This window comes from Vibrio sp. vnigr-6D03, assembly GCF_002835515.1.
GTDB lineage: Bacteria > Pseudomonadota > Gammaproteobacteria > Enterobacterales > Vibrionaceae > Vibrio > Vibrio penaeicida.
Genome location: NZ_PIZL01000025.1, coordinates 1 through 57,671 on the forward strand (window position 1 = coordinate 1; position 57,671 = coordinate 57,671).

Here is a 57,671-nt window from a genome sequence, read left to right on the forward strand (position 1 = left end):
CCTTTGTCAGCAGTCTGAAAGGAGCGCACTGCGCTCCTTTTTTTCTAATGCTAAACGCAATGATACCCAAGTGACCTCAATATGCAGGATTCAGAGCTCTATCGCCAACCTCAGTCCTAGCCTCTCTATTTAAACCCATCCTATCAAAGCTTTTTGACGATGAAAGTAGACAAAAGATAGGCTCCCAAGGGCGAGATTGCTTGGCTTTTATGCTGCGTTATCGATTTTTGATTTAGAACCACTAAATCGACAAATCAATGCCTTGCCTAAAAACCAAGCAATACTCGCTGAACCTAGCATATTGAGGTTACTTGGGTATATGATGAAACTTATTGCGCCTCTATCAGGTCTGATAAGGTATTCATTTTTTGACAAGTAATGTAATGAAAACTCTGCGATCATTTTTATATTGGCTGGTATTGAGTGTGTGGCTTACTGCACCAGCATCTGCTGAATTGTTTTCGAACAATGCTCAAGGGTTCACGCCCAGCTTCGATAACTCACCGAATCAATTTGTCCCTGTAGACGAAGCCTTCCCATTTAACTTTTTCCAAGACAATGATCGCATTCGCCTTGAATGGCAGGTCAAAGATGAATACTACCTTTATCAAGAACGTATTTCGGTCTCCGCAAATGGTGCCGAAATTGGTTCAATTGAAATGCGAGATGGTCAACCGTACAAAGACGAGTTTTTTGGCGATGTTCGAATCTATACTTCTCCGCTCACCGTTACCGTGCCGCTGCTGTCAGCTACAAGTAACGCAGAGCTGGAAGTCCGCTATCAAGGCTGTGCAAAAGCAGGATTTTGCTACCCACCAGAAATTCGCACTGTGCCGATTTCAGCATTTACTTCCACAGGGGGTAATGACTCATCAAGTTCAGTGAATGCAACTCCTAGCAACTCAAAATCAAATAGCTCGGAATCCAAAAGTTCGCCTGCTTCATCAACCATTTCACAATCACAAGAATCAGGGTTTGCGGACAAACTGGCCAACAGTTGGTGGACGCCATTACTATTCTTTGCTTTGGGTGTGGGTTTAGCTTTCACGCCTTGTGTTCTGCCAATGTACCCAATCCTTACCAGTATCGTATTGGGCGGTGGCCAAATCTCGCAGAAACGTGCGCTTGGCTTGTCGTTTGTGTACGTTCAAGGGATGGCGCTCACCTACACTATTCTTGGGCTAGTCGTTGCTTCGGCTGGGCTTCAATTCCAAGCCGCCATGCAGCACCACTATGTGTTGATTGGCTTAAGTGTGCTGTTTATTGCTCTTTCCGCTTCCATGTTTGGGGCTTACACCCTTCAATTACCAAGCGGAGTTCAAACTTGGCTTAATAACCTTAGCAACAAACAACAAGGTGGCAGCAATGCCGGCGTGTTTGCTATGGGTGCGATTTCAGGTTTAGTGTGCTCACCTTGTACCACGGCTCCGCTGTCTGGCGCACTTTTGTATGTTGCTCAAAGCGGCGATATGCTCACGGGTGGCGTTGCATTGTATGCCCTAGCGCTCGGTATGGGCATTCCACTCATTGCAGTAGCTGTATTTGGTAATAAGCTTCTGCCAAGAGCTGGAGGTTGGATGGATCGCGTTAAAGTGATGTTCGGGTTCATTTTACTTGCCGCACCGATTTTCCTACTCGAGCGAATTCTTCCAGAGCTCTGGACTCAAATTATGTGGTCGCTACTTGGTTTAGGCGCATTTGGCTGGCTTTACCATGCGAAGAACAGCTTGCCATTTGGTGGTTGGAAGCAAAGCTTAGTCGGCATTATTGCCATGCTCGGTATTGTCGCATCTGCACAGCCTATTCTTTCTCAGTGGTGGAACCCATCTGCGGTTGCCCAAGCCGAACCAACCGTGGCGTTCAAACGAGTCAAAAACCTTGCAGCGCTAGAAGCAGAACTGCTGGCTGCTAAGCAGGCAGGGAAACCCGTCATGCTCGATTTCTATGCCGATTGGTGTGTCGCGTGTAAAGAATTTGAAAAATACACCTTCCACGCCCCTGAAGTGGAAGCAAAACTGCAGGGCTATGTATTGCTTCAAGCCGATGTCACGAGAAGCATGCCAGAAGACATTGAGTTGCTGCAAAAACTCGAAGTATTGGGGTTACCCACTATTGAGTTTTGGGATGCAAATGGGGAATATTTGCCCAATGCACGCCTCACTGGTTTTATGCCAGCCGAACCATTTCTTACGCACTTAAACGCACTGTAACCGCCCCGGCAAAGCAAACACCTCAATGTGAGCCCGATTTTTCGGGCTCACATTTTTTTGTTTCATTTCTGTTAAAAGCTCAAATTTTCAACATAATAATCTCAGTGACGTAACTGGGTTTTTTATCATGAAACGGATTATCTGCACATTGTGTGTAAGTTTGGGGTGGCTGTTTTCCACAATGGTAACGCCCCATAATATGGCTGTTGCCAGTAATATCCAATCGAACGACATCGTAGTGCTCACTTCATTCCCTGAAAGCTTTTACTCTCCTATTCGAGAGGCATTTCAGGATAAATACCCCAATACGCACCTTCGCTTCATCAATAAAAAAACACCCGCTTTAATGGCGCACCTAGAACAGCGCCGAAGCCCAAATGCCGACCTCATTTGGCTCAGCTCATCCGATGCCATGGCTCAGCTTGCCATTGCAGGTTTCATCCAACAGAGCCATACCTTTGCGTGGTCGCAGTTTGGCTTCTTTTGGAATACCGAGAGACTTAAACAGATCAATCTACCCACCCCCACCAGCTGGGAAGTGATCACCTCTGAAAGTTTTCAAAACCAAATAGCCATGAGTGCGCCTTCTCGCTCCGGCACCAACCATCTGGTTATCGAACTTGTATTGCAGCAATACGGCTGGGAAGAAGGCTGGAAACTATTGTTAAAACTCGGGGGGAATCTAAGCACCATCACCGCGCGCAGCTTTGGCGTACGGGAAGGCATTTTAAGGCAGCGCTTTACGGTTGCCCCTGTCGTCGACTTTTTCTATCGCAGCGCGTTAGCCAATCAAGCTCCGGTTGGGTTTCATCCGTTCCCCGATTCGCCACTTATTCCGGCACAAATCGGCATCACCAAGCAGTCTCCTTCTAATGCTATTCGCCATACCTTTGTTGATTTCATATTGTCTGGTGAGGGGCAAGCCTTGCTCAATCAACCCAACATCAATCGAATTCCTTTTAAAGTGGGCGTTGAGATGGCAGAAAAAAGTGGTACGTCAGATTTCAATAGCGAGCTTTCCGCCAGCCGATATCACACCGTCAACGCTTTGTTCGACCAATGGATCACACATCGACTGGATGCTTTACATCGGTTTTGGGTCACATGGCACCACATCCATCAGCAACCACTCTCATCGCCCCAAAAACAAAAATTAGACGACATATGGGTGTCAATTAGCCAAATTCCTGTCGAAGAAGGCGTAGCCTCCGACCCTACTCTCAACCAAAAACTCAGTAGCGTGCACCGCTATGAAGATTTTTATCAGCGAATAACGGGACTATGGCAGTCGCAAATGAATGCTGATCTAGAGTCCGCCATATCCGAGCTAGAGCAGCTTTCTCGTGAGGTTTCGCCATGAAAAAACGCCACAGTATCGCGCTTAGAATCTTTGCACTTTTTATGGCACTAGGCTGTATTGCCATTGGTATGGTGGTATCTAACGTCGTCACACTTCAACACCTCGCCTCTTCTTCAGAAACTTGGGGGCAAAAACAGCTTCCGGTTATGGTCGCTGCTGCCAAGTTTGCAGAGTTGGGCGGTCAGATAACGACAGACGCTACTCACTTGGCATTAGCCAAGTCCGCCAGTGCGCTTCAGGAGGCCAATCAAAGTTTACAAAATACGCTCCCCAAGCTGAGCAGTTTAGACCCGCAAAAGCTGTCTCCCAAACATCATCAAGAAATGCAACGGCTCGCTTCAGAACTCAAGGAAAACATTCGTAAAATCTATGCCAATACCGAGCAAAAGCTACTGATTCAAGAGCGCCAGCAACAACTTAGGCAACAGTTATATTGGGCACAAATCGATTTTGTAGATGAAGTCATTCCGCTTACGGAAGAAAGCCAGTTCAACCTCGGACTGTTAATGGACAAACTCGAAAAGAGTCAGGTGTTGTCTAAATCTGAATTTGCCTCTCTTCAATTTGAGAGCAACAGCCAGAGCCAACTTTTAAAGCTAGAAGCCGATGTAAACCTAGTGCTGGATCTTCTCCAGCGTGTCTCTCTGTTTTCAAGCCAAACCGACATTTTGGCAGCGCAAAGCATGATCGATGAAACCATGGTGACCATTTATCAACAAATCAGTGCACTCAAGCCACTTCCTAGCACGGTAACCATTCGTCAAATTGCGTCGCAGCTCAACGACCACGTTACTGGGAGTAATACCCCCATTCAGCGAGCACTCAGAGTATTATCTCTCGATGAAGGGAACCAAGAATTGCTTGCTCAAAACCGAGCACTCATTCAAAGCATTCGCCAGTTCATTTCAGAAGCCGTGCGCGAAGCCGAAGCACAGGCAACCAATACCGCAAGCAGCATTACCGATATCGTGAACACCAGCCGAACTCAACTCAACGTCACCATCGGCACTATTGCCATACTGACAATATTCGTTGCTTTGTACCTTAAAAACCAGCTCCTCAGCCGTTTAGCCACCGTACTCCGAAGCATGCGACATTTGGCGCAAGGCGAATTGCAAACACCGTTAAAAATAGCGGGGCAAGATGAAGTGGCCTCGTTGGCGCACGCCACCAATGTATTTAACCAAACCGCAAGGCAATTGAGGCAACGTACCAGTGCTCTAGAAGAAAAAAACCACCAGCTTTTAGATGAAATTGAGCAGCGCCAGCAAGCAGAAAACAATTTAAAAGAAACCCAAGAAGAATTGGTTCAAGCCGCTAAACTGGCCGTGCTCGGGCAACTAACCTCAGGCATCGTGCATGAATTTAGTCAGCCATTAGCCGCCATTCGTTCGAACAGCTATCTCGCCTCTCAATACTTAAGTAAACAGCAACCAGAGCAAGCGCAAGAAAAATTGGACCGAATAGAACGCATCACCGACAGAGCGACAAAACTCTGCCAACACCTTAAATCCTTTGCTCGCAAAACAGACGACGTAACCCAAAGAACCTACGTATACAAAGCGGTGATCAACGCCATAGATTTATTCACAGAAAGCTTGCCAGAGGATTGGGTCACCATCGATATTCCAACCGATTTATGTGTTCGTGCCAACGAAATACGGCTAGAGCAGGTCTTGGTCAACGCCATCAGTAATAGCTTAGACGCCATTCAGCAGAGACTAGGAGACGATGAATTTCATCCCTCTATTTCCATTTCAGCCCATCAATCGACCGACTGGATCAACCTGTGTATCACCGATAATGGGTGTGGTATGAATCAAGAACAAATCGACCAAATCTTTGAACCTTTCTTCACCACAAAAGAGGTGGGCAGTGGCTTAGGGCTCGGGATGTCGATAACACATAACATAATTCAAGATTTCGGCGGCACGATCTTTGTGCAGTCTGAAATTAACAAGGGAACGGAGGTCATGGTATGTCTCAAACCCATGTAGTACTGGTGGAAGACGATAAAGAACTCAGAGAAAGCCTGAGCGAGATCCTAGAACTGAATGACATGATCGTCACGGCATTTGCTTCTGCCGACAAAGCACTTCCTTGCATTCAATATAACGCCAATAGCATTGTCATTTCAGACATCAGAATGCCCAACATGGATGGCATGACGTTCTTACAACACCTACAGCAACTCGACGCAGAGTTGCCCGTGATTCTAATTTCAGGTCATGCGGACATCGAAACCGCGTTGCAATGCATTAAACAAGGTGCCTTTGATTTTGTCGAAAAACCGCTCAGACCCGAGCATCTTATCGGGCTTGCAACCAAAGCCATTCAGCATCGTGCCCTCACGCTGGAAAACCGAAGGCTGAAACAAAGGAATCCTCGTAACATCACATTGGATGAACTGCTCATCGGCGAATCCGATTCCATGCAGAAACTCAAAAGCCGGTTAATGACCCTCGCTAATGCCGATGTCAACATTGTGATCAACGGAGAAACAGGCACAGGCAAAGAGAAAATCGCCCGTACCTTACACAGCCAGTCTGAACGCAGTGATAAACCATTTGTCGCCATTAACTGCGGCGCTATGCCAGAAAATCTGATTGAGTCGGAGCTGTTTGGTCATGAAGCAGGCAGCTTTACCGGAGCCAGTAAAAAGAGAATAGGAAAAATAGAGTACGCTTCTGGCGGCACCTTATTTCTCGATGAAATAGAAAGCATGCCGTTATCCGCTCAAATACGTTTACTGCGAGTCATTCAAGAAGGTGAGCTAGAACGAGTGGGCAGTAACCAAGTCGTAAAAGTTGATTTGAAAGTTCTTTCCGCTTCAAAAGACGACTTATTCGACCTATCACAACGAGGCGTTTTCAGACAAGATTTGTACTACCGCCTAAACGTCGCCAACCTAGACATCCCACCACTGCGAGACCGAAAGTCTGATATCCCGATGCTATTGGGGTATTTCATTCACGGCGCCGAAAAGCGCCTTGGGCAGAAAGCCCCCACCCTAACACCGATGCATTTCCAGCATCTCATGTCTCACGACTGGCCTGGGAATGTGCGCGAACTGATGAACGAAGCAGATCGGATCGTTTTGGGCATATCGGATCTTATCTTCACCAGTAACCAGCAAGAATGTCACAGTTTGGCGCATCAAATGACGCAATTTGAGTTTTCCGTCCTTCACCATACCTTGATTCAATTTGATGGTCATATTGGCGCAACAGCAGAACATTTAGATATTCCACGTAAGAATCTGTACTTAAGAATGAAAAAGTTTGGCTTGAAAAAAGAAGATTACGTTTTGCTAGAAGAGTAGGTCATCAATGACCTACTCACAGATCACATTCGTCGTCATTTGACACACTGCAAGAAGTCGAAAAACCATAAGACACTAAAATTAAAGGAATTAATTTAAATTTAACATTGGCATAACATTTGAACTATTAACGATAGGTTATCGCGCAAATCGCTGGTAACCCGCACATGGATAACCCTACGTTGATAAAAATGGAGTGCACAATGAAACATGGAATCAAACTGCTGACACTAACCAGCACAATGATGCTCGCAATGGGCAGCGCATCCGCTTGGGCAATGTCGGACAAAGACTTGGTGATCGTCACCTCGTTTTCCAATGACGTGACCGACGTTTATAAAAAAGCGTTTGAAAAAAAATACCCCAACGTAAAAGTCGAAATCTTAAAGAAAAAAACCACATCCGGTATCAAGTATCTGCAAGAAACGGCTTCTCGTAACAACTCCGATATTTTCTGGGCCTCAGCCCCCGATGCTTTTGAAGTGCTAAAAGACAACGACTTACTGGCACAGTACCAATCCTCAGTAACCGGTATTCCCGAGAAAGTAGGATCATTTCCTATTAATGACCCAGACGGTTACTACAAAGGGTTTGCGCTTTCGGGCTACGGAATGATGTGGAACGAACGCTACATGAAAGCCAAAAAGCTGCCTATTCCCAATGAATGGGAAGATTTGGCTGACCCCGTTTACCACAAACACGTGGGAATGTCGGCACCTTCACGCTCAGGAACCACTCACCTAACGGTAGAAGCGATCCTTCAAGGTAAGGGCTGGGAAGATGGTTGGGCAACGCTAAAAGCCATTTCAGGTAACTTCCGCGTAGTCACCGAGCGAAGTTTTGGTGTGCCAGATGGCGTAAACAGTGGCTCATTTGGTGTGGGTATTGTGATTGACTTCTTTGGTCTGTCGTCGAAAGCAACAGGTTTCCCGGTCGACTTCCACTATCCGACAGTGACGGCACTTGTTCCCGCTAACGTTGGTAAAGTCAAAAATGCACCGAACCAAGAAGCGGCAGGCGCTTTTATTGATTTCCTACTCTCTGACGAAGGGCAAGAACTCCTTCTCGATGAAGGGATTCAGCGCTTACCCGTCAACCCAAATGTATACAGCAAAACGCCTGAAGGTTTTCCAAACCCATTTACAGGTGAAAAGCTTGGAACGGTGGATTTCGATCTCAACCTATCCAAATCTCGCTACAACGTCGTCAATAGCTTGTTCGACGTCATGATCACCTACCGTATGGGAGAGTTGCGCAGTGCAACGAAAGCCATTCAAGAGGCTGAATCCAAAGCGAAATCTCAAAACAATGCCAAAGCGCTAGAGCTGGTTGCTCAAGCTAAAGCATTAATCAATCAAATGCCCATCACAGCACAAGAAGCCAGTGACCCTGATTTTGCCGGTATCTTCACCAAAAAGCGTAAGAAGAAAACCGACAAAGTCGGCGCTCGTCAGGCTGAAATTGAGCAAGCTTGGGATAAAAAAGTCGTCGTTAATTACGACAAAGCCAAAGCGCTTGCCGAACAAGCAATGGATATGCTGTAAGCCTTTTCCGCTCTACAACATCTGATTCCCCCCATTTGTAGGTCAGCACCACGTAATTGCGTGGTGCTGGGGGGAATTTTTATCTCAAGAACATGGAGTTTCTTATGAGTAGTGTCTCTCTTCCACAGTCAAAAGACGACACAGGACAAAAAGGCCGTGGTTTGCTGAAAAAAATTCGTGAAGATTGGGGATTATATTTATCCGCCATCATCATCGCCTTGTTCATCATCGTTTTTCTTTTTGTGCCCGTGTTAAAGGTCATTTTTGTTGCTTTCCAAGATCAAGAAGGCAGCTTTTCACTGGTTAACTTTCAAGATTTTTTTGGTTCTTCTTTGTTCCAAGAATCTTTCTTTAACTCTTTCTACGTTGCCTTCATGTCGGTGGTGGTGGCGTCTATTATTGCCATGCCTTTGGCGTATTTCACCAGCCGATTCCAGTTTAAAGGTACGGTGCTGATTCAAACCTTAGGTATTGTGCCTCTTATCATGCCGCCCTTTATTGGCGCCGTCGCGATGCAATTGCTGTTTGGTGAAAACGGCACAATGAATTTGCTTTTGGACGAATATTTCGGTTTCACAATCCCGATTATGGAGGGGTTGAATGGCGTTATCTTTGTTCAAAGCGTTCACTATTTCCCATTCATTCTGATTAACTTATCTGCCGCATTGCAAAACATTGATCGCTCAATGGAAGAATCGGCGCAATCACTGGGTTCTTCAGGCTTAAAATTGTTTAGAAGAATAGTGTTCCCACTCGCTATGCCTGGCTATGTTGCGGGGGCGTCGCTGGTGTTTGTAAAAGTGTTTGATGATTTAGGCACACCACTTTTACTCAACGTAAACAACATGCTGGCTCCACAAGCGTATTTGCGCATTTCATCGGTGGGTATTTCTGATCCGATGGGGTACGTTATTTCGGTTATTCTCGTGGCGTTTTCTGTGTTTGCACTTTGGGTTTCTTTCCAAGCGTTAAAAGGAAAAGACTACTCCACAACACAAAAAGGCGGCGGCGGTTTATCCAAGCGTGAGCTTCGCCCTATGGAAATGGTGGGTTGCTATGCGGTGATTGCCCTGATCCTCATGTTGGTTTTGGCTCCGCACTTTGCTTTGTTGCTGCTTTCGTTTGGTACGATTTGGAGCTTTAGCCCACTCCCAGACGGCTTCACAATTGATCACTACACCACCGCGATCACTCAAGCTTCTGACTTCATCACCAATACTCTGCTTTACGCTGGTCTAGCGGGCATTATCGATGTCATTTTGGGCACCGCGATCGCTTACCTTGTCTGGCGCACAAAAATGGTGGGACGAAAATGGCTCGATTTTGGTGCCATGGCTGCTCTCGCGGTACCAGGTGTTGTTCTCGGCATTGGCTATTTGCGTACCTTCTATGACGTTGAATTACCGATTGTCGGTACATCGATGGCAACGTGGTGGGGAATCATTGTGATTGCGTTGTCTGTACGGCGCTTACCTTATGCGCTTCGCTCCTGTGTGGCCGCGTTACAGCAGGTTAGCCCTTCACTTGAAGAAGCATCTGAAAACCTAGGAGCAACCCGCTCTCGAACCATCCGACGCATTGTCGTGCCACTAATGGCGGCAGGTATTTTGGCAGGGTTTGTCACCGCATTTGCCACTGCCGCGGTTGAGCTTTCCGCCACCATTATGCTCGTTGCACAAGAATCGGATGCCCCATTGGCCTACGGCTTGTACATCTTCATGCAAAGCGCTGCTGGGCGGGGTCCCGGTGCTGCTTTGGGTGTGATTGCCGTAGTGATTGTTGGGTTAGCGACGTACTTGTCGCACACCATTGTTGAACGTACTCGCCAAGCTCACAGCGAAAAGAGTCATTAAGAGAAAAGGAATTTCCCATGAGTTTAGAAAACAGCCAACAAGTCGGCATTACCATTAAGGATCTCACGTTAGCATTTGGGGAAACCGAGGTGCTAAAAGGGGTGAATTTGGACATCCAGCCCGGAGAGTTTTTCGCCTTTCTTGGTCCTTCCGGTTCAGGTAAATCTACCCTGCTCCGCGCGATCGCGGGGTTTGGTCCCGTCCCTAATGGACAAATATTGTTAGGTGATGAAAACGTCATCGAACAGCCACCGTGGAAGCGCAACGTAGGCATGGTGTTCCAAAGCTACGCGTTATGGCCGCATATGACGGTGCGCCAGAATGTGGCGTATGGCTTAGAAGAACGCAAAGTGCCGAAACCGGAAATCAAAAAACGGGTGGATGAAGCGCTCAACCTCGTCGGGCTTTTTCATTTGGCCGAACGCCGACCTTCGCAACTTTCTGGTGGTCAGCAACAAAGGGTCGCCATTGCACGAACGGTAGTCGTTGAACCACGCGTGTTGCTTCTGGATGAACCCTTATCGAATCTGGATGCGAATTTGCGTGAACAAATGCGACGTGATCTTCTTGATCTGCAACGTCAATTAGGATTAACCACGATCTTTGTGACTCACGATCAGGAAGAAGCCAACACCATTTCAGATCGCATTGCGGTTTTGGATCAAGGCGTAATTCAACAGATCGGAGAACCCATTGAACTCTACGATAACCCTGCCAATAAGTTTGTTGCCGATTTCTTGGGTACTGCGAACGTATTGAATGGGCAAATCACTGAATCTGGCGGAAGCAGTGTGTTCCAATCGGAATCCGGTATTCATTTCCCGTATCAAACGAAGGAACGAGGCGATATTTCGTTGGTATTCCGACCTCAAAGCTTAGAAATTTGCCATTCCTCACCCAATTCAGACGCGATAAAGTTGGAAGGAAAAGTGAAACATCGAGAGTTTTTAGGTCACTTAGTGCGTTACGGCATCGATATTGGTGGTCAAATGTTAATGGTCGATGACCCTCACTTGCGAGGTTCGACCCATATAAGAAATGGATCACCGATCTTACTGCAACTTAACCCTGATGAAATCGTTGCGTTAAGCTAAGTTATTGACATCAATATCAATTATTAAAGAGCCGGTCTATCTTAGTCTGGCTCTTTCACATTTTTAGAAGAAAAATCAGAGAATAAGCGCATATTAGTTGTTGTATTCTGGAGACGGTGATAATAATTAAATTAACTGTCTGTTAAAGAGTGCTTAACGTCATGGACTCGACCTACACCATCCTCATCGCCGATGATCACCCACTGTTCCGTAATGCTTTATTTCAGTCGGTACATATGGCGATCAGCGGAGCCAATCTGCTTGAAGCCGATTCTCTAGCGGCTTTACTTTCCCTTTTGGAGAAAGAGCAAGAACCCGATCTTCTGTTGCTAGACTTGAAGATGCCCGGCGCCAATGGAATGTCTGGTTTGATCCAACTTCGCGCCGAATACCCAGATCTCCCAATTGTCGTTATTTCCGCAAGTGAAGAATCCAGCGTCGTCACTCAAGTTAAAAGCCATGGTGCGTTTGGGTTTATTCCAAAATCAAGCGACATGAGAGAGCTGGTGGCTGCACTCAATCAGGTACTCAATGGAGAACCTTTCTTCCCAGAAGGGATGATCACCAATAATGCTGCATGTAATGAGCTAAGTGAAAAGATCGCCGCGTTAACCCCTCAACAATACCGCGTACTTGGTATGTTGTCCGACGGATTATTGAACAAGCAAATCGCGTACGAACTCAACGTTTCAGAAGCGACCATCAAAGCACACATGACCGCCATTTTTCGCAAGCTCGGTGTCAAAAACCGAACTCAAGCCGTCATACTTCTCCAACAAATGGAGCCAGAGTCTTAGACCTTCGGCTAAGTTAACAACGTGTTAACATCTCACTTTTCGGAACACTCATCTTTAAGCCCCCGTTTTTAGGGGGCTTTTTCATTTTCTCGCCCAGACTAAAGTAGAAAAGAGTTCTTGATTTCATCTTGCTATTGTAAATCCTGATACAAATCGTTAACAACGAGCTGTTCATGTAATGAAGAGCATTCAATATCGTAAGGAGACGGCAATGGCGTTCGAAAACAAAGAACGGGCAAAGGCCTACTGGGACAAAAACGTAAGACTCATGATTTCCTTGATGGCAATCTGGTTTGTAGTGTCATTCGGTTGTGGCATTTTGTTTGTTGATGCACTAAATCAATTCCAACTTGGCGGATACAAGCTCGGTTTCTGGTTTGCGCAGCAAGGCTCAATTTACTGCTTCTTGGCAATCATTTTCTACTACGCGTGGAAGATGCGTCAGTTAGACCGCGAATTTGGCGTGGACGAGTAAGGAGTCGTTAAGATGGATCTTAAAACAATTACATATTTAGTCGTCGGTGCCACCTTTGTACTTTACATTGGTATCGCCATTTGGGCCCGCGCTGGCTCGACCAAAGAATTCTATGTTGCTGGCGGGGGGGTAAACCCTATCGCAAACGGCATGGCAACAGCAGCAGACTGGATGTCGGCAGCGTCGTTTATTTCGATGGCCGGCTTGATTGCCTTTATGGGCTACGGTGGTTCTGTATTCCTTATGGGTTGGACCGGTGGTTACGTATTACTTGCTCTGCTTCTTGCTCCTTACCTTCGTAAGTTTGGTAAGTTCACAGTGCCAGAATTCGTAGGTGAGCGCTTTTATTCCAACACTGCCCGCGTTGTAGCGGTAGCGTGTTTGATCATCGCATCGGTGACATACGTTATCGGTCAGATGAAAGGTGTAGGCGTTGCGTTTGGTCGTTTCCTTGAAGTGGACTACTCAACTGGTCTGTTGATTGGTATGTGTATCGTATTCATTTACGCTGTAATGGGCGGAATGAAAGGGATTACTTACACACAGATCGCTCAGTATTGCGTACTCATTTTAGCTTACACTATTCCCGCAATCTTCATTTCACTTCAGCTGACAGGTAACCCTCTGCCTCAAATTGGTTTAGGTGGGACCATGGTCGGAACCGATGTCTACTTACTCGATCGGCTTGATCAAGTCGTCACCGAGCTTGGATTCACCGAATACACCACCGCCGTTCGGGGCGATACGCTGAACATGTTCGTTTACACCATGTCTCTGATGATTGGTACGGCAGGTCTGCCTCACGTAATCATCCGTTTCTTCACTGTACCAAAAGTACGTGATGCGCGAACTTCAGCAGGTTGGGCACTGTTCTTTATTGCGATCCTTTACACCACGGCTCCAGCTGTAGCAGCAATGGCTCGTCTGAACTTAATGGACACAGTAAACCCAGCTCAGAACGAATACTTGAAATACGACGAGCGTCCAGCTTGGTTCAAAAATTGGGAGAAAACAGGTCTTCTAGGATTTGACGATAAGAATGGCGACGGTGAAATTCAGTACACCTCTGACAAAGCAACAAACGAGTTAAAAGTGGACCGTGACATCATGGTTCTGGCAAACCCTGAAATTGCGAAGCTGCCTAACTGGGTCATCGCATTAGTAGCAGCGGGTGGCTTGGCTGCCGCACTCTCTACTGCTGCCGGCTTATTGCTCGCGATATCGTCGTCCATATCCCACGACTTAATAAAAGGGGTTATTAATCCGAACATATCCGAGAAGAAGGAGCTCCTCGCCAGTCGGATATCGATGGCGGTGGCAATTGCGGTGGCAGGCTATTTAGGCTTGAACCCACCCGGATTTGCCGCCGGTACCGTAGCCCTCGCCTTTGGCTTGGCCGCTTCGTCGATATTCCCCGCCTTGATGATGGGTATCTTCAGTAAGAACATCAACAAGGAAGGTGCAATCGCCGGTATGATTGCAGGTATCACGATTACTCTGTTCTACGTATTCCAACACAAAGGCATTTTGTTCATCGCTGATTGGAAATACCTAGAAAGCTGGGGCAGCAACTGGTTCCTAGGCATTGAACCAAATGCATTTGGTGCTATCGGTGCCGCCTTCAACTTCGCAGTCGCATTTGCTGTTTCTAAAGTAACCGCAGATACACCGCAAGAAGTGAAAGACTTGGTTGAGCACGTACGTGTTCCAGCTGGCGCAGGCGACGCTCAGTCACACTAATTAAAACACACGCCACAAAAGCCCCGACAGGGGCTTTTTTTATCTCCTCATCTGAGGCATTTTAGATAAAAGTCAGCAGGAAGAAGCCCAAACATGTTTAAAAACAAGCACTTTATTATTGCCATGCTCATCGCTCCCATTCTTGCCATTATTGCGTATTTCGGTACGGACGCAGCAATAAGCGAGAAACCGCATGCTGCCAAAGAAGGGGAATCTTATAAGCTGGCAAGCAAATCCAATTGCCGCTACACCAGCGGTTTGTGCAATATGGAAAATGGGGATTTTAAAGTACAGTTTCGCTCAGAAGGGATTAAAGATGGTCAATTGACGTTAAGTTTAAAAGCAGATTTACCTTTAGAGGGCGCCAAAATCGCAATAGCAGACTCCCCTGACGATAAACGTATTCCATCAAAAATGCGTAAAATCGATGCGCAAAGCTGGCACTTAACCGTTAATGCTCCACAGAATGAAGAAAGCAAGTTACTGATGGTATTTCAGTCTGGCGACACGCTATATTACGGTGAAGCAAACACCCAATTCGTGGTTTACGAAACGCTGTTTACTGAAGATAAATAGTCGATTTAAGAGAAAAATTCACTCAAGAAACGACTTAATCTGAATTTTGCACGATAGATCGATTAGCGAAATTCAGCCCTAAACAACATTAAAACTCCCCCAAAAACCGTCTATCTGACGGTTTTTCTATTTCAGCTCAATCTGGGCAACCTCCGAAAAATTATAAAATATCTAACTATTAATAAACACTAACAATTTGTCCATTGATAAACATATGAATTAGAAATAATAATTCGCGCGAAAAAATAGATATATCAATCAGGAAATTATAAAAGTGAATAAAACAATTCTACTGAGCGCACTTTCTCTAGCTATCGCTCTTCCAGCACAAGCTCAAGAAGACAACGCGCCAACGTCAGTAAAAACAGAAGGCTTTTACGCAGGTTTGGATTTGGGACTTTCGGGAGAATCATCTGTCTCTGGAGAATCCATTTCTAGCGATAATCCATACAACTCTGACCTAGATATTGCATCAGGCTTCAACCTTGGTTATGAATTCAAAGCCAACGACAAAATTAATGTTGCTGCTGAGTTAGAATTTTATAACTGGGGCAACTACAAAACGTTCTCAGATAGAGCAGCTGAAGCTTATATCACTAGCACTGCACTGAATGTAAAACCAAAATACTACGTCAATGACAACATCTATATTGGTGGTACTCTTGGCTACGGTTCATACACTCTTAATCTGGACTTGGTAAACAACTTTGCAATTAAGACATCAAGTGAAAATGGCTTCATTTACGGCTTAGAAGGTGGATACCAGCACCACAACGGCGTTTTAGCTCGTGCAGGTTATAAAAAGACAAGTATTGAAGACGGCGGTATCACATTAGACCTTAGTTCGTTCTACGTAGGTATCGGCTACAAGTTCTAATTTAAAAAGAGCGCCAAAAGGCGCTCTTTTTCAACTTACCCGATTCAACACCGCTCTTAATTTTAACGGTTTCACTGGTTTGGCGATAAAACTGAATCCATTAGATTGAATGGCGTCCAACATGTCGTCGGTCCGATCGGCACTGATAATCACCCCTTCAAAACTGTCACCCAATCTGAGTCGGCATTGCTGCAAAACTTCTAATCCCGTTCTGCCATGATCTAAGCGATAGTCGGAGAAAATCACTTCCGGTGCCCAATCGTTTTCGAGTGCTTTTAAGCTTTGGACCAGATCTTCTGCCACTTTCACGTCGCAGCCCCACCGCTCCAGTAGCTCTTGCATTCCTACTAAGATGTCCGCTTCGTTATCAACACAAAGAACCTTCATTCCAGCCACATCACTGGTATTGGCTGGTGCTGATATCGCTGCTTGAGGTTCAATTTGAGCACTTCGGTTTAATGCCACCGAAAAAACGGTGCCTTGCCCATGCCAAGAACGTAGAGAAATCTCGTGCCCAAGCACGCGAGCGATACCTTTTGCTATCGCAAGCCCTAACCCTAAGCCTTGATCGCTGTGCCCTACCTCTACGCGCGTAAACTCTTCAAAAATAGCGGCTTGTTTGTCTTCATGAATGCCAACACCATTGTCCCAAACCTCGATTCGAACTTGGTTACCCACTCGGCGAGCCCCCAGCAGTACCTTGCCTTTCGGGTTATAACGAAAAGCGTTGGTGAGGAAGTTTTGCAGCACTCGGCGCAATAATTTGGGATCAGATTCCGCCAGTAGATTGGAAGGCACCATTTTGAAATTGATACCTTGTTGTTTGGCTAACGCGCTGAACTCGGCATCCAAATTATCGAGCACATCATTTAAGGAAAATGCATGTACATTGGTTTCTAGTTTCCCCGACTCCAATCGAGAAATATCCAGCAAGTCGCCAATAAGTTCTTCCGCTGCGCCAAGTGCGCTCTCGATGTGGTGAGAGAACTTTTTCGTGTCGTCATCTTTGGCGGTCTCAGAAAGAGATGAAGCAAAAAGTCGCGCCGCATTCAACGGCTGCATCAAATCATGGCTGACCGCAGCAAGGAATCGGCTCTTGGAATGCGATTCTGATTCTGCACTTTGAGTAGCGGAGACCAAGCGCTTATTCAACCGTTCTAGCTCGATGGTTCGCTCATGCACGCGTGATTCCAGATTTTCGTTGGCTTCTTTCAACGCTTTTTCTGCTTCATGGAATACGGTGATATCGGTAAAACTCATCACAAAGCCACCGCCTGGCATTGGGTTACCTTGCACCTCTATAAAACGACCATCAGGCCGAATTCGAGAAGAGGTGTGCTTGGTTCCGCGTACGAGGTGCTCGACGCGTCGTTTTACATGATCTTCTGGGTCACCTGGACCACATAGCCCTTGTTGAGCATTGTGACGAATCACATCAGCAATGGGGCGACCGACCTGAATAAGCCCCGTAGGAAAATCGAACAACTCCAAATATCGCTGATTCCATGCCACCAACCTAAGCTGCTTATCCACCACGGTAATGCCTTGGCTAATATGTTCAATCGCGCCCTGCAGTAACCCTCGGCTAAAATCATACAACTCAGAAGCTTCATCGACGATGGTCGCAACTTCTTCTAACTGCATATTTCTGCCTTGAAGCGCAGAAGTAAGGACTAACTTAGCGGAAGAGGCACCAAACACACCAGCGAGCACCCGCTCAGTGTGGCGGATGAGGGCTGACGAAGCTTGCTGATTAGGTAACATGTCGCCACCTTGTTGGTTCCAGAAATTCCGAAATGCAGCACGGGCGCGGCTTCGCCCAACGAATCGAGACGCCAGCATCTCTAATTCTGCCACGGTCACTCGGCTTTGATACAAGCTGACATTTTCGCTTTCCGGCAACGGTGTTCCGACAAACGCTGCCGACTGTAAGCGCTCACTTAGGCTAGAGCGAGTAAATAGGGACACTGCGATATAAAAGAAAGTGTTCAGCAATACACTCAGAAACATACCCCAGTCCGACATAGACAGCGATAGGTTTGATAGCACATCCGGTGGCGTAACCACCCACAATAAAAAGTTACTGTCGGCGCTGCCTGCCAGCATCTCCGTTTGACTCATTAGGGTGATAAGCCACACGGTAAAGCCCGCAAATAAACCGACATAAACCCCTTTTCGATTGCCTTCTCGCCAATACATACCACCGATTAATGAAGGCGCAAATTGTGCGATTGCGGCAAACGAAAGCAACCCAATCACCGACAACGAACTGATGCTGCCAAGCACTTGATAAAATGCCCACGCTCCTGCCAATAGCAAAAGAATTAGCCCTCGGCGGATATTCAATAACATGCCAGAGAAGTGGGTATGGGTTCGCTCGGAAAGCTTCATTCGCCTTAGAATGAGCGGCAAAACTAAATCATTTGAGACCATGATGGCTAACGCGATCGTCGACACGATAACCATGCCCGACGCGGCAGACGTACCGCCCAAAAACGCCAGCAATGCTATGTTTTCTGCCCCCATGGAGAGAGGCAAGCTGATCACATAGGAGTCAGGCGAAACGCCTGTTAATAGCCCCTGTCCTGCCCATGCAATTGGCAAAACAAACAGCCCCATCAATACTAAGTAAATCGGAAACAGCCACCGCGCGGTGTAGAGATCTTTCGCTTTTTCGTTTTCTACCACCATCGTGTGAAACTGTCGTGGTAAACAAATAATGGCAGCCATGGTTAATATGGTGTGAATGACGAGCGTTGGAACATTCGGTGATTCGTAAGTTTCACTGGCAATCGCCATTAAGTCGAGCTCGGGCGTATGCAAAGCAACATAAGCAATAAAGCAACCCACAGTGAGAAAAGCCACCAGCTTTACGATGGACTCAAATGCGACGGCCATCATCATGCCACGGTGGTGCTCGGTATTGTCGATGTGCCTTGTTCCAAAGAGCATGGTGAACATAGCTAACGCCAACACCACAAACCAAGAAATATTGGCGTCTTGATACCCCAAATCTTCGGTTAAATTTGGCGCAACCAGCTCTAGCCCCATGGTAATACCACGGAGCTGAAGGGTGATATATGGCAGAATCCCCACCACAGCAATAATGGTGATCGTGACTGCCAAACCTTGCGATTTTCCATATCGAGCAGCGATAAAATCAGCAATAGATGTTATGTGTTCACGTTTAGCGATAAGGATTAGCCGTGCGAGCAAGCGCCAGCCGATGGTGAAGACGAGAATCGGAGCAACATAGATGGGAATGAAAGACCAAGGGTTACTGCTTGCTTGCCCTACCGTTCCGTAGAAAGTCCATGAGGTACAGTACACCGCAATCGACAAACTGTAGATCCAAGGACGCCAGCGTGACAGCCATTTCACACGGCGATCGCCATACCAAGCAATAAAAAACAACAGACCGAGATAGGTCAATGAAACGGGGATGACAATCCAACCTTGCATTAATAACTTTCCTTGTAACGCAAAAAACCAGAGCTATGCTCTGGTTTTCATTTAACGTTGTCTCATTTTTAATCTCAAACGGTTCGCTTTGAAATTGTGCTACCGCACTGATTTCTTCGAATCTACTCGTATAAAAATGGCAATGACACCCATCGCGGCCATCATCCAGAATACATTCTCGCCCCACTTCTCATAACCCCAACCACTGAGTGTTGTCATTAATGCTATGAATGCCCCGAGAGGAATTGCATTGTACAGCGCTTGTAAGGGTACCATTTTGTTTTGGCTCTGCTTTTGAATGAATTGAATAGCAGCAATATGTGCCATAGCAAATGTCACCCCATGGAGAAGTTGAACCATAATTAGTGCCCCAATATCCGTAGTGGATGCTGTCAGCCCCCATCGCACAAATACGCCCACAGACGCCACAACAAATAACAATCGCAGTGACCACCCCATGAACATGCGTTTACTGAACGCAAATACGGAAATTTCAGCAATTACCCCTAAACTCCAGAGATAACCAATGATATCTGCTGAAATACCCGAAGACTTCCAATGTAGCGAACTAAAGGCGTAGTAAGCGGCGTGGCTCCCTTGAATTAACGACGCTAAAACCAGAAAGCGAACCACGGACGAGTCTTTCAAAATCGCCGTCAGTTTTGGTCTTTCCTTGCTTTCTTCCGTTTCCGAAACAGGCATCACATCGGGGTTGCGCATCACCAATAGCATGGAAGCAGCAAACCCTGCCAATGCGGTATAAATAATGGCGCTCGCTCCGTATATCGCCACTAAATATCCCACGACTGTCGAACCCGCCACAAAAGCAATGGAGCCCCAAAGCCTTGTTCTTCCATAATCCAGTAACTTGAGGCGAGCGTAATAGTTCGCCATCGCATCGGTTAATGGAACCACAGGACCACAAGAGAGGTTAAATAGAATGGTTGCACCAGCCAGAAGCCAAAAGTCGCCCCCAACAAATAAGTGCGCAACAATGGCGAGCATCGATGCCAAAGTGAGCCAACGAAGGGCTGGGATTAGGTGTTCAACCTTGTGCAGACGTGGGGTAATCACCAAATTGGCAAAGCACCGACAAGCCAGCCCAAGCCCGATCAGCACACCAATGTCAGACGCTGAAATATCTTGTGAAGCAAACCAAATTGCCCAAAAAGGCAAATGGACGCCATAAGAGAAAAAGAAGCCGACAAAATACTGAGATATCCAGCCATATGGGGTACTGCGGAGCATTAAACACCTAATTGAATAAGGAACGGGGCGACATTATCCCAACTTCGCATCAAACTAAAAGAGAAAAATTTGAGAGATTTTTCTTCCCTGTTTAACGGAATACACCCAACAAAAATGAAGCGCTTTATTATCAAACACCTATCATTTTAACAACCTAGAACGACCCCCTTCGAAATCTCTGATTTCGCATTCAGCCAGATAGAATTTCCTCCGATTCAACTCAGTTCTCTGCACCCATTAGACCAAAGTCGTCTGGAGCTTATCCCACTTTTTACCAACACTATTGATAATGTCATTGTGTTAGAGCTGTTCAGCTATGCCGGATAAATTCAATATGAACGCCGCTCCTTTTGATCGGCTTTCAACGCAGGAACAAGAACGACTAAGAGCCTCTTTAGATGTTGCGTATTACCGCGAAAATGAAACCATACTTAAACCTGGTCAAACGGGGACAGCGTTACACATTCTGATAAAAGGTGGAGTAGAAGAGCGCTCAGGGGACGATCAAGAAATCTTCGCACATTATGCGAACGATGATTTATTTGATGTGCGCGCTCAGCTAGAAGGAACCGTTAAGCACAAGTACATCGCCTTAGAAGACACCTTAAGTTATTTGCTCCCAAGTGAAGTCTTTATCGAGCTGTACCAAACCAACCCAAAGTTTTCTGCCTATTTCGATTCCAACCTGTCGAAACGGCAAGAGCTGGTCGAAGCGGCACAGAAGCAGCAAAATCTTGGGGAGTTCATTCTCACGAAAGTCGATGACAGCATTTATCATCCGGTACTGATTCTTGATCACGATGAGCCACTCAATGCCGTAACGAAACTCATGAAAGAGCGCTCAATCGACAGTGCATTAGTGCGATTGGAAGAGCACGATCCGAGGCTTGCTGAATCTTCGACTCCTTACCCATTTGGCATTATTACGCGAACCAACATGCTGCATGCCGTCATGTTAGATGACCACCCACTGGATACGCCTGTAGGCACCATTGCAACCTTTCCTGTGTATTACATCGAAGATGGGGACTTCCTGTTTAATGCGATGATCACCATGACTCGTCAACGAATGAAGCGTGTTATGGTTTGCAATGGCAGTGAGCCCGTTGGCATGTTAGACATGACACAAATACTGTCTAGCTTCTCGACACACTCACACGTTTTATCTCTCAGCATTGCCCGTGCTCAAAGCATTGAAGAGCTCGCCCTGGCAGCCAATAGGCAGCGACATTTGGTTGAAAGCCTAATCAATAACGGCATTCGAACTCGCTTTATCATGGAGCTTATTTCCGCAGTCAACGAACAAATCATTGAGAAAGCCTTCCACCTTATCATTCCCTCCCCCATGCACGATAAATGCTGCCTGATCGTATTGGGCTCTGAAGGACGAGGGGAACAGGTACTCAAAACCGACCAAGACAATGCGCTGATATTACAAGATGGCGTTGAATGGGCAGAATGCCAAGAAGTCATGGAGCGATTTACGCATACTCTGCAGCAACTCGGCTACCCTCTTTGCCCCGGCAAAGTCATGGTGAATAACCCCGATTGGGTGCATAGCCAAAGTGATTGGCAACGCACTGTAACTCGATGGATCACAAAGGGGACGGCAGAGAACGTAATGAAACTTGCTATTCTCACCGATGCTCACGCTGTGGCGGGAAACCACGAGTTACTTACCCCCGTGGCACAGCATATCTCCGACAGCATGAAGAACAACATGCTCGTACTAATGGATTTTACTCGCCCAGCCTTGCAGTTTTCACTCCCTCTCACTCTGTTTGGGAATGTCAAAAAAAGCAAAGATGGGCTCGATATAAAAAGAGGTGGCATTTTTCCCATTGTGCACGGTATTCGCGCACTTTCGTTGGAATACGCTTTAATTGAAAAGAACACCTTTGACCGCATAGAAGCACTACAGAAAAAGCGGATTCTTGAGCCTGACACGGCTGACAACCTGACGGAAGCGCTCAAATTGTTCTTTAAATTACGTTTAGCGCAGCAGTTATCAGAGCATCACAGTGGTAACAATATAGAACTCAAATTACTGGACCGCTCTGAAAGGGATCTTCTCAGGCACAGCCTGCATGTTGTGAAAAAGTTCAAGCAATGGCTAGGCTATCATTATCAAATCCGTGACTAAGAGAACAACAAAGACAAAGAGGTCATATGAATAGATTGTTTCGCTGGTGGTGGCGCAGAAAATTAAAGGGAAACCCGTATCAATCACTATTTGATGCGCCCCATGAAACGGAATTTGTTTCTCTCGATTGTGAAACCACCAGCCTAGACCCTAACCGAGCCGAACTGGTCACTATTGCTGCCACAAAAATCATTGGCAACCGTATCATCACCAGCCAGCCATTCCATGTTCGTTTACGTGCACCTCAATCTCTTAATGCAGATTCCGTTTGTGTGCACAAAATCCGCCATAGTGACCTTGCAGGGGGAATGAATGAAAAAGACGCACTAGAGGCGTTAATTGCATTCATTGGCAACCGCCCTGTTGTGGGTTATCACATCCGTTATGACAAAACGATTCTTGATCTAGCCTGTAAGCGCCATTTGGGCTTTCCTCTTCCAAACCCTTTGTTGGAAGTCAGCCAGATCTATCACGAAAAGCTTGAGCGCCACCTACCTAATGCTTATTTTGATCTCAGCTTGGATGCCATCTGCAAGCACTTGGACCTACCCCCACAAGACAACAAACATGATGCTCTGCAAGACGCCATTTCGGCTGCATTAGTTTACGTTCGTCTCACTTATGGCGACCTACCTGCTCTGACCTCTGCTTATGTGCGTTAGCTTGCTCTGCAATTAAAGCGCTGATCCACCTCTCAATTTTCTAAGTAAGCCGCTGCTTATAAAGGCAAATGCCCCCTTATCATCCTAAAGTCTAATTGTAGAAAAACTGGGGGTAGCTGAGAGTTAATACCAACCGATTTCCATATCATTTCGGAAATAATGGAACTTGCTGAATTCACAAGGAGAGAGCAATGAGTGAAGCCCACGTTTATCCGGTCAAAGAAAATATTAAAGCTAAGACCCACGCTGATAACGACACTTATCTGGCGATGTACCAACAATCTGTCAGCGACCCAGAGGGCTTTTGGGGCGAACACGGAAAAATCGTAGATTGGATCAAACCTTACACCAACGTAAAACAAACCTCCTTCGATACTGGACACGTCGATATTCGCTGGTTTGAAGATGGAACACTCAACGTTTCTGCAAACTGTATCGACCGTCACCTCGCCGAGCGCGGCAATGAAGTTGCTATCATTTGGGAAGGGGATGACCCAGCCGATGATAAAACACTGACCTTTAATGAACTCCACAAAGAAGTCTGCCGTTTCTCTAACGCCCTGAAAGAGCAAGGCGTTAAGAAAGGTGATGTCGTTTGTTTATACATGCCAATGGTACCGGAAGCTGCCGTGGCAATGCTGGCTTGTACGCGTATTGGTGCGGTTCACACAGTCGTTTTTGGTGGTTTTTCTCCAGAAGCACTGGCAGGTCGTATTGTTGATTCCAACGCAAAAGTTGTTGTTACAGCAGACGAAGGGGTTCGTGGTGGTCGTGCGGTTCCATTGAAGAAAAATGTCGATGATGCATTGGCTAACCCTGAAGTCGACAGCATTTCAAAAGTACTGGTTCTAAAACGCACAGGTGGCGATGTTGCTTGGGATGAGCAGCGTGATGTTTGGTGGCACGAAGCAACCGCAGCGGTATCGGATGATTGCCCGCCAGAAGAAATGAACGCAGAAGACCCGCTTTTCATTCTTTACACTTCTGGTTCCACAGGTAAACCAAAAGGCGTTTTACACACCACAGGTGGTTACCTCGTCTACGCAACAATGACATTCAAGTACGTGTTCGATTACCAGCAAGGCGAAACCTTCTGGTGTACTGCAGACGTAGGTTGGATCACGGGTCACACTTACTTAATTTACGGGCCGCTTGCTAACGGTGCCAAAACTATCTTGTTTGAAGGTGTGCCTAACTACCCGAAAACAAACCGCATGAGCGAAGTAGTCGACAAACACAACGTCAACATTCTTTACACCGCACCAACGGCAATTCGCGCCTTAATGGCAAAAGGGAATGAAGCCGTTGAAGGTACAAACCGCAGCAGCTTGCGCATCATGGGTTCTGTTGGTGAACCGATTAACCCTGAAGCGTGGGAGTGGTACTACAAAACCATCGGTGATGAAAAATCACCTATCGTGGATACTTGGTGGCAAACAGAAACAGGCGGTATTTTGATTTCACCACTGCCTGGTGCAACCGCATTGAAGCCGGGCTCAGCGACTCGCCCATTCTTTGGCGTACAACCAGCACTTGTCGATAACGTAGGTAACATCATTGAAGGTGCCGCAGACGGTAACCTTGTGATTCTCGACTCTTGGCCAGGGCAAATGCGTACTGTTTATGGCGATCACGAGCGCTTTGAACAAACCTATTTCTCTACATTTAAAGGCATGTACTTCACCAGTGACGGTGCTCGCCGTGATGAAGATGGCTATTACTGGATCACTGGTCGTGTGGATGATGTGCTAAACGTTTCTGGTCACCGTATGGGTACTGCAGAAATTGAATCGGCGTTGGTTGCCTTCGATAAGATTGCCGAGGCGGCTATCGTTGGTGTTCCTCACGATATCAAAGGTCAGGCGATTTATGCCTACATCACCTTGAATGACGGTGAAATACCAAGTGCAGAACTTCACAAAGAAGTGAAGAACTGGGTACGCAAAGAGATTGGTCCTATCGCAACACCAGACGTATTGCACTGGACAGATTCTCTACCGAAAACGCGTTCGGGTAAAATCATGCGTCGAATTTTACGTAAAATCGCCACAGGCGATACCAGCAACTTGGGCGATACTTCGACACTTGCCGATCCAAGCGTGGTGAATAAGCTCATAGAAGAAAATCAGAACCTGTCTTAATCTGATTCAACCTAATTTCCACCTTTATTACTTCGCCAGGTCTTTTGACCTGGCTTTTTTATCTGAACTCCGTGTTAAGGAAAATTTTTCTGTAAAACGTCATATTAGAAAATGCCTTTCTCTTTATACGAAAAAGTCGTGCTACATTGAGAAATTACCACTCCTACTGATTGCATAGAATAGACGCTCTTTCTCAGTAACAGATAAAAGCAATGTCTAAACAATTACTTTGCACCATCACATTTGTCTCCGTTTGTTTGATATGGGGTACAACATGGATGGCGATGGAAATTGCGGTTGAAACCATCCCCCCGATTACCGCGACAGGCCTGCGGTTCCTGATTTCTGCCCCTTTATTAATCGCTGTGACACTGCTGATGAAAAAAGCCTTACTTTTCCCAAAGGGCAAACGAAAATTCATGGTGGCTGTCGCTGTATTTTACTTCGCGATTCCCTTTACCCTGATGATATTAGGCGAGCAATACATCTCTTCTGGGTTGGCCTCCATCATCTTTGCCAATATGCCAATCGCGGTTTTAGCCGTTTCTATGGTCAGCTTGTCATTGCGTCTTTCTGCTCACCAATTTTTTGGATTAGGCATGGCCGTCATCGCGTTGTGTTTGATTCTATCAGGCGAGCTGGAGATGGGTGACAGCAATGACAACGCAGGTATCCTAGCGCTCGTAAGCGCCGTGCTTATCCATGCCGTCATGTATGTGTTAACTCAAAAGTATGCAAAGGGAATCCATGTGCTTACCTATAACGCATTGCCTTCTGGTATCGCCGCGTTATTACTATTGGTTGTTGGACTGTTTATGGAACAGCCGGACGCACATTACTTCACCGCCGAATCGATGTATGCCGTGGTCTATCTAGGGCTTGTTGCAAGTGTCATTGGTATTGTTGCGTACTTCTCCCTCAATCAAATGACGGCACCCTTCACGGCTTCACTCTGTTTTCTCATATTCCCAGTAGTTGCGCTGCTTCTCGACGCGTGGATAAACGATAACCACCTATCAGAGCTGTCACAGCAACTGCTGCTGCCTTTACTCATTGGTATCGTCATTGCCAAAGTTCCACAACTTCCTACATGGTTGGTTTCTCGCTCAAACAAATAAGTTTTCCGGGCTCGCCACTACTGTCTCCTTGAAGGCGGGTCCGGATTCTTTATCTTCCTCACAAATTTCCTTATCTTTGACACAAAATTGTCGAGGTTTGACCAGTATTTTGCTGCTAATTGCGCTGAATTGTCTATAATCGACAGTTAATTTGAGCAAGACGGTAATTTAGACCTCTAAATTTAATTATCAGCTCACAAAATTTGGAATGTCGAATTTTAACCTCTAGTTAAAGGAAGATAACCTCACGATGGCTACAAAATCACGTATTCTGGTTCTAAACGGTCCTAATCTTAATCTTTTGGGTCTCCGTGAACCGGCACATTATGGCTCTAAAACGCTCTCTCAGATCATTGATGATTTAGAACACCAGGCGGTTTCGCTTGATGTAGAAATCCAGCATCTGCAATCCAATCGTGAATACGAACTGATTGAAGCCATTCATGCTGCCATGGGAAATGTGGATTTCATTGTTATCAATCCAGCAGCGTTTACCCATACTAGTGTCGCTCTACGTGACGCGTTATTGGGCGTCGACATTCCGTTCATTGAAGTGCACCTATCTAACGTTCACGCACGTGAACCTTTCCGCCATCATTCTTACCTATCGGATAAAGCCGTCGGGGTAATTTGTGGCTTGGGTGCCCAAGGCTACCAATTCGCATTGGCTGCAGCGGTAAGTCACTTGCAGTCAAATGGGTAATACCAGCAGTCAAATAAGTAATACATGACACAGAACACTCTCGAAACTTGAGAGTCACCTAATTTGAGAAAGAGAAAATAAGATGGATATTCGTAAAATTAAGAAGCTGATTGAGTTAGTGGAAGAATCTGGCATCGCAGAGCTTGAAATCTCTGAGGGTGAAGAGTCAGTACGAATCAGTCGTTCAGGTCCTGCTCCTATCGCGGCGCCTATTCAATACGCAGCAGCGCCTGTCGCTCCAGCGGCAGCAGCACCTGTAGCTGCACCTGCGACACCAGCAGCAGAAGCTCCAGCTGAAGCTGTACCGGCTGGACACCATGTTCTTTCTCCAATGGTCGGTACTTTCTACCGCTCTCCAAGCCCAGAATCAAAATCATTTATCGAAATCGGTCAAAGCGTTAAAGCTGGCGAGACGCTTTGCATTGTTGAAGCAATGAAAATGATGAACCAAATTGAAGCGGACAAATCTGGCGTAGTTACAGCCATTCTAGTGGAAGACGGTCAACCTGTTGAGTTTGACCAACCACTCGTTATCATCGAATAACTGAGGCTGATTATATGCTAGATAAATTAGTCATCGCGAACCGAGGTGAAATTGCACTTCGTATCCTTCGCGCATGTAAAGAGCTGGGTATTAAAACGGTAGCTGTTCACTCAACCGCTGACCGTGACCTTAAACACGTACTACTGGCAGACGAATCCATTTGTATCGGTCCTGCTCGTGGTATCGACAGCTACCTGAATATTCCAAGAATTATTTCTGCTGCGGAAGTCACTGGTGCTATCGCTATTCACCCTGGCTACGGTTTCCTATCTGAAAACGCAGACTTTGCAGAGCAAGTTGAACGCAGCGGTTTCATTTTCGTCGGTCCTAAAGCCGAAACCATCCGCATAATGGGTGACAAAGTTTCCGCTATCACTGCGATGAAAAAAGCAGGCGTTCCATGCGTACCTGGGTCAGACGGTCCGCTAGATGACGACGGCAGCAAAAACAAAGCGCACGCGAAACGCATTGGCTACCCTGTGATCATAAAAGCCTCTGGTGGTGGTGGTGGTCGTGGTATGCGTGTGGTTCGTAGCGAAGAAGAATTGATTGAAGCGATTGCAATGACTCGTGCGGAAGCAAAAGCAGCGTTCAACAACGACATCGTTTACATGGAGAAATTCCTAGAAAACCCACGTCACGTTGAAGTTCAGATCATTGCAGACGGTCAGGGTGGTGCAATCCACCTAGGCGAACGTGATTGCTCAATGCAGCGTCGTCACCAAAAAGTAGTGGAAGAAGCACCAGCACCGGGCATTACTGCAGAAATGCGTAAATACATCGGTGAGCGTTGTACGCGTGCTTGTTTGGAAATTGGCTATCGCGGTGCAGGTACATTTGAGTTCCTATACGAAAACGGCGAATTCTACTTCATCGAAATGAACACTCGTATTCAGGTAGAGCACCCAGTTACTGAAATGGTGACAGGCGTAGACCTCATCAAAGAGCAACTTCGTGTTGCCGCTGGTCAACCGCTTTCTTACACTCAAGACGACATTAAGATCAGCGGTCATGCGGTTGAATGCCGAATCAATGCCGAAGATCCAGAGCGCTTCTTGCCTTCTCCAGGTAAGGTAGAACGTTTCCATGCACCTGGCGGTATGGGCGTACGTTGGGAATCACACATCTACACAGGCTACACAGTACCTCCTCATTACGATTCAATGATTGGTAAACTGATCACCTTTGGTGAAAACCGTGATGTTGCGATTGCTCGTATGAAAAACGCATTGGGTGAAATGATCGTTGAAGGCATCAAAACCAATGTGTCTCTGCAAGAAATGATCATGAATGATGAGAACTTCCAACACGGTGGTGCAAACATCCACTACCTTGAGAAGAAACTCGGTCTTCAGTAAGCGTTTACGCCGATAAAGACAAACCGCACTCCCCGCACTTGAGAAAGTGTCGGGGAGTGTTTTTTTTGTCCAAATCAGCTAGACTCCTCCACCAATTTCAATATGACAAAAAGGTGCACTCCATGCCCTGGATTCAAATCAAACTCAATGCGAGCGACAAGAACGCGGAACAAATCGGCGATATGCTGATGGAAAACACAGGCGCATTATCCGTTACCTTTTTAGACGCCAAAGATACTCCTGTGTTCGAGCCGCTTCCGGGGGAAACTCGCTTATGGGGTGAAACGGACGTTGTCGCACTGTACGATGCTGAAACCGATACTAAACAAGTCTTAAATCAAATTGCAGATAGCGGTCTGTTAGAAGATGGTTTTGCGCACAAAGTCGAGCAACTTGAAGACAAAGACTGGGAGCGCGAATGGATGGAGAATTTCCACCCAATGCAATTTGGCAAGCGTTTGTGGATTTGCCCAAGCTGGCGAGATATCCCGGATCCAAACGCCGTTAACGTTATGCTCGATCCAGGTTTAGCTTTCGGTACCGGTACGCACCCAACGACTTCGCTCTGCCTTGAATGGCTTGAAGGAATTGAGCTCGAAGGTAAAACCGTGATCGATTTTGGTTGTGGCTCTGGCATTCTGGCTATCGCTGCAATCAAACTGGGCGCAAGTAAAGTCATTGGGATTGATATCGATCCGCAGGCTATTCAAGCTTCCAGAGCAAATGCAGAACGAAATGGCGTAGCGGACCAGCTCGAATTGTTTCTGCCACAAGATCAGCCTGACAACCTTATTGCGGACGTTGTGGTTGCCAATATTCTTGCAGGACCACTGCGTGAGCTCTCTGGTGTTATTAAAGGGTTGCTTAAACCTGAAGGCATGCTCGCAATGTCTGGTGTGTTAGATACACAAGCAGAAGACGTAGCAAATTACTACCGAGACGAACTGAACATCGATCCGATTATTGAACAATCAGAATGGTGCCGAATCTCGGGCAAGAAAAATGCCTAAAAGCAAGAGAAAGTAAGCGCTTCTATTCTAATTGACTGAAATTTAGGCATTTTAAAAAACAAATTGTAAATGCTCAAAAATTAAGCTTTTCTCTTTGCAAAAAAATGCGTAAAATGCGCGCCCTTGCTGGTATAGAACTGAATGCTGTTTTGAAGATCGGAAACTATCAACTTAAGAACAATCTTATCGTCGCTCCTATGGCAGGAGTCACCGATAGACCCTTTCGAGAGTTATGTCTACGATACGGCGCGGGCTTGGCTGTCAGTGAAATGATGTCGTCAAACCCCAAAGTATGGAAAACAGCTAAATCCCAACAACGCATGGTACATGAAGGCGAATCGGGCATTCGCTCCGTACAGATTGCAGGGGCAGATCCCCAGCAGATGGCAGAAGCCGCTCAATATAATGTTGATAATGGTGCACAAATTATCGATATCAATATGGGTTGCCCTGCTAAGAAAGTAAACAAGAAGCTTGCCGGCTCAGCATTACTTCAGCATCCGGACATTGTCGAAAAGATACTGACCGCTGTCGTAAATGCCGTTGATGTTCCCGTGACATTGAAAACCCGTACAGGCTGGAATACAGACAATAAGAACTGTGTTCAAATTGCTAAAATGGCCGAAGACTGCGGCATACAAGCTCTTGCTCTACATGGGCGAACTCGGGCTTGTATGTACAAAGGCGAGGCGGAATATGAAAGCATCAAAGCGGCTAAACAGGCGGTTTCCATACCGGTTATTGCTAACGGTGATATCGATAGCCCGGAAAAAGCCAAATTCGTACTGGAATACACTGGTGCGGACGCTTTGATGATAGGTCGCCCTGCCCAGGGTCGACCGTGGATTTTTCAGGAAATCCACCACTATTTGGAAAACGGCAGCACGATGGCTTCCCTTCCAGTATTGGAAGTGAAAGACATTATGCTTGGTCATGTGAAGGCACTTCATGAGTTTTATGGGGAGTTTTTAGGTCCTAGAATCGCGCGTAAGCACGTTGGCTGGTACTTAAAAGAACATGAGCAAGCAAGTGAGTTTCGCCGTACCTTCAACGCTATAGAAGCGGCTCCGCTGCAACTGGACGCGCTAGAAGGTTATTTTGATAACGTTGCATCATAATTACAGAAAAGAGCTAGACCGAATATGTTCGAACAAAATCTGACTTCCGAAGCATTGACAGTAACTACAGTGACCTCACAAGACCAGATCACTCAAAAGCCATTACGTGACTCAGTAAAAGCGTCTCTTAAAAACTACCTTGCTCAACTTAATGGCCAGGAAGTCAACGACCTGTACGAACTAGTATTGGCAGAAGTAGAGCAGCCACTACTAGACACCATCATGCAATACACTCGTGGTAACCAAACACGCGCAGCAACTATGATGGGTATCAACCGCGGTACGCTTCGTAAGAAACTTAAAAAATACGGCATGAACTAATCACAGATCAGTTTTCTACCGAATTTTAAAGCCCTGACTACTTGGTCAGGGCTTTTTTATTGGAATCCAAATCTCGCACTCACTTCTTGCTCTCATTCACATAAAGCCCAATAAAATTACTGTACAGCTCAAAAGCGCATTTTCCTTCATAAGCAAACACTTAACTTCCATCCTAAAGCAGCATGAATTAATTCGTTTTGTGCGTCTTTGGTCGAATTTATCTATCTAGCTCACCTTTTTATAATCAATTAAAGGCTAACTTTAATTTGGTACACGTCGTCGACGTGTAACGAACACGATGTAGCTTAAAAAAATAAAAATAACGCCTCGTAAACGAATCACTAAACAAAGGATTGTCGATATGAATGGAATTAGCTTGCGCTCCGTGTCCATCAAATCACGGCTGTACATTATGACGCTTACTATTGCGTTACTTATGCTCGCCCCACTTGCCTACATAAAATACGCTTACTTCGGTGATCTTCTCACCGCTAAACAAGTAAAAACTCGCCATTTGGTTGAGACAGCGCACAGTGTCATTAATCATTTTTACCAACTCGAAAAAAATGGAACTCTTACTAAAGTAGAAGCACAGACCCAAGCTAAGGCTGCACTAAATGGTCTGCGGTACGAGAAAAATGATTACTTCTGGGTAAACGACACCCGCCCCTATATGGTTAATCACCCTATTAAACCTCAACTTAATGGTAAGGACTTGTCCGGTGTAAAAGATCCCACAGGAAAATCACTTTTCATTGAATTCGTTAACGAAGTTAAACGAAACAACGGCGGTGGGTTCGTCAATTACATGTGGCCAAAGCCTGGTTCGGAAGTCGATGTAGAAAAAGTGTCTTATGTAAAACTCCATGAACCATGGGGGTGGATTGTTGGAAGTGGGGTATACATTGATGATGTAGATGCGCTGTTTTGGGAGCGAGCCCAGTCAATCATTATGATTATAATTGCCTGCTTGATTACTATGGCTCTTATTGCCACTTGGTTTGGCTACAGCATTACCAAACCTTGTGTTGACACCGAAGAAGCACTTAATGATATCGCCGAAGGAGATGGCGACCTCACCAAAGACTTACCTTCGAATGGAAAGGATGAACTCAGCCACATCGCTGCGGCATTTAACCTATTTACCAACAAAATACGCTCTATTGTCACCGACATGATTCCTGTAAGTGAAGGCATTACTAGCGCCGCAACACAACTTAACCAAGTAGCGTCAGATGCGTCAATGAAGGCGGGTGAACAACATCAATCCGTCGATACAGTTGCCTCTGCGATGAATGAGCTCCACGCCAGTAACCAAGAAGTCGCTACGTCAGCCTCTTCTGCCGCAGATGCTGCACAACAAGCTGCACAATTGGGTGAGCAAGGGGTTAGTGTTATCGATAGTGCGACGAGCCATATGAGCTCACTGTCCGACCTACTGACAGAAACGGAAAAAAGTACCCTTCAACTTGCTCAGGATTCTGAAACGGTGAGTACGGTATTGGATGTTATTCGGGGTATTGCTGAGCAAACTAACTTATTGGCACTCAACGCAGCTATTGAAGCCGCTCGTGCTGGGGAGCAAGGACGAGGCTTTGCGGTTGTGGCCGATGAAGTGCGTACCTTAGCAACTCGGACGCAAGCAAGTACTGATGAGATAGAACAAATTGTAGGTAACCTACAAGCTAGAGCAAAAACGGTTACCTCTGCAATGGAGAAAACACAAGTCCAATCCAATGCCACCCACGGACAAGCTAAGGAAGCACGAGAAACACTGGCCGAAATTGGGCAACAAATCAGCCATATCTTGGATCTTAACCAGCAAATAGCCGATTCAAGCGCTCAGCAAACTCTTGCTACCGAAGAGATCAGTAAAAATTTGGTCATCATTTCAGAAAACAGCGATCAGTCGGCAGCCCAAGCAACGCAAGTTGCACAGGCAAGTGAAGTATTGCTTAGTAATGGGCAAAACCTCCAAAAGATAATCCATCACTTCAAGGTTTAATCATTCAAGGTGTGGTTGGATAAACACACTAAAACGCCACATCGAGTGGCGTTTTTTGTTGTCTATCACACACTAGAAACCGCGCTTCATTTTCCTCACCTTTCGTGATTAATATCAATTTAAATTCATACCATATAAATGAGAATGATTATCGAAAACATTTAGTCACTGATGGAGAATCCCATGAAAGCCGCTGTGGTGAATGAGTTTAAAGGACCGCTGGTCATTAAAGATATTCCGCTGCCAAACGTAAAGGCACGTGATGTGTTAGTTAAGATCCACGCTTGTGGCGTATGCCACACCGATTTACACGCCTGTCATGGTGATTGGCCTGTGAAGCCTAAAATGCCATTGGTCCCCGGACATGAAGGCGTAGGTGAAGTTGTCGAAGTCGGCAGTGAGATCCACCACTTAAAAGTGGGGGATCGCGTTGGAATCCCGTGGCTCTATAGTGCTTGTGGTCATTGTGATTACTGCTTAGAAGGTCAAGAAACCCTTTGTCTCGATCAGCATAATGCTGGCTACTCTGTCGATGGCGGATATGCTGAATACTGCCTCGCGAATGGCGAATATGCGATTAAAATCCCTGACGGTCTCAACTACGTCGATGCCGCGCCTTTATTCTGTGCAGGCGTAACCACCTACAAAGCCTTGAAAGTCACCAGTGTAAAACCTGGGCAATGGGTCGCGATTATTGGTGCAGGTGGCTTAGGTCACTTGGCGATTCAATACGCAGTAGCAATGGGTATGAATGTCATCGCTGTGGATACGGGAGATGAGAAGCTGGCGCTGGCAAAGGAACTCGGTGCCACTCATTGTATCGATTTCATGAAGCAGAAGCCTTCTGAAGTCATTCAAGATCTGGTTGGTGGAGTACATGGTGTTGTCTGCACCGCAGTATCCAAGCCTGCGTTCCAAGAAGCATACAGAGCCATCCGACGAGGCGGTTCATGTGTATTGGTTGGGTTGCCTCCTGAAGACATGCCTATCCCTATTTTTGATACCGTCTTGAATGGTGTGAAGGTGATTGGCTCTATTGTTGGTACGCGAAAAGATCTGCAAGAATGTCTGCAATTTGCGGCTGATGGTAAAGTGAAAGCCATCACGGAAGTAAAGCAGCTTGAAGACATCAATGACATCTTTGCTGATATGGAAAAAGGCGAAATTACCGGTCGAATCGTGATGGAGTTTGCGTAACTCTCCTTCACCCAAGCACAGTAATTCTCAACTGCAGATACACGATGGGCAGCTCTAAAGCTGCCCATTTTTATTCATCATTAACCGGTAGCCACTTTCTTTAAGCAACGTAACTTATTGTCGCTCATCACAGCAAACTCCACGACCATGCACTTTTTCTCCTGCCAATGCCTCAAGAATTGAACAATGGCTAGCATCGTCATCGACGTGCCCACAGCACGCATCATTGATTTTCTTCAATGCTCGACGAATTCGTGTTAAGTCATGAATTTTTTCATCGATAAGGGTCAGTTTCGCCGACGTGATCGACTTAACTTCAGCACAACTGTGTTCTGTCGCTTCTAACTTAATATCTAAAAGTTCACGAATTTCATCCAAACTCAACCCAAGAGACTTAGATTTGAGGATAAACTGAACCTGTTTTTGATTTTCTTCATCATAAAGCCGGTAGCCGGACTCGCTTCGCCCAGCTGGCGATATCAATTTATTCTTTTCGTAGAAGCGTAACGTGTCAGTGCTGACTTCGCACCTTTTAGCTAACTCACCAATCTGAAACATGTTTTTTTAACCTTATTGTTACGATTTTGGTGTCAAAAACGGATTTTCCTAATTATTTTTGTGACGCCAAACGATTGCGCGAGCTTTTTTGTAATAATTTAGTTAGAATACGCGCCATCAAATTTCGAGTTGAAATGAATACATCGACCAATCAAAGGTCTTTACCAAAACTGGCCAATATCTTTGCTCACATGTCTCTAATAATAATGGCATGACCTAAGGAATGATAATTCTATTTATCCTTAATGAGCGTAAGAACAAGTACATTTTTGGCAAATATCTTTAATCTAACTACTCTGTGAATTTGAGGAAGATGGAAGCAATGAATAACGCTCGTCCTATTCGCCGCGCTCTTATCAGCGTATCAGACAAAACTGGTATCGTTGAGTTTGCAAAATCTCTTGCCGACCGCGGTGTTGATATCCTGTCTACTGGTGGCACAGCCCGCCTTCTTGCCGAACAAGGCATCTCTGTAACCGAAGTATCCGATTACACTGGATTCCCTGAGATGATGGACGGTCGCGTTAAAACGCTTCATCCTAAAGTTCACGGTGGTGTTCTTGGTCGTCGCGGTCAAGACGATGCCATCATGGAAACACACGGTATTAACCCTATCGATATGGTCGTGGTTAACCTATACCCGTTTGCAGAAACTGTTGCTAAAGAAGGTTGTACGCTGGCTGACGCTGTTGAGAACATCGATATCGGTGGTCCAACAATGGTTCGCTCTGCAGCGAAAAACCACAAAGACGTCACTATCGTTGTGAACGCACACGACTACAACCGTGTTATCGCTGAAATGGACGCTAACGAGAAATCTCTAACATTAGAGACTCGCTTCGACCTTGCTATCGCAGCATTCGAACACACAGCCTCTTACGACGGCATGATCGCCAACTACTTCGGCACTATGGTTCCTAGCTACGGCGAGAACAAAGAAGGTGATGAAGAGAGCAAATTCCCTCGCACGTTCAACCAACAGTTCGAGAAAAAGCAAGACATGCGCTACGGTGAGAACAGCCACCAAGCAGCGGCATTCTATGTTGAAGCAAACCCTGAAGAAGCATCAGTGTCGACTGCTCACCAAATTCAAGGTAAAGCGCTTTCTTACAACAACATTGCTGACACTGACGCAGCACTTGAGTGTGTGAAAGAGTTCGACGAGCCAGCATGTGTCATCGTTAAGCACGCTAACCCATGTGGTGTAGCACTAGGTGAAAACATCCTAGAAGCTTACGACCGCGCATTCAAAACAGACCCAACGTCTGCATTTGGCGGCATCATCGCATTCAACCGTGAACTAGATGCAGCAACAGCAACCGCTATCACTGAGCGCCAATTTGTTGAAGTTATCATTGCACCTTCTGTTTCTGCTGAAGCAGTAGAAATCGTAGCGGCTAAGAAAAACCTTCGCCTACTTGAGTGTGGTGAGTGGACAACTAAGACGACTGGCTTTGACGTGAAACGCGTTAACGGCGGCCTGTTAGTTCAAGACCGTGACCAAGGCATGGTTGAAGCGTCTGACCTTAAAGTGGTTTCTAAACGCCAACCAACAGAAGAAGAGCTAAAAGACGCGCTATTCTGCTGGAAAGTTGCGAAATACGTGAAATCTAACGCGATCGTTTATTCGAAAGGTGACATGACTATCGGTGTAGGCGCAGGTCAAATGAGCCGCGTTTACTCTGCGAAAATCGCAGGCATCAAAGCCGCAGACGAAGGCCTACAGGTTGAAGGCTGCGTTATGGCATCTGACGCATTCTTCCCATTCCGTGATGGCATCGATGCCGCGGCAGAAGCGGGCATCAAATGCGTGATTCAGCCAGGTGGCTCTATGCGTGATGACGAAGTTATTGCAGCTGCAGACGAACACGGCATGGCGATGATCTTTACTGGCATGCGTCACTTCCGCCACTAATTTCCTCTTCGTATTTGGCACTGTGGCGTTGTTAGCTGCTTTCGCCCACCCCGGTCACATAGCAGACTATGCTCCCGGGGATGGGCTCAATTGCTACCTAGCCACATCACCAACTACTTTGAGCAAGACTTATAATTTTGTTTTTTAAATATTCCAATATTTGAAATACGTAGAGCAAGTCAGTGACTTTAGTTCAAGGAAAACACGCGGAGCTTATGACCATAAGTGAGCATGTTTGACACAGAAATAAAGGCTCTGAAGCAGCTATAAGGATTTTAAAACATGAATGTACTAATTATCGGTGCTGGCGGTAGAGAACATGCTTTGGGCTGGAAAGCAGCGCAAAACCCAAACGTTGAAACTGTTTTCGTTGCACCTGGCAACGCAGGGACAGCGCTTGAACCTAAACTCGAAAATGTCGCTATCGGTGTCGAAGACATTGAAGCACTTGTCGCATTTGCCAAAGAAAACGCCATTGAGCTGACCATTGTCGGCCCTGAAGCGCCGTTAGTTATCGGTGTCGTCGATGCCTTCCGTGCAGCTGGCTTACCTATATTTGGTCCAACAGAAGCTGCAGCTCAGCTCGAAGGCTCTAAAGCGTTCACAAAAGATTTCTTAGCACGTCACGCCATTCCTACAGGGGCTTACGCTAACTTTACAGAAATTGAGCCTGCGTTAGCTTACGTTCGTGAACAAGGCGCACCCATTGTTGTTAAAGCAGATGGTCTTGCGGCTGGTAAAGGCGTAATCGTTGCAATGACATTGCAAGAAGCGGAAGACGCCATTAAAGATATGTTGGCTGGCAATGCATTTGGTGAAGCAGGCAGCCGAGTGGTTATCGAAGAATTCCTAGACGGCGAAGAAGCGAGCTTCATCGTGATGGTCGACGGTAAAAACGTGCTTCCGATGGCCACCAGCCAAGACCACAAGCGTGTAGGTGATAAAGATACAGGTCCTAACACTGGCGGCATGGGGGCATACTCTCCGGCTCCTGTCGTAACTCAAGAAATCCACAACCGTATCATGGAAGAAGTTATTTACCCTACCGTGAATGGCATGGCTTCTGAAGGTCACCCGTACACAGGCTTCCTATACGCAGGTCTGATGATCGACAAAGACGGCACGCCAAAAGTGATCGAGTACAACTGCCGCTTTGGCGACCCTGAAACTCAACCTATCATGATGCGTATGGAATCCGATCTTGTAGAACTGTGTTTAGCTGCAATTGATGAAAAGCTGGATCAAGTAGAATCTAAATGGGATTCACGTGCGTCAATCGGTATTGTATTGGCTGCCGGTGGCTACCCAGCAGCATACAACAAAGGCGATGTGATCTCAGGTCTCCCTCAACAGGAAACGGCAGGCGAGAAAGTATTCCACGCGGGAACAGACAATAAAGACGGCGACATTGTGACCAACGGTGGTCGTGTACTTTGTGCAACCGCTCTAGGTAACAGCGTATCGGAAGCACAACAACGTGCTTACGAGCTTGCAAAACAGATTCACTGGGAAGGTGTATTCCATCGCAGCGACATTGGTTATCGAGCGATTGCTCGTGAGCAAGAAAAGTAATATTTTCTCGAGCACGAAAAAAAATCGTACGTATAAAAATAATTAAGGCACTCATTGAGTGCCTTTTTTGTATTTGTTTAGCAGCAAGTGCCAAGTTTACTTACTACCTAGTTTGCTTACTGCTTAGTTCTGCTCGATAAACGACGGGCGCTTAATACAATCCTGGTTATCCTCTGACAACATCAGCAAATCACTCACAGAAAGCGTTTTAAGCTCTTTTTGACCAATAAAGGCTACGTAGCTATCTACTGTAGATAAACGATTAACCACGAAACTGGGGAGCGTCTGGTTGAAGGCTAACTTTTCGTATTCCCTGTCATCGCAGGTTTCGAACGTTTCGCCGTCCCAATACCCTTGAACAAGTTCTAGATTTTCCTTGTCTTGGGCTTCTGTTGTTTCTACAACAAAATTGGCTTCTTGTTGATAGCGTTTGATTTGTTTTTCAGGAATAGGCAGGACTTTACCATCCAACCTTAACTGTTGATAAACAGCCTCACCAGAAGCGCTAAATCGTAAATGGACACGATAAGGCACGAGCTCTTGCTCATCATTGGTTCGATAACCTTCTCGAATCAACTCACGCAGTACATCCCCTTGCCAAGCATAATCGGTACGGTAGTAACCGTAATCTCCAGACGTCACATAGTCAGCAGCCGAATAGGCACTGCCTAGCCTTTTGGTAAACCAATAAAAGCTTGTGGAATCACCAATAGACTGACCACCAGAATAATAAGCATACTGGTTAGCTTGTGGTGTGTTTGAACTTGAAGAACAGCCAACTAACGTGGCGAGTAACAGAGGTGCGTAAAAGTATCGCTTCATAAAATAACTACGCCGAGTAAAAACTCGGCGTAGTATAGATTAGTTCACTGATTCTTTCAGCGCTTTACCAGCGACAAATGCCGGAACATTCGCTGCTGCAATTTGAATCTCGTCGCCAGTCTTAGGATTGCGACCGGTACGAGCTGCACGATGGTTTACTTTGAATGTACCAAAACCGATAAGTTGAACCTGGTCACCCTCTTTAAGAGCTTCAGTCACTCCACCAAGAGTCGCTTCAAGAGCTGCTTTTGCTTGTGCTTTAGATAGATCAGCTTTTTCTGCGATGAAGTCGATGAGTTGGGTCTTGTTCATTAGGTTTCCCTTCTTGTATGTTTTTCGAAATCTAATTCACTGTAATCCATAAATGCCTGTTGTGGCAAAGGTTTGTCACCTCACTTTCGCTCTTCTGCCGATTTTTTAGCCGGATTATGAGCTTTACCTCACAATTTGTTACGAGTTTTCTCACTCTTGAGCTTGTTTTTCTCCTGTTCAGAACCGATTTATAACTTAGTCGATAGTTAGTTTCCATTGGGATTCTATTGATATCGACGCTAACAATTGATTGTAGGAAACTATGTTACTGCTCGCTTTATATGTCTCCATTGCGATTGGAGTGTCATTTATCTGCTCAGTTTTAGAAGCGGTATTATTGAGTATTACCCCCAGCTATATTGCCCAGCTTCGACAACAAGGCCATCCGTCAGCTCAAAAATTGTATGAATTGAAGGAGGACATAGACAGACCACTCGCCTCCATCTTGACGCTCAATACGATTGCTCACACGATTGGCGCCGCCACAGCAGGTGCACAAGCTGCTGTTGTATTTGGTAGCCAGTGGCTCGGTGTATTTTCCGCGGTACTTACGTTCGGTATTCTTGTCTTCTCTGAAATCGTCCCTAAGACCATAGGTGCAACATACTGGCGACAGCTTGCTCCATCGGCGGCAACGACACTTCGCTGGATGGTATGGGCACTTACACCCTTTGTTTGGTTTTCAGAACAGATCACCAAACGTCTAGCCCATGGGCATCAAGCACCAAAAATGCGTGACGAATTGTCAGCAATGGCAATATTGGCGAAAGAATCAGGAGAATTTGCAGAAGGCGAATCTCGTATTTTGCATAACTTACTGAACATTCAAGATGTACCTGTAACTCAGGTAATGACGCCACGCCCAGTTGTTTTTCGCGTCAATGCTGAGATGACGATCAATGAGTTCCTAGAAGATCATAAAGATACGCCTTTTTCTCGCCCATTGGTTTACAGCCAACAAACCGACAATATCCTTGGCTTTGTTCATCGGTTGGAACTATTTAGAATGCGCCAATCTGGCGAAGGTGAGAAACAGTTGGGGGCAGTGATGCGCCCTATTCACGTAATCTTAAACAATAAAGGGTTACCGAAAGCGTTTGACCAAATGATGGCGCAGCGCGTACAGCTCTCACTGATTGTGGATGAATACGGCACAATTCAAGGTATTGTGACTCTTGAAGACATCTTCGAGTACTTACTCGGCGAAGAAATTGTCGATGAAGCAGACAAAACAAGCGACATGCAGTTCTTAGCCAACCAGCGCTGGGAAAAGTGGAAAGAAACACATGGTGTAATTGAAAGTCGGGATGACGACGATGAGGCTGAACCACCTGTTGTCGAAAACATCGATAAAAATCAATAACTCATCAAGGCTCCTTCATAGGAGCCTTTTATATTTGAGCTATTTATAGATACGCGCTCTCTACTGCCCATTGCCATTTTGGCACTTTAGAAAATCTAAGAAGACTCGACATTTTCGCGGAAGATGGGGCTGTTTTCTGTAGTAGGCGACAAATTCAAATAACTTACTTTCACTGCCTTGAATATTGAGACGCACTAGCCATGTCTGAGCTAACTCTTTTTGCAGAATCAATTCGGGTACATAAATAATCCCCTGCCCATTTATAGCAGCCTGAATCAGTATCTCCGTATTGTCGGAACACATGTACGGAGAAAAACTGACGCTTTCCCCGCCTTTAAATACCCACGTTGATGATGGAGTATGCTGACCATAAGCAAGACACTGATGTTGCTCTAAATCGCCCAGCGTTTTGGGAATACCAAATTTTGACAAATAAGCAGGAGATGCAAACAGTTGATTAGAGTATGAGTACAGAGGTACTCGAACAAACATAGCCGAGTTTAATGCTTCTACACCTCTAGATAGAGATATGTCGGCGTGCTTGACGGGGATATCTTCGTAATCCACACCTTTCAAATCGAACGAAATATCTGGATACAGCGTCGAAAACGAATTCAGCGAGCCCATTAACACCCTAGAATGAACAAGTGCAGGTGCAGCAATAGTTAATAGCCCTGCAGGACGCTCGCCCAACCTCGCCACTTCCGTTATCAGTTCTTCCCAATCCCCACCTATTTGGCAAAACGTTTGGTAAAAATAATCACCCGCCTCAGTCACTTCAAGTTTTCGGGTTGTTCGAATCAATAACTGTACGCCTAAACTATCCTCAAGTTCCGCCACACGTTTGCTTATGACAGATGGAGTCACATTTAGAGCTTTGGCTGCGCCCGCCATCGAACCCAACTCAACCACTTTTCGAAATAGCACCGCATGTTTAAAGTTTGTCACCTTTTCGTTCCATTTCAGAAACACATGCATTCCATTTTTGGTGATTATTTCCAAAATGACAACAACTAGAATAGCGATGTTTTTTCATACATGAGGCACCCTAATGAGCACTCCACACTACGTTATCGAAACTGTCAGTTGGAAAGCAAAAGAAGATGTGACAGATAAAGCGATGATTCAATCAGTTGAATCCATGCTTGAAGATTTGAAAGATTTGCCCGGATTTATCCATGAAACATTGTCGTTGAGCGAAGAAGGGAAATGGCTTCAACTTTATTATTGGAAATCGGCAGAAGATGCACACAACTCAAACCAATTAATGGCAAAAAAGAGCTCGCTGGCGAACTTGATGATGTTGATCGAGCCTGAATCCGTCACTATTCAAGTTTTAACACCGCAGCATGTCTCTTCAGAACTGGCGCTGTTTAGTTAGAAAAAAATAAAAAAGGCTCCAATCGGAGCCTAATTTTTTAGTCGTGAGCGAGTTCTATCCCGATATTGCTGATAGGGTCATCACGCAGTTCTTGGCGTAAATCCTTTATCAGTTCGATATCTCTCTCTTCCGTCTCTTTTAACGGGCGGAAGATTGCCCACTGCACATCCCACTCTGCGCACACGGCTTCATTTTCTTTCTGGTTTTCGTTCGTTATTTCTTCACCAGTTTGAGCTTCTTCCAATTGCGCTACAGTATTAACCGACTGCTCACTGACTTTAAGCATGGATTCAAACAACGTGTCTCTGTCCAGCAAGCCATGCAAAAGTGTTGATAAAGCGATGCAGGCATCAACCGCAGGGTAAACACCATAAAAATCAAACTCATCAGTAGACGGGATAAGTTCTTCTAGCTTTTCGAGTTGACGCTCAAAATTTACTTTTGCGCTTTTAACCGTGAGCATCTCCCAAACACTGTCTAAAATATCTTTGTAGACACGAGATTCTGCAAACTCTGTATTCTGGCAAAAAGCCGCATAATTGGGGTACATACGCTCGCAAAGAGACGCCATAAACGTAATTTGCTGCCAAGGTTCAAACTTTTCTAGGCGAATCTGGAGTGGGTTCTGTAACATGGTGACTCAACGATTGTAGGAAAAGACAGCGGAAGTGTACTTGATTCGCCAGAGGGAAAAAAGCAAGCCTATGAATAATTTTACCAACAAATTGTACATCGCATCGAAAGATCATGCTGAATACACTTCAATGCTCAACAACGCACAGCTAGACGACCTTGTCATTACTCAAGACAAAAGCCTCGCGAACATTGTATTGGCCGATCCTCCTTTGGTTGCTCACGATTTAAACCAGTTTTCCAAAATGGAGTGGTTGCAATCCACCTTCGCCGGTGTGGATGCTTTGGTGGCAAGCGGTCTCAGACAAGATTATGATCTTACCAATGTAAAGGGTATTTTCGGCCAGCAAATTTCTGAGTATGTCGTTGGGCACACGATCAATTATTTCCGCCACCTATTTACTTATCAGCAACAACAATTGAAGTCTCAATGGCAACCTCACCCTTATCAATCTCTTGACGACAAATCGATATTGATACTTGGAACAGGTGATATTGGCTGCCATCTTGCTAAAGTGTGTAACGCATTAGGCATGAAAACTGGGGGTGTCAACCGAACAGGTATCCCAGCAAAGGCTTCTCCTTTTAAATACACCTTCCATGTCGGTGAATTCCGATCTGCCGTAAAAGATGCCGATATCATCGTCAGCACCCTCCCTTCAACAGAAGATACGCGTGGCTACTTGAATGCCGCTAGGCTAGCACATGCCGATAACGCATTACTCTTTAACGTAGGGCGTGGAGATGTACTTGTGGAAGACGATTTAATTCCGGCTATAGAAAACGGCAACATCGCTCATGCGTTCCTCGATGTATTTGAGCAAGAGCCTTTGGCGAAGTCCTCACCATTTTGGCTGCACGATAAAATCACCGTTACGCCTCATATTGCTGCCGTCAGTTTTCCTCATCAAGTTTTCGATCAGTTCAAAGAAAACTACTTAAGATGGTATGACGGGTTTAAACTGCAAAACTTAGTCGACTTCAAAAAAGGTTATTGATCGATGAGTGAGCTCACTGCGCTTCTCAGCGATATTCGACAATGTAAGTTATGTGAGCCCGAATTGCCTCTTGGTGCGAATCCAATTATTCAAGCTTCTGAAAGTGCGCGATTACTCATTATTGGTCAAGCTCCTGGAACAAAAGTGCATCACTCTTCCATCCCCTGGAATGACCCCAGTGGCGATAGATTAAGAAAGTGGCTAAACATAGACAAAGATGTGTTCTACGACGCATCTAAGATTGCCATCATACCAATGGGGTTATGCTACCCAGGAAAAGGAAGGAGTGGCGATCTTCCACCAAGAAAAGAGTGCGCACCACGTTGGCATGCTTCCGTTTTGGATAACCTTCCGAACATTGAAATGACACTTCTAATTGGGCAATACGCTCAACAGTACTACCTTCAAGATAGACCAAAGACGTTAACAGACACCGTTAAAGACTGGCAAACATGGGCACCTGAATATTTACCACTTCCCCATCCCTCACCAAGAAACACCTTGTGGCTCAAAAGAAACCCTTGGTTCGAAGCTGAAGTTGTCCCTTTCATACAGCAGACCGTTTTACAGGCTTTATAGTATTTGGATCATAATGATCTAAACACCCCAAAAGCTACACGCATTGATCCGGAAGAAGAAAATGCAGCCTTAACAGATTGAAATGAAATAACAAAATAAATGTGTGCAGCTATTTTACCAATTGGCCTACTATGATCTAAATACTTTTAGACCTGTACAAAAAAGCGCGCCTGCTAAGCAATGCGCGCTTGATAAATATATTAGCTTGCTACATACAATAAATAGTTACTTATGGTATGGCTTAGACAATTCATGTACAGCTTCAACAAACACACCAGCGTTTTCTGGCGGCACGTCAAGGTGAATACCATGACCAAGGTTAAAGACATGACCAGTGTTACCCTCGCCAAAGCCTTCCAGAATAGTCGCCACTTCTTGGCGAATTCGATCTGGCTGAGCGTACAGCATTGAAGGGTCCATATTGCCCTGAAACGCGACTTTATCACCAACACGCTTTTTCGCGTCTGCGATATTGATGGTCCAATCAAGACCTACAGCATCACACCCCGTCGCTGCGATAGACTCTAACCACATACCGCCGTTCTTAGTAAACAAGGTAACAGGAACACGTCGACCATCGTTTTCACGTATCAATCCATCCACAATCTTGTGCATGTAACGCAGTGAGAACTCGTTGTAATCACGAGGTGTCAGTACACCGCCCCAAGTATCAAATACCATCACAGACTGAGCACCAGCCTTGATTTGGGCATTCAAGTACTCAACAACGCTATCAGCCAGCTTATCTAGCAGTAAATGAAGTGTTTGCGGTTCTGCGTACATCATCTTTTTAATTTTGGTGAAAGCTTTTGAACTTCCCCCTTCCACCATATACGTAGCCAGTGTCCAAGGGCTACCAGAAAAGCCAATCAGAGGCACTTCACCTTGGAGATCTTTGCGAATTTGGCGCACAGCATTCATGACATACTGAAGCTCTCCTTCCGGATCAGGGATACCGATTTTATCAACATCAGCTTTGCATGTGATTGGGCTGCTAAACTTAGGACCTTCACCCGTTTCGAAATAAAGCCCGAGACCCATAGCGTCAGGGATAGTTAGTATGTCAGAAAACAGAATGGCTGCATCAAGTGGGAAACGACGCAAAGGCTGGAGCGTCACTTCAGAAGCCAGCTCGGCATTCTTGCAAAGTGACATGAAATCCCCTGCTTCAGCGCGAGTTGCTTTGTATTCAGGAAGATAACGACCTGCTTGACGCATCATCCAGACAGGCGTGTAATCGACAGGCTCTTTTAAAAGAGCTCTCAGGTAGCGATCGTTTTTTAATTCAGTCATTCCGGCTTCTTAAATATGTTGGAAAGTCGCTATTCTACCACTTATCTCCATTATGGAAATCTGGGCTTTGCAACCTGGATCATGTTATTAGCGATAAAAATCAATGTGAAATTGATTCATTAGAGAGCGCATGTTACAAATTTGATCGCTAGCGAAAACTATAATAACTGGGTATATGAATACTCAGTATCTCATAACGACATCTTACTTACCCCTCCGGTCTGACCGGAGGTTTTTTTTTATTTTAAAGCTCAGAAACTTATTTACTTTCAATTACCTGAGTGATTAACGCTTTGGCAATCGTGCCTTCAGGTGCTACCTCCGGTAACTGATTAAAATCAAACCATTGCGCATCCACCAGCTCCGTTCGATCTATTCTGATTTCTCCACCAGCATAATCAGCAATAAACCCCATCATTAAACTGCTCGGAAATGCCCACGGCTGGCTTCCAAAATATTTTATATTGGATACTTTAATCCCAGTTTCTTCTTCCACTTCACGTGCGACACACTGCTCTAGCGTTTCCCCAACTTCAACAAACCCCGCTATCACCGTATACATACTACCCTTGTGACGATTATGCTGAGCGAGTAACAACTGCTCCCCTTTTCGAACCGCAACGATGATGCAGGGAAATATACGTGGGTAATGTAACGTCCTACAATCAGAACACTGCATGGCCAGTTGATTGCAATTCAAATGGTTCCGTCCCCCACACTGGGGGCAAAATCTCAAACTTTGACTCATGTGACCAAATTGAATCGCTCGGCTTATCAGCAAAAAAAGTTCTTCTGGCAAATGAAGTAATGAACGTAAAGAGACTAAATCAAGGGTGCCCTCCACATCTTGGTGGTTTAACCAAACCAATTTTTTCCCTTGATAGCATCCGATTTGATGAGCATTCTCAGCCTTTAAATTCAATGAACTAGCACTGCCAAAAGGCAGCGTCCCATCTTTAAACCAGACATCGCTACCTTCTACTACACACCAATATACTGACTCTTCATTTTTGAGCATGCCTAACCCTCTTTACTTGAAGTTCAACCATTTTACTGGCAATCTAATTTCTTACCAGAGTTTGTAGCTCAGTAAGATCCGATCTATAAATTCTATATAGAGCAAGAGATTGCATTTTAAATGGACTCCTCTGGTTTCAGAGGCTTAGATTGCTGATTGGCTAGTAATCAGATCATGAGGACATGGTCATGCTGAATAAATTCAAACAAGTACAAGAACAATGGGGTGGCTCCAGCGAAGTCATCGATCACTGGCTGGATACACGTCAATCGCTGGTCGTGGAGTATTGTAAGCTTGCAACTCCACAAACCGCAAAGGGGACGGCTGTTTCTGGTCTGCCTTCTCCTGACGTTTTACAACACTTCTGCCAACATTTGGTCGACTACATCTCTGAAGGTCATTTCAAAATTTACGATATGGTGATGGATCGCTGGAAATCGACTGGCTACTCACCTACTGATGAAATCAACGACACTTACGGTAAGATCGTTCTCACTACCGATCCTTTACTGAATTTCACCGACAAGTACGCAACGGTTAGCGAAGACGATCCGTTAAAGGAACTCGAAAGTGAATTGTCATTGATTGGGGAAATTCTAGAAACACGCTTTGAAGTTGAAGACCAGCTCATTCAGCTGATTGCAGACAGTCTAGCCGTACCTCCAGGTGCATAACTGTTCCTTAGCTTCGATATTTCTTAGCTAAGTTGAGTGGCTCCTTTCACCGAAATATATCAGATACAAAAAAGGCACCTTTCGGTGCCTTTTTCTTATCTTAGCGCTGATTACTCTTCAGTAGAGAAACCCGCGTTTAGAAGCGCTGCTAGGTTGTCTGTCGCTTGCTCAGCTGAAGGACCTTGGTCTTCGCGTTGCTTTTGACGCTCCTGATGGTAGGCAAAACCAGTACCAGCAGGGATTAGACGACCAACAATTACGTTCTCTTTCAGGCCACGAAGGTCATCACGCTTACCAGAAACCGCAGCTTCTGTTAGTACGCGTGTTGTCTCCTGGAACGAAGCCGCAGAGATGAACGATTCTGTTGCCAAAGAAGCTTTGGTAATACCAAGAAGCTCGCGCTCATAGCGAACCACCTCTTTGCCTTCAGCTTCTAGCTGACGGTTAGCAATCTTAACCTGAGAGTATTCAACCTGCTCACCAGGTAGGAACTCAGAGTCACCAGCGTGAGTGATTGTACACTTACGTAGCATTTGACGAACGATAGTCTCAATGTGCTTATCGTTAATCTTAACCCCTTGCAGACGGTATACTTCTTGAACTTCGTTCGCGATGTATTCTGTTACTGCACGGATACCACGTAGACGTAGAATATCATGCGGTGCTTCTGGACCGTCGGCGATAACATCACCACGTTCGATCTTCTCACCTTCAAACACGTTCAACTGACGATGCTTAGGAATCATTTCTTCATAAGCTTCACCACCCTCACGAGTGATCACTAGACGACGCTTACCTTTCGTCTCTTTACCAAAGCTCACAGTACCTGTGTGCTCAGCAAGGATTGCAGGTTCTTTTGGCTTACGTGCTTCAAACAGGTCAGCAACTCGTGGAAGACCACCAGTGATATCTTTGTTACCACTTGATTTCTGAGGAATACGTGAAAGCGTGTCACCCACACCCACTTCCGCACCGTCTTCTAGTTGTACGATTGCTTTACCAGGCAGGAAGTAGTGAGCTGGCATATCTGTACCAGGAATCATTACATCGTTACCTGCAGCGTCAATCAGCTTAACCGCTGGACGCATATCTTTACCAGCAGATGGACGAGCCGCTGCATCGGTTACTTCACTTGAAGAAAGACCTGTTAGATCGTCGGTTTGACGAGAAACAGTTACACCGTCGATCATGTCCACAAACTGGATACGACCTGCCACTTCAGTGATGATTGGCATGGTGTGCGCTTCCCAGTTAGCAACCGTTTCGCCTGCATCTACTGGGTCATTGTCTTTCTTACTTAAGATGGAACCGTAAGGCAGTTTGTGCTTCTCTTTTGTACGACCGAACTCATCAATGATGGTAAGTTCTGAAGCACGAGAAGTAATCACTAGCTTATCGTCTTTGTTGGTTACAAACTTCGCGTTGTGAAGCTTGATAGAACCTTTGTTCTTCGCTTGGATGCTGTTCTCAGCTGCTGCTGTCGAAGCCGCACCACCGATGTGGAACGTACGCATCGTAAGCTGTGTACCCGGCTCACCGATAGACTGAGCAGCGATAACACCAACTGCTTCACCTTGGTTAACTAGGTGACCACGTGCTAGGTCACGACCGTAACACTGTGCACAACAACCGAAGTCAGAATCACACGTTACTACAGAACGTACTTTCATCTTATCAACAGAGTTTTCGTCGATAATCTGACACCACTTCTCATCAATCAGAGTATTACGTGGGATCAATACGTCTTCTGTACCTGGCTTCACGATGTCTTCAGCAACAACACGACCAAGCGCAAGCTCTGTCAATGCTACTTTAACGTCACCACCCTCGATGTGAGGCATCATGTCGATACCTTCGTGAGTGCCACAATCGTGTTCGTGCACTACGACATCCTGAGCAACGTCTACTAGACGACGCGTCAAGTAACCGGAGTTCGCTGTCTTAAGTGCGGTATCCGCAAGACCCTTACGAGCACCGTGAGTAGAGATAAAGTACTGAAGTACGTTCAGACCTTCTTTAAAGTTCGCGGTGATTGGCGTCTCGATGATTGAACCATCCGGACGTGCCATCAGACCACGCATACCGGCAAGCTGACGAATCTGCGCTGCAGAACCACGAGCACCGGAGTCGGCCATCATGTAGATGCTGTTGAACGATTCTTGCTGCTCTTCTTCACCGTCACGGTTAATAACTGTTTCAGAAGACAGGTTATCCATCATTGCTTTCGCAACGCGGTCGTTCGTAGACGCCCAGATATCGATAACTTTGTTGTATCGCTCACCCGCAGTAACAAGACCAGATTGGAACTGCTCTTGAATTTCGCGAACTTCTTCTTCTGCGTCAGAAATTTCAGTGTACTTCGCGTCTGGTACAACCATGTCGTCGATACCAACAGATACACCAGACATTGCCGCATAAGCAAAACCTGTGTACATGATTTGGTCAGCGAAGATAACTGTGTCTTTCAAGCCAAGCTTACGGTAAGCCTCGTTAAGAAGCGTTGAGATTTGCTTCTTACCAAGCTTTTGGTTCACTAGGCTGAATGGAAGACCTGATGGCACGATTTGCCAAAGCATTGCACGACCGATAGTGGTATCAACTAAACCAGTATTCGTTGTGCTGTTGCCGTCTTCATCAACAACAGTTTCAGTAATACGTACTTTTACGCGAGTGTGAAGCTCAACAGAGTCCGTGCGGTATGCTTTTTCAGCTTCCTCAGGACCAGCAAGGTACATGCCCTCGCCTTTTGCGTTGATCTTGTCACGAGTCATGTAGTAAAGACCCAATACAACGTCCTGAGAAGGTACGATGATCGGATCACCTGACGCTGGCGACAGAATGTTATTCGTCGACATCATCAGTGTACGTGCTTCAAGCTGCGCTTCCAGAGTTAGAGGTACGTGTACCGCCATCTGGTCACCATCGAAGTCGGCGTTGTATGCCGCACACACTAGTGGGTGAAGCTGAATCGCTTTACCTTCGATAAGTACTGGTTCAAACGCCTGGATACCAAGACGGTGAAGTGTTGGTGCACGGTTAAGCAGTACTGGGTGTTCGCGGATAACTTCGTCTAGGATATCCCAAACGATCGCTTCTTCGCGCTCTACCATCTTCTTAGCTGCTTTGATTGTCGTCGCCATGCCACGAGTTTCTAGCTTGCTGTAGATAAATGGTTTGAATAGTTCAAGTGCCATCTTCTTAGGAAGACCACACTGATGCAAACGTAGGTATGGACCAACTGTGATTACAGAACGACCAGAGTAATCTACACGTTTACCTAGAAGGTTCTGACGGAAACGACCTTGTTTACCCTTGATCATATCAGCAAGAGATTTCAGAGGACGCTTGTTAGAACCAGTGATCGCACGACCGCGACGACCGTTATCTAGAAGGGCATCAACAGACTCTTGCAGCATACGCTTTTCGTTACGTACGATGATGTCTGGAGCCGCTAGCTCTAGAAGACGCTTCAAACGGTTGTTACGGTTAATTACACGACGGTAAAGGTCATTCAGATCAGACGTCGCAAAGCGACCACCATCTAGTGGAACTAGAGGACGTAGATCTGGCGGAAGCACAGGAAGAACCGTTAGGATCATCCACTCTGGGTTGTTACCCGATTGAATAAACGCTTCAACGATTTTCAGACGCTTAGTTACCTTCTTACGCTTGGTTTCAGAGTTAGTTGTTTCTAGCTCTTCGCGCATTTGCTCAGCTTCACGACCAAGATCCATTGTACTTAGCAGATCTTTGATCGCTTCAGCACCCATCTTAGCAGTGAATTCATCGCCCCACTCTTCCAAGCGGTCTAGGTATTCTTCTTCTGTTAGCATCTGACCTTTTTCTAGATCAGTCATGCCTGGTTCTGTTACGACGTACATTTCAAAGTAAAGTACGCGTTCGATATCACGCAGCGGGATATCCATCAACAAACCGATACGAGACGGCAGTGATTTTAAGAACCAGATATGGGCAACAGGAGAAGCCAATTCGATGTGACCCATACGATCACGGCGAACTTTAGTTTGTGTAACTTCAACGCCACACTTCTCACAAATTACACCACGGTGCTTCAGGCGCTTGTATTTACCACAAAGACATTCGTAGTCTTTAACTGGACCAAAAATACGCGCACAGAACAGACCATCGCGCTCAGGCTTGAACGTACGATAGTTGATCGTTTCAGGTTTTTTTACTTCACCAAAAGACCATGAACGAATCATGTCTGGTGAAGATAGACCGATTTTGATTGCATCAAATTCTTCGGTCTTATGCTGTGCTTTTAGAAAGTTTAATAAGTCTTTCACAATCAGCTCCTGTAAGGAGTTAAAAGGAACTCACCCGCAAAAGTGAGCACCTTCTACCAAATAATCACTTTCCTTACCTCTTAATGATTCATTAAGAGGGAAAGAGATTACTCTTCGTCTTCTAGCTCGATGTTGATACCTAGCGAGCGAATCTCTTTCAACAATACGTTGAACGATTCTGGCATACCAGGTTCCATGCTGTGGTTGCCGTCTACGATGTTCTTATACATCTTCGTACGACCATTCACATCATCCGATTTCACCGTTAGCATTTCTTGTAGAGTGTAAGCAGCACCGTATGCTTCAAGTGCCCATACTTCCATCTCACCGAAACGCTGACCACCGAACTGAGCTTTACCACCAAGTGGTTGCTGAGTTACTAGGCTGTAAGAACCGGTTGAACGTGCGTGCATCTTGTCATCAACCAAGTGGTTCAGTTTCAGCATGTACATGTAACCAACAGTTACAGGACGCTCAAACTCATCACCAGTACGACCATCAAACAGACGCAGCTGACCAGATTCAGGCAAGTCACCCAACTTCAATAGCTCTTTGATCGATGCTTCTGGAGCACCATCGAAGATTGGAGTCGCAATTGGTAGACCACCACGAAGGTTCTGTATCAAAGTACGTACTTCTTCATCGCTTAACGCCGCAACATCGACTTTCTGGCGTGTGTCGCCCAGATCGTATACTTCTTGTAGGAAGTTACGGAACTTATGCAGTTCTTGCTGTTCTTTCAGCATCTGGTTGATCTTGTCGCCAATACCTTTCGCAGCAAGACCCATATGAACTTCAAGGATCTGACCGATGTTCATACGAGACGGTACACCCAGTGGGTTAAGCACGATGTCTACTGGCTCGCCTTTTTCATCGTAAGGCATGTCTTCAACAGGGTTGATCTTAGAGATAACACCCTTGTTACCGTGACGACCAGCCATCTTGTCACCAGGCTGAATACGGCGTTTAACCGCTAGGTAAACCTTAACAATCTTAAGAACGCCAGGTGCTAGATCATCACCTTGAGTGATCTTGCGACGCTTGGTTTCAAATTTCTTATCGAAGTCTGCTTTCAGCTCGTCCCACTGCTCAGCAAGTTGCTCTAGCTGCGCTTGAAGATTTTCATCATCAAGGGACTGCTCAAGCCACTTCTTACGATCGATTGTGTCTAGCTTCGCTTCAGAGTAACCACCAGAAATCAATACGGCTTTAACACGAGCAAGAAGACCGCCTTCCAGAATCTGGAATTCTTCAGTCAAATCTTTCTTCGCTTCTTTAAGCTGCATTTGTTCGATTTCAAGCGCACGCTTGTCTTTCTCTACGCCATCGCGAGTGAAGACTTGAACGTCGATGATGGTACCGGAAACAGAGTTTGGTACACGCAGTGATGTATCTTTAACGTCAGATGCTTTTTCACCGAAGATTGCACGTAGTAGCTTCTCTTCTGGCGTTAGCTGAGTTTCACCTTTAGGCGTTACTTTACCAACTAGGATGTCGCCACCCTTCACTTCAGCACCGATGTAAACGATACCTGACTCGTCTAGTTTAGACAGAGCAGATTCACCTACGTTTGGAATATCAGCTGTGATCTCTTCAGAGCCAAGCTTAGTGTCACGCGCCACACAAGAAAGTTCTTGAATGTGAATAGTCGTGAAACGGTCTTCCTGAACAACACGCTCAGAAACAAGGATGGAATCCTCAAAGTTGTAACCGTTCCAAGGCATGAACGCGATACGCATGTTCTGACCAAGTGCCAACTCACCAAGGTCGGTTGAAGGACCGTCAGCAAGAACGTCACCACGTGCTACTGGTTCACCCGGTAGTACAGTTGGACGCTGGTTGATACATGTGTTCTGGTTAGAACGCGTGTACTTAGTCAGGTTGTAAATGTCGATACCTGCTTCACCAGGAACCAACTCATCTTCATTTACTTTCACAACGATGCGTGATGCGTCAACCGACTGGATAACACCGCCACGCTTAGCAACTGCTGTTACACCGGAGTCAACGGCTACGTTACGCTCGATACCAGTACCAACAAGAGGCTTATCAGCACGCAGAGTCGGAACAGCCTGACGTTGCATGTTCGCACCCATCAAGGCACGGTTTGCATCATCGTGCTCTAGGAATGGGATAAGCGATGCCGCCACAGATACAACCTGGTTTGTCGCAACGTCCATGTAATCAACTTGATCACGTGGGTGCAGACCAGATTCACCTTTTTGACGAGCTGTAACCAATTCTTCTACGAATGTGCCTTCCTCTGTTAGACCAGAGTTAGCCTGAGCGATGATGAATTGACCTTCTTGAATAGCAGATAGGTAATCTACTTCATCGGTAACAATCCCATCTACTACGCGACGGTATGGTGTTTCTAGGAAACCATACTCATTACAACGCGCAAACGCAGATAGAGAGTTGATTAGACCGATGTTTGGACCTTCAGGCGTTTCGATAGGACATAGACGACCGTAGTGAGTTACGTGTACGTCTCGCACTTCGAAACCAGCACGTTCACGAGTCAAACCACCAGGACCCAATGCAGAAATACGACGCTTGTGCGTTACTTCTGAAAGAGGGTTGTTCTGATCCATAAACTGTGAAAGCTGTGAAGAACCAAAGAATTCTTTAACTGCCGCAGAAATTGGCTTCGCGTTGATGAGGTCTTGAGGCATGATCGCATCAAGGTCGCCTAGACTTAGACGCTCTTTAACCGCACGCTCTACACGTACTAGACCAACACGGAATTGGTTTTCTGCCATTTCGCCTACGCTACGAATACGACGGTTGCCAAGGTGGTCGATATCGTCCACTTCGCCTTTACCGTTACGGATCGCGATAAGCTTCTTCATCACTTCGATGATATCAACTTCATCAAGTGTGCCTTGCTCTAGAGCGTCTTCGCGCTCAATAGAACTGTTGAACTTCATACGACCAACAGTAGATAGGTCGTAACGTTCTTCCGCGAAGAATAAGCTTTCGAATAGCGCTTCTGCTGCTTCTTTTGTCGGTGGCTCACCTGGGCGCATCATGCGGTAGATTTCTACCAATGCAGAGATGCGGTCAGTTGTGCTGTCGATACGTAATGTATCTGACATGAACGGACCGTGGTCTAGGTCGTTTGTAAACAGCACTTCAAGCTTCTTGTGACCAGCTTGAGACAAGTTAGCCAATGCTTCTAGGCTAATCTCTTGGTTTGCACCAACAATAATTTCGCCAGTGGCTTCGTTGATGTAATCATTCGAAGATACTTTACCTACGATGTACTCGATAGGAACTTCGATGTAATCAACGCCGTCTTTTTCTAGCTGACGAATGTGACGTGCAGTCACACGGCGACCAGTCTCGACATAAGTCTTACCGTTCGCTTCAATGTCAAATGATGCAGTTTCACCACGTAGACGATCAGGAACCAACTCCATAAGAAGAGTTTGGTCTTTCACTTCGAAATTCACTTTCTCGAAGAAGATATCTAGGATTTCTTCAGTCGTTTTACTCAGTGCACGAAGGATGATTGAAGCAGGTAGCTTACGACGACGGTCGATACGTACGTACAAGTTATCCTTAGGATCGAACTCAAAGTCTAACCATGAGCCACGGTAAGGGATAACACGTGCGTTGTATAAAACTTTACCTGATGAGTGGGTCTTACCCTTATCGCTGTCGAAGAACACGCCTGGGCTTCGGTGCAGCTGGGATACGATAACCCTCTCGGTACCATTAATTACGAAGGTACCATTGTCTGTCATGAGTGGAATTTCACCCATGTAGACTTCTTGTTCTTTAATGTCTTTTACAGTACCTGCTGGCGCATCTTTATCAAAAACAACTAGGCGCAGTTTTACGCGTAGTGGCTTTGAGTAAGTGACGCCGCGAATTTGACATTCTTTAACATCAAAAACTGGCTCACCAAGACGGTAGCTAACGTATTGCAGCTCAGAATTGCCGTTGTAGCTCTGAATTGGAAACACAGAACGAAAAGCAGCTTCAAGACCGTATTGTCCTTCAGGATCCTGTTCGATAAATTTGTCGAACGAATCGAGCTGGATCGATAGCAGGTATGGAATGTCCAAAACTTGTGGACGAGTACCAAAGTCCTTACGGATGCGCTTTTTCTCGGTATAAGAGTAAACCATGGGGTTCCTCAGCTCGCTGATAAGTGACCCAAACTGTCCGCCCGTTCCTAGTTACTTAAGGAGGGGTAAGGGACAGTGACTAAACAACTGTTTACTGTAGAACGAATTAGCAAGGTTGCTGATTCGTTTTTTTGCATGGATAAAGGCGCTTAAACAGCAGGAAAATTCGCCTATACCCTACAGCGCAAAAAGGCCGGTGGTCAATAAACCACCAGCCATTAGCCTTTCGGCTAAGAAATTAAGTAATAATTACTTAACTTCAACAGAAGCACCAGCTTCTTCTAGTTGTGCTTTAAGAGCATCAGCTTCAGCTTTGTCAACACCTTCTTTCAGAGGTGCTGGAGCGCCGTCAACTAGACCTTTAGCTTCTTTAAGACCTAGACCTGTAGCGCCACGTACTGCTTTGATTACAGCAACTTTGTTACCGCCAACAGCAGTTAGGATTACGTCAAATTCAGTTTGCTCAGCAGCAGCTTCGCCACCAGCAGCACCGCCAGCTACAACAGCAGCTGCAGCAGTAACGCCGAATTTTTCTTCCATAGCTTCGATAAGCTCAACAACTTGCATTACAGACATTTCTGCAACTGCGTCTAGGATTTGCTCGTTAGTAATAGACATAACAATTCTCTTTTAAGTCAACAATAAGTTTATTTTGCAACCAGTAAAAAGCAAGCCTTAAGCTGCTTCTTCTTTTTGATCGCGGATAGCAGCGATAGTACGTACCAGCTTGCCAGCAGAAGCTTCTTTCATGCACATCATTAGGCGTGCAATTGCTTCGTCGTAAGTTGGTAGTGTTGCTAGTACTTCAGCGTCAGTTACTGCGCCTTCAAATGCAGCAGCTTTAATCTCGAAGTCAGAGTTCTCTTTTGCGAAGTCTTTAAAAAGACGCGCCGCAGCACCTGGGTGCTCGTTAGAGAACGCGATTAGAGTAGGACCAGTGAAAGTGTCTACAAGACACTCATAGTCAGTACCCTGAACCGCACGACGTGCTAGCGTGTTACGCACGACTTTCATGTAAACACCCGCTTCACGAGCTTGTTTACGTAGAGAAGTCATTGCGCCAACGTTAACGCCACGAGAGTCAGCTACAACTGCAGAAAGTGCACCACTGGCAGCTTCGTTGACTTCAGCAACAATTGCTTGTTTGTCTTGAAGGTTTAAAGCCATCTTGGATTTACTCCTGGTTGTCGTTACACCACTCACATCAAAATGAAGTGAGAGTTAAAACGGTG

The 57,671-nt window shown here is 45.8% G+C and carries 44 protein-coding genes and 1 pseudogene; 32 read left to right on the plus strand and 13 right to left on the minus strand.

Translation table 11 applies throughout. The features are described 5' to 3' along the window. The first annotated feature begins 383 nt into the window (after window positions 1-383). The 12 genes from CW749_RS20275 (at window position 384) to CW749_RS20330 (ending at window position 15,848) form a co-directional block, all read left to right on the plus strand. Window positions 384-2,210 (plus strand): protein-disulfide reductase DsbD, encoded by a 1,827-nt coding sequence (locus CW749_RS20275; RefSeq protein ID WP_101114188.1) that lies wholly within the window; start codon window positions 384-386, stop codon window positions 2,208-2,210. Window positions 2,211-2,337: 127 nt separating this feature from the next. Then, window positions 2,338-3,570, plus strand: coding sequence for an ABC transporter substrate-binding protein (locus tag CW749_RS20280; RefSeq protein ID WP_101114190.1), 1,233 nt, complete (start codon window positions 2,338-2,340; stop codon window positions 3,568-3,570). Next, window positions 3,567-5,567: an ATP-binding protein gene (locus CW749_RS20285; RefSeq protein ID WP_101114191.1), complete on the plus strand. Its 2,001-nt coding sequence runs from the start codon at window positions 3,567-3,569 to the stop codon at window positions 5,565-5,567. The genes CW749_RS20280 and CW749_RS20285 overlap by 4 nt, the downstream gene beginning before the upstream one ends. After that, window positions 5,549-6,892, plus strand: a complete 1,344-nt coding sequence (locus CW749_RS20290; protein WP_101114193.1) for a sigma-54 dependent transcriptional regulator — start codon at window positions 5,549-5,551, stop codon at window positions 6,890-6,892. Before CW749_RS20285 ends, CW749_RS20290 begins: the two co-directional genes overlap by 19 nt. A 203-nt stretch (window positions 6,893-7,095) precedes the next feature. Continuing rightward, window positions 7,096-8,436 (plus strand): extracellular solute-binding protein, encoded by a 1,341-nt coding sequence (locus tag CW749_RS20295; RefSeq protein ID WP_180958456.1) that lies wholly within the window; start codon window positions 7,096-7,098, stop codon window positions 8,434-8,436. Window positions 8,437-8,540: 104 nt separating this feature from the next. Next, a complete protein-coding gene (locus CW749_RS20300; protein ID WP_101114195.1) occupies window positions 8,541-10,289 on the plus strand; it encodes an iron ABC transporter permease in 1,749 nt (582 codons plus the stop codon). 17 nt (window positions 10,290-10,306) lie between these two features. Further along, window positions 10,307-11,383 (plus strand): ABC transporter ATP-binding protein, encoded by a 1,077-nt coding sequence (locus CW749_RS20305; RefSeq protein ID WP_101114197.1) that lies wholly within the window; start codon window positions 10,307-10,309, stop codon window positions 11,381-11,383. A gap of 161 nt (window positions 11,384-11,544) precedes the next feature. Beyond that, window positions 11,545-12,180 carry a response regulator transcription factor gene (locus CW749_RS20310; RefSeq protein WP_101114199.1) on the plus strand — a complete coding sequence of 212 codons (636 nt, stop codon included), beginning with the start codon at window positions 11,545-11,547 and terminating at the stop codon, window positions 12,178-12,180. Between the two features lie 211 nt (window positions 12,181-12,391). Then, window positions 12,392-12,655, plus strand: a complete 264-nt coding sequence (locus CW749_RS20315) for a DUF4212 domain-containing protein (RefSeq protein ID WP_101114201.1) — start codon at window positions 12,392-12,394, stop codon at window positions 12,653-12,655. A 12-nt stretch (window positions 12,656-12,667) separates the two neighbouring features. Beyond that, window positions 12,668-14,395: a sodium:solute symporter family protein gene (locus tag CW749_RS20320; RefSeq protein ID WP_101114203.1), complete on the plus strand. Its 1,728-nt coding sequence runs from the start codon at window positions 12,668-12,670 to the stop codon at window positions 14,393-14,395. A 93-nt stretch (window positions 14,396-14,488) separates the two neighbouring features. Beyond that, window positions 14,489-14,971, plus strand: coding sequence for a hypothetical protein (locus tag CW749_RS20325; RefSeq protein WP_101114205.1), 483 nt, complete (start codon window positions 14,489-14,491; stop codon window positions 14,969-14,971). Window positions 14,972-15,245: 274 nt separating this feature from the next. Then, the gene (locus tag CW749_RS20330) at window positions 15,246-15,848 is read left to right on the plus strand and encodes a porin family protein (protein WP_180958457.1); all 603 of its coding nucleotides are present in this window, start codon (window positions 15,246-15,248) and stop codon (window positions 15,846-15,848) included. Window positions 15,849-15,878: 30 nt separating this feature from the next. Here CW749_RS20330 and CW749_RS20335 read toward each other — a convergent pair whose 3' ends face one another. Beyond that, entirely contained in the window at window positions 15,879-19,310 is a 3,432-nt protein-coding gene (locus CW749_RS20335; protein WP_101114209.1) for a PAS-domain containing protein, read from the minus strand. Window positions 19,311-19,409: 99 nt separating this feature from the next. Continuing rightward, window positions 19,410-20,558 (minus strand): 3-phenylpropionate MFS transporter, encoded by a 1,149-nt coding sequence (locus CW749_RS20340; protein ID WP_101114211.1) that lies wholly within the window; start codon window positions 20,556-20,558, stop codon window positions 19,410-19,412. Between the two features lie 316 nt (window positions 20,559-20,874). Here CW749_RS20340 and CW749_RS20345 point away from each other — a divergent pair, with 316 nt between their 5' ends. The 12 genes from CW749_RS20345 to adhP all read left to right on the plus strand — a co-directional run bounded on the left by CW749_RS20345 (window position 20,875) and on the right by adhP (window position 34,878). Continuing rightward, window positions 20,875-22,701 (plus strand): DUF294 nucleotidyltransferase-like domain-containing protein, encoded by a 1,827-nt coding sequence (locus tag CW749_RS20345; protein ID WP_101114213.1) that lies wholly within the window; start codon window positions 20,875-20,877, stop codon window positions 22,699-22,701. Between the two features lie 26 nt (window positions 22,702-22,727). Beyond that, the gene (locus CW749_RS20350) at window positions 22,728-23,363 is read left to right on the plus strand and encodes a 3'-5' exonuclease (protein WP_101114215.1); all 636 of its coding nucleotides are present in this window, start codon (window positions 22,728-22,730) and stop codon (window positions 23,361-23,363) included. Window positions 23,364-23,554: 191 nt separating this feature from the next. After that, window positions 23,555-25,504, plus strand: a complete 1,950-nt coding sequence (acs, locus tag CW749_RS20355; RefSeq protein ID WP_101114217.1) for an acetate--CoA ligase — start codon at window positions 23,555-23,557, stop codon at window positions 25,502-25,504. Window positions 25,505-25,716: 212 nt separating this feature from the next. Continuing rightward, window positions 25,717-26,622 carry a DMT family transporter gene (locus CW749_RS20360; protein ID WP_101114218.1) on the plus strand — a complete coding sequence of 302 codons (906 nt, stop codon included), beginning with the start codon at window positions 25,717-25,719 and terminating at the stop codon, window positions 26,620-26,622. 250 nt (window positions 26,623-26,872) lie between these two features. After that, window positions 26,873-27,325: a type II 3-dehydroquinate dehydratase gene (gene aroQ / locus CW749_RS20365; protein ID WP_101114220.1), complete on the plus strand. Its 453-nt coding sequence runs from the start codon at window positions 26,873-26,875 to the stop codon at window positions 27,323-27,325. Window positions 27,326-27,407: 82 nt separating this feature from the next. Continuing rightward, window positions 27,408-27,869 carry an acetyl-CoA carboxylase biotin carboxyl carrier protein gene (accB, locus tag CW749_RS20370; RefSeq protein ID WP_101114222.1) on the plus strand — a complete coding sequence of 154 codons (462 nt, stop codon included), beginning with the start codon at window positions 27,408-27,410 and terminating at the stop codon, window positions 27,867-27,869. 14 nt (window positions 27,870-27,883) lie between these two features. After that, a complete protein-coding gene (accC, locus tag CW749_RS20375; protein WP_101114224.1) occupies window positions 27,884-29,227 on the plus strand; it encodes an acetyl-CoA carboxylase biotin carboxylase subunit in 1,344 nt (447 codons plus the stop codon). Window positions 29,228-29,349: 122 nt separating this feature from the next. Further along, window positions 29,350-30,237 (plus strand): 50S ribosomal protein L11 methyltransferase, encoded by an 888-nt coding sequence (gene prmA / locus CW749_RS20380; protein ID WP_101114226.1) that lies wholly within the window; start codon window positions 29,350-29,352, stop codon window positions 30,235-30,237. 149 nt (window positions 30,238-30,386) lie between these two features. Then, a complete protein-coding gene (gene dusB / locus CW749_RS20385) occupies window positions 30,387-31,355 on the plus strand; it encodes a tRNA dihydrouridine synthase DusB (protein ID WP_180958458.1) in 969 nt (322 codons plus the stop codon). Window positions 31,356-31,379: 24 nt separating this feature from the next. Further along, window positions 31,380-31,676 carry a DNA-binding transcriptional regulator Fis gene (gene fis / locus CW749_RS20390; RefSeq protein WP_002542007.1) on the plus strand — a complete coding sequence of 99 codons (297 nt, stop codon included), beginning with the start codon at window positions 31,380-31,382 and terminating at the stop codon, window positions 31,674-31,676. Between the two features lie 361 nt (window positions 31,677-32,037). Continuing rightward, window positions 32,038-33,681: a methyl-accepting chemotaxis protein gene (locus CW749_RS20395; protein WP_101114230.1), complete on the plus strand. Its 1,644-nt coding sequence runs from the start codon at window positions 32,038-32,040 to the stop codon at window positions 33,679-33,681. Window positions 33,682-33,864: 183 nt separating this feature from the next. Further along, complete coding sequence (gene adhP, locus CW749_RS20400; RefSeq protein ID WP_101114232.1) at window positions 33,865-34,878, plus strand: alcohol dehydrogenase AdhP; 1,014 nt, start codon at window positions 33,865-33,867, stop codon at window positions 34,876-34,878. A gap of 114 nt (window positions 34,879-34,992) precedes the next feature. Here adhP and zntR read toward each other — a convergent pair whose 3' ends face one another. Then, complete coding sequence (gene zntR, locus CW749_RS20405) at window positions 34,993-35,436, minus strand: Zn(2+)-responsive transcriptional regulator (RefSeq protein WP_101114234.1); 444 nt, start codon at window positions 35,434-35,436, stop codon at window positions 34,993-34,995. Between the two features lie 26 nt (window positions 35,437-35,462). Between zntR and CW749_RS28595 the strand changes: the two are divergent. The 3 genes and pseudogenes from CW749_RS28595 to purD form a co-directional block, all read left to right on the plus strand. Further along, a pseudogene (locus CW749_RS28595) lies at window positions 35,463-35,558 on the plus strand (phosphoribosylamine--glycine ligase); the annotation flags it as partial. 200 nt (window positions 35,559-35,758) lie between these two features. Next, the gene (purH, locus tag CW749_RS20410; protein WP_101114269.1) at window positions 35,759-37,351 is read left to right on the plus strand and encodes a bifunctional phosphoribosylaminoimidazolecarboxamide formyltransferase/IMP cyclohydrolase; all 1,593 of its coding nucleotides are present in this window, start codon (window positions 35,759-35,761) and stop codon (window positions 37,349-37,351) included. A 282-nt stretch (window positions 37,352-37,633) separates the two neighbouring features. Further along, entirely contained in the window at window positions 37,634-38,923 is a 1,290-nt protein-coding gene (purD, locus tag CW749_RS20415) for a phosphoribosylamine--glycine ligase (protein WP_101114236.1), read from the plus strand. A gap of 123 nt (window positions 38,924-39,046) precedes the next feature. Here purD and CW749_RS20420 read toward each other — a convergent pair whose 3' ends face one another. Beyond that, window positions 39,047-39,745, minus strand: a complete 699-nt coding sequence (locus CW749_RS20420) for a DUF1481 domain-containing protein (protein WP_101114238.1) — start codon at window positions 39,743-39,745, stop codon at window positions 39,047-39,049. Window positions 39,746-39,784: 39 nt separating this feature from the next. Then, the gene (gene hupA / locus CW749_RS20425) at window positions 39,785-40,057 is read right to left on the minus strand and encodes a nucleoid-associated protein HU-alpha (RefSeq protein ID WP_101114240.1); all 273 of its coding nucleotides are present in this window, start codon (window positions 40,055-40,057) and stop codon (window positions 39,785-39,787) included. Between the two features lie 262 nt (window positions 40,058-40,319). On the opposite strand from hupA, the gene CW749_RS20430 reads away from it, so the two are divergent. Further along, complete coding sequence (locus CW749_RS20430) at window positions 40,320-41,420, plus strand: hemolysin family protein (RefSeq protein WP_101114241.1); 1,101 nt, start codon at window positions 40,320-40,322, stop codon at window positions 41,418-41,420. A 60-nt stretch (window positions 41,421-41,480) separates the two neighbouring features. Here CW749_RS20430 and CW749_RS20435 read toward each other — a convergent pair whose 3' ends face one another. Further along, a complete protein-coding gene (locus tag CW749_RS20435) occupies window positions 41,481-42,368 on the minus strand; it encodes a LysR family transcriptional regulator (protein WP_101114270.1) in 888 nt (295 codons plus the stop codon). Window positions 42,369-42,471: 103 nt separating this feature from the next. Here CW749_RS20435 and CW749_RS20440 point away from each other — a divergent pair, with 103 nt between their 5' ends. After that, window positions 42,472-42,801, plus strand: coding sequence for a hypothetical protein (locus CW749_RS20440; protein WP_101114243.1), 330 nt, complete (start codon window positions 42,472-42,474; stop codon window positions 42,799-42,801). Window positions 42,802-42,838: 37 nt separating this feature from the next. Here the strand turns inward: CW749_RS20440 and CW749_RS20445 are convergent, their stop codons facing one another. After that, entirely contained in the window at window positions 42,839-43,435 is a 597-nt protein-coding gene (locus tag CW749_RS20445; protein ID WP_101114245.1) for a DUF416 family protein, read from the minus strand. A 70-nt stretch (window positions 43,436-43,505) separates the two neighbouring features. Here CW749_RS20445 and CW749_RS20450 point away from each other — a divergent pair, with 70 nt between their 5' ends. Further along, on the plus strand, window positions 43,506-44,432 hold the full coding sequence (locus CW749_RS20450; protein WP_101114246.1) for a D-2-hydroxyacid dehydrogenase: 927 nt from the start codon (window positions 43,506-43,508) through the stop codon (window positions 44,430-44,432). A 3-nt stretch (window positions 44,433-44,435) separates the two neighbouring features. Further along, on the plus strand, window positions 44,436-45,011 hold the full coding sequence (locus tag CW749_RS20455) for a uracil-DNA glycosylase family protein (RefSeq protein ID WP_101114248.1): 576 nt from the start codon (window positions 44,436-44,438) through the stop codon (window positions 45,009-45,011). Between the two features lie 225 nt (window positions 45,012-45,236). On the opposite strand, the gene hemE is transcribed toward CW749_RS20455, so the two are convergent. Together hemE and nudC are read right to left on the minus strand one after the other, a co-directional pair. Next, entirely contained in the window at window positions 45,237-46,304 is a 1,068-nt protein-coding gene (gene hemE / locus CW749_RS20460; protein WP_101114250.1) for a uroporphyrinogen decarboxylase, read from the minus strand. 259 nt (window positions 46,305-46,563) lie between these two features. Continuing rightward, a complete protein-coding gene (gene nudC, locus CW749_RS20465) occupies window positions 46,564-47,322 on the minus strand; it encodes an NAD(+) diphosphatase (RefSeq protein ID WP_101114252.1) in 759 nt (252 codons plus the stop codon). 182 nt (window positions 47,323-47,504) lie between these two features. Here nudC and rsd point away from each other — a divergent pair, with 182 nt between their 5' ends. Beyond that, a complete protein-coding gene (gene rsd, locus CW749_RS20470; RefSeq protein WP_101114254.1) occupies window positions 47,505-47,996 on the plus strand; it encodes a sigma D regulator in 492 nt (163 codons plus the stop codon). Window positions 47,997-48,106: 110 nt separating this feature from the next. On the opposite strand, the gene rpoC is transcribed toward rsd, so the two are convergent. The 4 genes from rpoC to rplJ form a co-directional block, all read right to left on the minus strand. Beyond that, window positions 48,107-52,303 (minus strand): DNA-directed RNA polymerase subunit beta', encoded by a 4,197-nt coding sequence (rpoC, locus tag CW749_RS20475; protein ID WP_101114255.1) that lies wholly within the window; start codon window positions 52,301-52,303, stop codon window positions 48,107-48,109. Window positions 52,304-52,410: 107 nt separating this feature from the next. Next, window positions 52,411-56,439: a DNA-directed RNA polymerase subunit beta gene (gene rpoB, locus CW749_RS20480; RefSeq protein WP_101114256.1), complete on the minus strand. Its 4,029-nt coding sequence runs from the start codon at window positions 56,437-56,439 to the stop codon at window positions 52,411-52,413. Window positions 56,440-56,688: 249 nt separating this feature from the next. After that, window positions 56,689-57,057 (minus strand): 50S ribosomal protein L7/L12, encoded by a 369-nt coding sequence (gene rplL / locus CW749_RS20485; protein ID WP_101114257.1) that lies wholly within the window; start codon window positions 57,055-57,057, stop codon window positions 56,689-56,691. Window positions 57,058-57,114: 57 nt separating this feature from the next. Beyond that, window positions 57,115-57,606, minus strand: coding sequence for a 50S ribosomal protein L10 (rplJ, locus tag CW749_RS20490; protein WP_101114258.1), 492 nt, complete (start codon window positions 57,604-57,606; stop codon window positions 57,115-57,117). Window positions 57,607-57,671: the final 65 nt, after the last annotated feature.

Bases quoted from the DNA above. Each gene is read 5' to 3' on its own strand.
- acs (WP_101114217.1), top strand. From the start codon at position 23,555: ATGAGTGAAGCCCACGTTTATCCGGTCAAAGAAAATATTAAAGCTAAG.
- prmA (WP_101114226.1), top strand. From the start codon at position 29,350: ATGCCCTGGATTCAAATCAAACTCAATGCGAGCGACAAGAACGCGGAA.
- CW749_RS20340 (WP_101114211.1), bottom strand. From the start codon at position 20,558: ATGCTCCGCAGTACCCCATATGGCTGGATATCTCAGTATTTTGTCGGC.
- rplJ (WP_101114258.1), bottom strand. From the start codon at position 57,606: ATGGCTTTAAACCTTCAAGACAAACAAGCAATTGTTGCTGAAGTCAAC.
- accB (WP_101114222.1), top strand. From the start codon at position 27,408: ATGGATATTCGTAAAATTAAGAAGCTGATTGAGTTAGTGGAAGAATCT.
- CW749_RS20360 (WP_101114218.1), top strand. From the start codon at position 25,717: ATGTCTAAACAATTACTTTGCACCATCACATTTGTCTCCGTTTGTTTG.
- CW749_RS20440 (WP_101114243.1), top strand. From the start codon at position 42,472: ATGAGCACTCCACACTACGTTATCGAAACTGTCAGTTGGAAAGCAAAA.
- CW749_RS20450 (WP_101114246.1), top strand. From the start codon at position 43,506: ATGAATAATTTTACCAACAAATTGTACATCGCATCGAAAGATCATGCT.
- CW749_RS20335 (WP_101114209.1), bottom strand. From the start codon at position 19,310: ATGCAAGGTTGGATTGTCATCCCCGTTTCATTGACCTATCTCGGTCTG.
- CW749_RS20345 (WP_101114213.1), top strand. From the start codon at position 20,875: ATGCCGGATAAATTCAATATGAACGCCGCTCCTTTTGATCGGCTTTCA.
- CW749_RS20315 (WP_101114201.1), top strand. From the start codon at position 12,392: ATGGCGTTCGAAAACAAAGAACGGGCAAAGGCCTACTGGGACAAAAAC.
- CW749_RS20350 (WP_101114215.1), top strand. From the start codon at position 22,728: ATGAATAGATTGTTTCGCTGGTGGTGGCGCAGAAAATTAAAGGGAAAC.
- fis (WP_002542007.1), top strand. From the start codon at position 31,380: ATGTTCGAACAAAATCTGACTTCCGAAGCATTGACAGTAACTACAGTG.
- CW749_RS20320 (WP_101114203.1), top strand. From the start codon at position 12,668: ATGGATCTTAAAACAATTACATATTTAGTCGTCGGTGCCACCTTTGTA.
- CW749_RS20420 (WP_101114238.1), bottom strand. From the start codon at position 39,745: ATGAAGCGATACTTTTACGCACCTCTGTTACTCGCCACGTTAGTTGGC.
- CW749_RS20305 (WP_101114197.1), top strand. From the start codon at position 10,307: ATGAGTTTAGAAAACAGCCAACAAGTCGGCATTACCATTAAGGATCTC.
- hupA (WP_101114240.1), bottom strand. From the start codon at position 40,057: ATGAACAAGACCCAACTCATCGACTTCATCGCAGAAAAAGCTGATCTA.
- CW749_RS20310 (WP_101114199.1), top strand. From the start codon at position 11,545: ATGGACTCGACCTACACCATCCTCATCGCCGATGATCACCCACTGTTC.
- CW749_RS20300 (WP_101114195.1), top strand. From the start codon at position 8,541: ATGAGTAGTGTCTCTCTTCCACAGTCAAAAGACGACACAGGACAAAAA.
- CW749_RS20280 (WP_101114190.1), top strand. From the start codon at position 2,338: ATGAAACGGATTATCTGCACATTGTGTGTAAGTTTGGGGTGGCTGTTT.
- purH (WP_101114269.1), top strand. From the start codon at position 35,759: ATGAATAACGCTCGTCCTATTCGCCGCGCTCTTATCAGCGTATCAGAC.
- hemE (WP_101114250.1), bottom strand. From the start codon at position 46,304: ATGACTGAATTAAAAAACGATCGCTACCTGAGAGCTCTTTTAAAAGAG.
- CW749_RS20430 (WP_101114241.1), top strand. From the start codon at position 40,320: ATGTTACTGCTCGCTTTATATGTCTCCATTGCGATTGGAGTGTCATTT.
- accC (WP_101114224.1), top strand. From the start codon at position 27,884: ATGCTAGATAAATTAGTCATCGCGAACCGAGGTGAAATTGCACTTCGT.
- zntR (WP_101114234.1), bottom strand. From the start codon at position 35,436: ATGTTTCAGATTGGTGAGTTAGCTAAAAGGTGCGAAGTCAGCACTGAC.
- CW749_RS20445 (WP_101114245.1), bottom strand. From the start codon at position 43,435: ATGTTACAGAACCCACTCCAGATTCGCCTAGAAAAGTTTGAACCTTGG.
- rpoB (WP_101114256.1), bottom strand. From the start codon at position 56,439: ATGGTTTACTCTTATACCGAGAAAAAGCGCATCCGTAAGGACTTTGGT.
- rsd (WP_101114254.1), top strand. From the start codon at position 47,505: ATGGTCATGCTGAATAAATTCAAACAAGTACAAGAACAATGGGGTGGC.
- CW749_RS20295 (WP_180958456.1), top strand. From the start codon at position 7,096: ATGAAACATGGAATCAAACTGCTGACACTAACCAGCACAATGATGCTC.
- adhP (WP_101114232.1), top strand. From the start codon at position 33,865: ATGAAAGCCGCTGTGGTGAATGAGTTTAAAGGACCGCTGGTCATTAAA.
- rplL (WP_101114257.1), bottom strand. From the start codon at position 57,057: ATGTCTATTACTAACGAGCAAATCCTAGACGCAGTTGCAGAAATGTCT.
- CW749_RS20455 (WP_101114248.1), top strand. From the start codon at position 44,436: ATGAGTGAGCTCACTGCGCTTCTCAGCGATATTCGACAATGTAAGTTA.
- CW749_RS20395 (WP_101114230.1), top strand. From the start codon at position 32,038: ATGAATGGAATTAGCTTGCGCTCCGTGTCCATCAAATCACGGCTGTAC.
- CW749_RS20275 (WP_101114188.1), top strand. From the start codon at position 384: ATGAAAACTCTGCGATCATTTTTATATTGGCTGGTATTGAGTGTGTGG.
- CW749_RS20285 (WP_101114191.1), top strand. From the start codon at position 3,567: ATGAAAAAACGCCACAGTATCGCGCTTAGAATCTTTGCACTTTTTATG.
- nudC (WP_101114252.1), bottom strand. From the start codon at position 47,322: ATGCTCAAAAATGAAGAGTCAGTATATTGGTGTGTAGTAGAAGGTAGC.
- aroQ (WP_101114220.1), top strand. From the start codon at position 26,873: ATGGCTACAAAATCACGTATTCTGGTTCTAAACGGTCCTAATCTTAAT.
- purD (WP_101114236.1), top strand. From the start codon at position 37,634: ATGAATGTACTAATTATCGGTGCTGGCGGTAGAGAACATGCTTTGGGC.
- CW749_RS20290 (WP_101114193.1), top strand. From the start codon at position 5,549: ATGTCTCAAACCCATGTAGTACTGGTGGAAGACGATAAAGAACTCAGA.
- CW749_RS20325 (WP_101114205.1), top strand. From the start codon at position 14,489: ATGTTTAAAAACAAGCACTTTATTATTGCCATGCTCATCGCTCCCATT.